A 56829-nucleotide genomic window follows, 5' to 3' on the forward strand; every position below is an offset into this window, starting at 1 on the left:
CCCCCGGGCGGTTGAGAAGTACTCACGGGCCAGGAGGGCAACGGGGTAGCGGGAGAACAGCGCCGCGACGTTGATGCGCCCGCCGGGGTACGTCTCCGAGGTGAGGAGGTCGGTCCAGGTGCCGCCAGGGAGGGTGACGGTGGTGTCGCCCCAGCCGCTTTGCTCGACGCCGACGCTGTGCCGGGTGGCCAACGCCACGACGTCCGGCGCCGCATCCTCGTGTCCGCGGGCGAACCCGATCAGATGCGCCGCCGCGGTCCCCGACGCGAAGACCGGCGCGTAGGTCCCGCCGACGAAGCTGCCCGGACGGTCCCGCCGCAGCCGCAGGGCCGCGCGGACGACGTGCATTTTCGCCGCGCCCGTCGCGTCGACCGGCGGAGTGCCCAGTCCTGCGAGCAGGTCCCGGCGCACGTCGTAGTCCACGGGACGGCGATTGTCCGGGTCGACGAGGGAGTCCTCCCACAGTTCGGTTCCCTGGTACACGTCCGGGATTCCCGGTCCGCACAGCTGGAGAAGTTTCTGGCCGAGGGCATCCGACCAGGCGTGCGGCGCCAGCTGGGTGCACAGCGAACCGAGCGCCTTGCCGACCGTTCCGTCGATCACCGTGTCCAGCCAGCGGTGGAGGTCTGTTTCGAAGTCCTCGTTCACGTCGTTCCACGACGTCCGGGTCCCGGCTTCGCGGACGGCCTTCTCCGCGTATGCGTGGATGCGGTCGCGGAAGTCGGGCACGTCGGCCGCGGCCCGGTCGTCGACGGGCCACACACCGAACAGGTTCTGCCACAGGAACAATCCGGTGGCGGGATCCGGGCTGGGGGCGATGCGCTCCCACCGATCGACGCATTCGGCCCACAGGTCCGGCACCTGCGACAGGATGCCGATCCGGGCCCGGACGTCCTCGCCGCGCTTGGTGTCGTGGGTGGAGAGGGTCGTCATCGCCTTCGGCCACCGGGAGGCCCGTTCGGCGGCGGCCAGGTGGAATTCGGCGGGGGAGACGCCGACGTTCGCCGGGTTGCCGCCCACCTCCTGCAGCGACACCAGCCGGGCGGTGCGGTAGAAGAGGCAGTCCTCCACGGATTTCGCCATCACCGCGCCGCACACCTGCTGGAAGCGGGTGGCGGCCTCGCCGCCGGCGATCAGGGCGGCGGCGAGGGCGGCCAGCGCGTCGGACCGTTGCGGTTCGCGCCTCGCGGCATCACCGATCACGCGGGGCGCGAGCCCGGCCAGCGGACTGTAGTCGGACCGGTACACGGGCATCGCGGCGACGACGTCCACGACGGCGTCGCGGACGTCCGCACTGCTGCAGTCTGTGCCGGTTTCGGCGAGGATCGCGCGCACGAGGCGTCGGACCTCCGGGGCGAGCATGGTCTCGGCGACCTCGCGTTTGATAGCGGTTTCGTGCTCGTGAAGCCAGGCCGCGTCACCCCGGTCGCCGGTGCGGGACGCCGACAGCGCGGTGAGCGCGGGGGCTCCCGACGGGTCGACGAACACGCCGCCGAGTTCCGCGAGCGCGTCGTAGCCGGTGGTGCCCTCGATCGGGAGGTGATCGTCCAGTGGTTCGGCGTGGCCCAGGATCTTCTCGACGACGAGCCAGCGGTCCACGCCGATCACACCGCGCAGCCGGTCGAGATACTCGGCCGGATCGGACAATCCGTCGGGGTGATCGATGCGCACTCCCTCGACCAACCCGTCCGCCACCCAGCTCCGCAGTTCGCGGTGCGAGGCCTCGAACACGCGCGGATCTTCCTGCCGGATTCCGGCCAGATCGCTGACCGCGAAGAACCGGCGGTACCCGATGAGCCCGGAGTCCCACGGGACCAGGCGGTAGGACTGCGCGTCGTGCACCGAACGCGGTTCGGCGGCATCGGTGCCGGGGGCGATCGGGAACCGGTGCTCGTAGAACGCGAGTAGCGGCTCGGGTCCCGAGCGGTCGACGGTGAGGGACCCGAGATCGGCGTCCGATCCGAGGACGGGCAGTGCCAGACGTCCGCCGGCCCCGTTGTCCTCGCTCCAGTCGATGTCGAAGAAGTCGGCGTACTCGGAGCGGCGACCGTGCGTGAGAACGTCCCACCACCAGGCGTTCTCACGCGGCTGGGCGACGCCCACATGGTTGGGGACGAGGTCGACGACTATCCCCATGCCGCGTTCCCGCACCGCCCGCGACAGCGCGACGAGCGCCTCCCGGCCGCCGAGGGTGGGGGACACCCGGGTGACGTCGGTGACGTCGTAGCCGTGGGTCGATCCGGTGGTGGCCGTCAGGATCGGCGACAGGTAGACGTGGGAGATCCCGAGATCGTCCAGGTAGCCGGCGACCGCGGCGGCGTCCGCCAACGTGAAACAGTCGCCGCGCAGTTGGACCCGGTACGTTGACGTGATCGGCATCGTCGTCCCCGGCTCACGCGGTCCGGCGCAGCACGACCAGCGACCGGGCCTCGACCTGCAGCGGATTCCCCGCCTTGATCACCGTCTCCTTCGCCCCCGTCGGGACGGCGGTGTCGAGGACGACCGCCCATTCGTCGGCGTAATCGGAGTTGGGCGTGGAGAACTCGATCTCCTCGTCGTGGGCGTTGAAACACAGCAGGAACGAGTCGCCGACCACCCGCTCACCGCGGTGGTTGGGTTCGGGGATGCCCTCGCCGTTGAGGAAGACCGCCAGTGACTTCCCGAAACCGCTGTCCCAGTCCTCGGGGGTCATCTCCTCGCCGGCCGGGGTGAGCCACGCGATGTCGCGGGTCTGATCACCGCTGCGGATGGGGGTGCCTTCGAAGAACCGGCGACGCCGGAACACCGGATTCTTCATCCGCAGTGCGATCACCCGTTTGGTGAACTCCACCAGGTTGGCGTTGGAATCCGCCAGCGACCAGTCCATCCACGACAGTTCCGAGTCTTGGCAGTACACGTTGTTGTTGCCCTGCTGGGTGCGGCCCATCTCGTCGCCGTGCGCCAGCATCGGCGTCCCCTGGCTGAGCAGCAGGGTGGCGAGGATGTTGCGGCTCTGCCGCCCGCGCAGGTCGAGGATGTCCGGGTCGTCCGTCGGCCCCTCGACCCCGCAGTTCCAGGACCGGTTGTGGCTCTCCCCGTCGTTGTTGCCCTCGCCGTTGGCCTCGTTGTGCTTCTCGTTGTACGACACCAGGTCGTGCAGGGTGAAGCCGTCGTGGGCGATGACGAAGTTGATGCTCGCGCCGGGGCGGCGCCCGGTTGCCTCGTAGAGGTCGGACGAGCCGGTGAGCCGGGACGCGAATTCGCCGAGCGTCGCCGGTTCGCCCCGCCAGTAGTCGCGGACCGTGTCCCGGTACTTGCCGTTCCACTCCGTCCACAGGCCCGGGAAGTTGCCTACCTGGTAGCCGCCCTCGCCGATGTCCCACGGTTCGGCGATGAGTTTGACCTGGCTGACGATCGGATCCTGCTGGACGAGATCGAAGAACGCGGAGAGCCGGTCGACGTCGTGCAGTTCGCGGGCGAGCGTGGACGCGAGGTCGAACCGGAATCCGTCGACGTGCATCTCGGTGACCCAGTACCGCAGCGAATCCATGATCAGTTGCAGCGTGTGCGGGTGCCGGGCGTTGAGGCTGTTCCCGGTGCCCGTGTAGTCCATGTAGTGCTCGAGGTCGCCGTCGACCAGCCGGTAGTAGGCGGCGTTGTCGATGCCGCGGAAACAGATGGTCGGACCGAGATGGTTGCCCTCGGCGGTGTGGTTGTAGACGACGTCGAGGATCACCTCGATGCCCGCCTCGTGGAACGACCGGACCATCGCCTTGAACTCCGACACCGCGGCGCCCGGTTTCTCCGCCGACGAGTACCCGGTATGCGGGGCGAGGAAGCCGAACGTGTTGTAGCCCCAGTAGTTCCGCAGTCCCTTGTCGAGAAGGGTCTGGTCGTGCATGAACTGGTGCACCGGCATCAGTTCGATCGCGGTGACGCCGAGGTCGACGAGGTGGTCGATGATCACCGGATGCGCCAGGCCCGCGTACGTGCCGCGGAGCTCTTCCGGCACACCGGGATGCGTCGCCGTCATGCCCTTGACGTGGGCCTCGTAGATCACGGTGTCGTGGTAGGGATGCTTGGGTGCGCGGTCGGCGGCCCAGTCGAAGAACGGGTTGATCACGACCGTCGTCATCGTGTGCCCGAGCGAGTCGTGTCCGGGCAGGCCAGGCTCGGCAGTGTCCTCGGTGTCCGGCTCCGCGTCCGTGTCTTCGTCCTCGGTGTCGTCGTCTGTGTCGACGATCTCGATCGTGTCCGCCGGTTCCTCGGGGGCGGAGTCGGCGGGCGCCTCGATGTCGTAGGAGAACAGGGAGCGGTCGCCGTCGAAGTCGCCGTCGAACGCCTTGCCGTAGGGGTCGAGGAGGAGCTTGCTCGGGTCGCAGCGGTGCCCGGCCGCGGGGTTCCAGGGGCCGTGGATCCGGTACCCGTATCGCTGCCCGGGCACGACCGTCGGCAGGTAGGCGTGCCACACGTAGCCGTCGACCTCGTCGAGCCGCACCCGCGTCTCGGTGCCGTCCTTCGCGATCAGGCACAGATCGACCGCCTCGGCGACCTCGGAGAACAACGAGAAGTTCGTCCCGGCCCCGTCGTAGGTGGCGCCCAGTGGGTAGGCGCTGCCGGGCCACACGGGAATGTGCGTGGTGCCGGTCGACTCGCTCTCGTCCATATCGAGAACACTAGCCCGCGTTCGCGTCGCTCTCAGCTCGACGAGAGCCGGCTATCGGCCCAGGCCGGAGCTCCGTGCGGCAGCAAGCATTCCGGCTGTGATCTTCCGCACGTCGTGGGTGGTGCACACGTACGGCGGCATCGCGTAGATCAGGTTCCGGAACGGCCGCAACCAGACCCCGGCTGCCACCGCGGCGTCGGTGGCGGCCCGCATGTCGACGGGTTCGGAGAGTTCGATCACCCCGATGGCACCGAGCACCCGCACCTCCCGGACACCGGGGAGGTCCCGGGCCGGTGCGAGCCCGGATTCGAGTTCGTGGCGCACGGCCGCGACCTCCCCTCGCCAGTCGCGGGACAGCAGGAGTTCGATCGACGCCACCGCGACGGCGCACGCGAGCGGATTGGCCATGAACGTGGGACCGTGCATCAGCCCACCGGCCTCGCCTGCGCTGATGGTCTCGGCCACGGAGGTGGAACAGAGCGTCGCCGCGAGGGTGAGGTATCCGCCGGTCAGGGCCTTGCCGACGCACATGATGTCAGGGCTGACACCGGCGTGGTCCGCGGCGAACAGCTCGCCGGTGCGGCCGAATCCCGTCGCGATCTCGTCGAACACCAGCAGGAGCCCGTGCCCGTCGCAGATCCGCCGCAGCTCCGCCAGGTACCGCGGGTCGTGGAACCGCATGCCGCCGGCGCCCTGCACCACCGGCTCCACGATGACGGCCGCCAGTTCGTCGGCGTGCGCCGTCACCAGACGTTCGAACTCCGCGACGTACTGCGGGTCGAAGTCGCGCGGCGGCGGTCCCGCGAACACCTGCCGGGCCAGGACGTCCGTCCACAGGGAGTGCATGCCGCCGTCCGGGTCGCAGACGCTCATCGGGGCGAACGTGTCGCCGTGGTAGCCGCCGCGCCAGGTGAGCAGCCGATGCCGCTCCGGCCTGCCGCGACTGCGCCAGTACTGCAGGCACATCTTGACGGCGACCTCCACGGACACCGAACCGGAATCCGCGAGGAAGACCTTGTCCAGGCCGTCGGGGGTGATCTCCACCAGCAGCTGCGCAAGTCGCGCGGCCGGTTCGTGGGTGAGCCCGCCGAACATCACGTGACTCATCCGGCCGAGCTGCGCGGTCGCCGCCGCGTCGAGGACGGGATGCCGGTAGCCGTGGACGGCGGCCCACCACGAACTCATGCCGTCGACGAGTTCGCGGCCGTCGGCGAGGGTGAGGCGTGTTCCGCTCGCCTCGGCCACCACGAGCGGGGTGGTCGAGGCGGGGAACGCACCGTACGGATGCCAGAGCAGCGAGGTGTCGAGGGACGTGATGTCGTCGGCGGACAGGCTCGGAGAGGTCACGGTCTCGACCCTAGCCACCGGAAGAAAAGTGGGCCCACCCGGGTTGAACACCGTTCAAGTCGCGTATCGTGCCGAGCGTGAGTACCGACAGCACCTTCACAACCTGGCTCGACGACGTCGAGGCCCGGCGGCGTGCCGCGGGGCTGCGCCGCGAGCTGCGTCCACGCACACCCGGCAGCGCGCTCATCGATCTGGCGTCCAACGACTACCTCGGCCTCGTGCGCCACCCGGAGGTCGTGCACGGCGCGATGGCCGCGCTGCGCCGCTGGGGTGCGGGGGCCACCGGCTCACGGCTGGTCACGGGATCGACCACCGAACACGAACTGCTCGAATCGGAACTGGCCGAATTCGTCGGCGCCGAGGCCGGGCTGGTGTTCTCCTCCGGGTACACCGCGAATCTCGGCGCCGTCACCGCGCTGTCCGGCTCCGGATCGCTGATCGTCTCCGATGCGGGCAGCCACGCCTCGCTGGTCGACGCCTGCCGGCTGTCCCGGGCCCGGGTGGCCGTCGCGCCGCACTCCGATCTCGGGTTCGTCCGCAGCGCACTCGCCACCCGGTCGGAGGAGCGGGCGCTGGTCGTCACCGACTCGGTGTTCAGCGCGGACGGCGATCTGGCACCGCTCGTCGAACTCCACCGGGTGTGCCGCGACCACGGCGCGTACCTCATTGTGGACGAGGCGCACGGGGTCGGAGTCCGCGGTACAGGGGGCCGCGGACTCGTGCACGAGATCGGGCTCGCGGGCGAACCCGACATCGTCGTGACGGCGACGCTGTCGAAGTCGCTGGCCAGTCAGGGCGGTGCGGTGCTGGCCTCGGAGAAGGTGCGCGCGCATCTCGTCGACGCCGCGCGCACGTTCATCTTCGACACCGGCCTGGCCCCGGCGGCCGTGGGCGCGGCACGCGCGGCCCTCACCGTGCTGCGCCGCGAACCGCACCGCGCCGAGGCCGTCCTGGACCGCGCGCGGGATCTCGCCCGTTTCACCGGTGCCGGGACCCCCGAATCCGCCGTCGTCTCCGTCGTCCTGGGCGACCCGCAACGCGCCGTCGACGCGGCCGCCGCCTGCCGCGAACAGGGGCTCCACGTCGGCTGCTTCCGGCCCCCGTCGGTGCCCGAGGGCACGTCGCGCCTGCGGCTCACCGCGCGGGCGACGCTCGACGCGGACGAACTGGCGCGGATCGAGACCGTGCTGACGGACGTCCTGGCCGGAGCCTCGGCGTGAGCGTCCTGATGGTCACCGGAACGTCGACCGACGTCGGCAAGACGGTGGTCACGGCGGCGCTCGCCGCGGCCGCCCGGGAGGCGGGCCTGTCCGTGACGGTGTGCAAGCCCGCGCAGACCGGCGTCGCCCCGGGAGAGCCGGGCGATCTCGCCGAGGTGTCCCGGTTGTCCGGTGTCACGGCGGTGGTGGAACTGGCCCGCTACCCGGAGCCGCTCGCCCCCGACACCGCGGCCCGACGCAGCGGCCTGCCGATGGTGCGGTGCGCCGACGTGACGGACGCGGTCCGCGCGCTCGACGCCGAATACGATCTGGTTCTCGTCGAGGGCGCGGGCGGTCTGCTGGTGCGGCTGGGCGCAGAAGGCTTCACGCTCGTCGACGTCGCGCGTGCCCTCGACGCACCGGTCGTCGTCGTCTCGGCGGCCGGACTAGGCACGCTCAACCACACCGAGCTGACGATCCGGGCGCTGTCGGCGGCCGGTCTCGCCTGCGCCGGAACCGTGATCGGGTCGTGGCCGGACGAGCCCGACCTCGCCGAGCGATGCAATCTCGACGACCTGCCCGCCGTGACGGGTGTCGACGTCGTCGGCTCCGTGCCGGCAGGCAGCGGCCGCCTCGACTCCGCGTGGTTCGGCGCGGCGGCGTCCGGATGGTTCGACGGCACCTGGCTGAAGGCGACGCTGACGGCACGCTGAGCGCGGCCGTCAGGATTCCGCGAGCACCGACAGCACGTTGCCGGCGGGGTCGGTGAACCAGGCGATGTCGGGACCGTTGTCGCGCATGATCCCCTTGTCGTCCTGGTCGAAACCGTCGTACCGCAGGAACCGGATCCCGTGTTCGGTGAGTGCGTCGACAGCCTTCTCGACGTCGTCCACGGCGAAGTTCAGGATCGTGAACGACGCCGGCGTGTGATCGGGTTTCGGGTAGATCAGCACCACGGGGCCCTTCGGGAGATGCAGGCCGAGCAGGCCCATCTCCTCCTCGGTGACCTCGAGTCCCAGGGTGTCGGAGTAGAACGACTTGGCCGCGGCGATGTCGTCGACGGCGAATCCGCTGAATGCTCTTGCATGGTTCAACATGTCTGGTCTCTTTCCTCGCCGATGGTCAGGACATCTCGGCCCGCGCCTGCGCGCTGAGCTGGATGATCTGGACGTAGTTGCCGTCGGGATCGACGGCGGTGCCGAACCAGCTGCCGTCCCGGTCCTCGAGCGGGGACAGCCACGTCGCACCCAGCTCGTCGATGCGTCCGGCTGCGGCGCGGGCGTCGGTGACCTCGACGTTGAGGAGTACGCGTCCGGGTTCGGGATTCGTGTCACCGACGTCGTCACGCCGGTCGAGCATGATGTAGAAGCCGTCGAAGTCGAGGACGTCGTAACCCGGTTCGCCGGGCGTGCGGTCGACCTTCGGCGAGAACGCGGCGGTGTACCAGTCCCGCAATCGCTCGGGGTGTGTGCTGGCGAGCAGGATGCTTCCGATCGTGGCGTCGGCCATGATGTCCTCCGGGTGGGGGTTCGTTTTCGATGGTCCACAGGTATGGACTCGGCCGGCCGGCGAAATTCATCGCGGCGAGTTCCGGGGGCGAAATGTGCCCGAGTCACTCGGCATGTCGGTAGTGTGATTCGTGTCACGGCTTCATCCGGCTGGGTTGGGAGGGGTCCACATGTCGACCTCCGAAATGCTCGAATTGAATCGCACCATCGACCGTCTCCGGCGCGCTGTCGGGTCGTTGCATTCGATGTACGGCGACGCCGCATCCGTGCGGCGACTGACCAACGATCTGGAACGGCTCGAGATCGACGCGCGCGACCTCGACTCGTCGCCGCCGAACGTCGTCCACCGCGAACCGGTGGAGCGAATCAAGGTGTCGGACACCCCGTACGACGCGTCGATGTGGCTCGGTGTCGACGACGAGGGGCTGGGCGGGCTCCACTACGAGCGCGGATGAGCGCGCCGCCGAAGAAACCCGAAAGTGCCGGTGTCGGGGCGCCGAGGCGTGCCCGGATCGCGGAACGCACCCTCCGCACCGATCGGTGGTGGCTGGCGCCGCTGCTGACGGTGCTCGGGCTGTCCGTCTTCGTGGTGTACGCATCGGTCCGGTCGTGGCTCCGAACCGCGTACTTCGTCGAGGACTATCACTACCTGACGCCGTTCTACTCGCCGTGCCTGAGCGATTCGTGTGTGCCCGGTTCGAGCGACTTCGGCACCCCCATCGGCGAGTTGCCGATGATCATCCCGCTCGGGTTCCTGGTGCTGCCGTTCCTGCTCGGCTTCCGGCTCACCTGCTACTACTACCGCAAGGCCTACTACCGGTCGGTGTGGTTCTCGCCGCCCGCGTGCGCGGTCGCGGAGCCCCATAGCACCTACACGGGTGAGACGCGCCTGCCGCTGATCGTCCAGAACGCGCACCGCTACTTCTTCTACATCGCACTCGTCGTCTCGCTGATCAACACGTACGACGCGATCCGCGCGTTCCACGGCGCCGACGGCGGATTCGGAATCGGGCTCGGCACACTCATCATGGTCTGCAACGTGATCCTGCTCTGGGCGTACACGGTCTCCTGCCATTCCTGCAGGCACGTCACCGGCGGCAGGCTCACCCACTTCTCGAGGCACCCGATCCGGTACCGGCTCTGGACCGCGGTGAGCAAGCTCAACACCCGCCACATGCAGCTCGCCTGGACGACCCTGGCCACACTGATGATCACCGACTTCTACGTGATGCTCGTGGCCAGCGGGACCATCTCCGACCTGCGCCTGATCAACTGACTTCACCGACGAGGGAGTGGAATGACGGAAGTCGAACGGCACCAGTACGACGTCGTGGTCATCGGTGCCGGTGGCGCCGGACTGCGCGCGGTCATCGAGGCCCGGGAACAGGGGCTGTCCGTCGCCGTCGTCTGCAAGTCACTGTTCGGCAAGGCGCACACCGTCATGGCGGAGGGCGGGTGCGCCGCCGCGATGGGAAACGCGAACGAGAAGGACACCTGGCAGACCCATTTCCAGGACACGATGCGCGGCGGCAAGTTCCTCAACAACTGGCGGATGGCCGAACTGCACGCGCGGGAGGCACCCGACCGGGTGTGGGAACTCGAAACGTACGGCGCACTGTTCGACCGGACCCCGGACGGCCGGATCAGCCAGCGCAACTTCGGCGGTCACACGTATCCGCGGCTCGCCCACGTCGGTGACCGCACCGGACTCGAACTGATCCGCACCATGCAGCAGAAGATCGTGTCGCTGCAGCAGGAGGATTTCGCCGCCACCGGCGACTACGAGGCCCGGATCAAGATCTTCGCCGAATGCACCGTCTCCGAACTCACCAAGGACGGCGACCGGATCTCGGGTGCCTTCGGATACTGGCGCGAGAGTGGACGTTTCGTCCTGTTCGAGGCGCCCGCCATCGTGATGGCCACCGGCGGGATCGGCAAGTCGTTCAAGGTGACGTCGAACTCGTGGGAGTACACCGGCGACGGTCACGCGCTCGCCCTGCGCGCCGGCGCCAACCTCATCAACATGGAGTTCGTCCAGTTCCACCCCACCGGCATGGTGTGGCCGCCCAGCGTCAAGGGCATCCTCGTGACGGAAGGCGTCCGCGGTGACGGCGGGGTCCTGAAGAACTCCGAGGGCGACCGGTTCATGTTCTCGTACATCCCGCCGGTCTTCAAAGGGCAGTACGCGGAGACCGAGGAAGAGGCCGACGGCTGGTACAAGGATTCCGACAACAACCGCCGCACACCGGATCTTCTGCCCCGCGACGAGGTGGCCCGGGCCATCAACTCCGAGGTCAAGGCCGGACGGCAGACCCCGCACGGCGGCGTGTACCTCGACATCGCCTCACGGATGCCGGCCGACGAGATCGTCCGGCGCCTGCCGTCGATGTACCACCAGTTCAAGGAACTCGCCGACGTCGACATCACCAAGGAGCAGATGGAGGTCGGGCCCACCTGCCACTACGTGATGGGCGGCATCGAAGTCGATCCCGACAGCGGGTCGTCCAGCGTCGCCGGCCTGTTCGCCGCGGGGGAGTGCTCCGGCGGGATGCACGGTTCCAACCGGCTCGGCGGCAACTCGCTGTCCGACCTGCTCGTGTTCGGGCGCCGCGCGGGACTCGGGGCGGCGGAATACGTGAAGTCGCTGCAGGAACGTCCGGCCGTCTCCGCGGAGGCGGTGGATGCGGCGGCCCGGATGTTGTTGTCGCCGTTCGACCCCGCGGTCGGGGAGGGTGGCACCACCGAGAACCCCTACACCCTGCATACCGAACTGCAGCAGACCATGAACGATCTCGTCGGCATCATCCGTAAGGAAGACGAGATCGTCCGCGCCCTCGAGAAGCTCACCGAGATCAAGGGCCGCATCGGAGGCGTCGAGGTGGAGGGGCATCGCCAGTTCAATCCCGGCTGGCACCTCGCCGTCGACCTGCGGAACATGGTGCTGGTCAGCGAGTGCGTCGCGCAGGCGGCGCTGCTGCGCACCGAAAGTCGCGGCGGGCACACCCGCGACGACCACCCGAGCATGGAAGCGGACTGGCGCAACACCCTACTGGTGTGCAGCGTGGTCGGCGACATGTCCGCGCATCCCGACGCCGTGGTCCCGGACGTCATCGTCACCCGCGAGCCGCAGCTCGCGATGCGCGCAGACCTGCTGGAGCTCTTCGACATCGACGAACTGGCCAAGTACTACACCGACGCCGAACTCGCGGAACATCCGGGAAGGAAGGTCTGAGATGAGTTACGACGCACGGTTCCGGGTGTGGCGCGGCGACGCCGACGGCGGCGCCCTCCAGGACTACTCCATTCCCGTCAACGAAGGTGAGGTGGTCCTCGACATCATCCACCGGTTGCAGGCGACGCAGACCCCGGACCTGGCGGTGCGATGGAACTGCAAGGCGGGCAAGTGCGGCTCGTGTTCCGCCGAGATCAACGGCCAGCCACGGTTGCTGTGCATGACGCGGATGTCGACGTTCACCGAAGACGAGGTGGTGACGGTCACGCCGCTGCGCGCGTTCCCCGTCATCCGCGACCTCGTCACCGACGTGTCGTTCAACTACGAGAAGGCCCGGGAGATCCCGTCGTTCACTCCACCGCCGGGTCTCGGTCCGGGGGAGTACCGGATGCAGCAGATCGACGTCGAGCGGTCGCAGGAGTTCCGTAAGTGCATCGAGTGTTTCCTCTGCCAGAACACGTGCCACGTCATCCGTGACCACGACGACAACAAGCCGGCGTTCTCCGGCCCCCGCTTCTTCATCCGCGTCGCCGAATTGGAGATGCATCCACTCGACACCGGGGACCGCCGCGAGGCGGCGCAGGAAGAGTTCGGTCTCGGACTCTGCAACATCACCAAGTGCTGCACCGAGGTCTGCCCGGAAGGGATAAAGATCACCGACAACGCCATCATTCCGATGAAGGAACGGGTGGTCGACCGCCGGTACGATCCCATCGTCTGGTTGGGCAACAAGCTCTTTCGCCGCGGTTAGCGCCTCCGGCGCCTGTGAGTACTTATTAACCGCCCGCGGTTAATAAGTACTCACAGGCGCGTTAGCGCACCGAGTGGAGGTTGCGGGCCGTGGGCGACTTCTCGACCGACTCGGGGTCGGAGTCGGTGCCGAGTATCCGGTCGGCGGTGCCCGAGGTGGTAACGGTGAACCAGTAGTGCTCGTTCTTGTAGTGGTGATGGCGGTGGTTGCGCCAGATCGCGCGGTACAGTCGGGAGTTCGGCTTGTAGTCGCTGTGGATGAGGTAGTGCGTCCACTCGTACATAACGCCCAGGATGCTCAGCACCACGAGAAACGTCAGTCCGAGTCCGGTGCGCGGAAACGCGAACAGTGCGAGGGCCACGAGAACCGGGATCAACCACATCAGCGTCTGCCACGGGATGAAGATGAGCGGCACGTCGCGGGGATCGACGTGGTGCTCGCGATGCTTCCGGGCGAGCAGCGAATCGACGGTCCGGCCCAGGACCTTTCGAGGTTTCCAGTGCAGGATGCAGACGTGGATGACCCATTCGGCGAACGGGAACACCGCCAGCATCACCAGCGGAACGACGGCGTCGGTGACCTGCCAATCGCCGACGACGACGCGGGCTGCCACCGCGGCGGCCAGCATACCGCCGATCATCCAGGGAGACGGGTGGCGGCGGAACTGGTCCGCGGCGTCGCGGAGGCTGATCGATCTGCGTTGGCGGCGATCTGCGGGAGGTGTCGTGGTCATGTGTCCTTCTCCGAATCGTGGTGTTGCAGTGCGTCGATCACGGCGGTCACGGCCGCCGTCCCGAGGTCGAGGAGGGTAGAGGCGGTCTGTGCCGCGGTGTCTTCGTCGTGTGCGGAGATCGCCTCCGCCAGTCGGTAGTACAGGTCGGTGCGGCCTACCTCCGCGACCATGACGGCGGCCATGGCCGTCATGGTCGGCTCGTACGCGTTGCGGAGGCTGTTGAAGATGAGCCGGAACGCGAGGGAATCGGCGGTGTCGACGACGCGCTCCCAGAAGGCCAGGGCGCCGACCTGCTGCGCGACCGGGTCGGTGTCGGAGGCGAGGTGATCCACGGCTTCCCGGAGGCTGATGCCCGACGCATCGGTGGCCCGGCCTGCGGCGAGCCGGGCCACCTGCACGCCGATCATCCGCCGCGCCTCGAGGACGCTGCGGACCACCGCCCAGTCGGGTTGCCCGTCGCGAACGAGCAACTGGGACAGCAGTTCGGGTCCGCCGTGCTGCCGGAAGTCTCGGACCGAGGTCGCGTCACCTTGCCGGACCTCGACGAGTCCGGCCTGGGCCAGCTTCTGGATCGCTTCCCGGACCGCCGGCCGGGACACCCCGAACGCTTCGGCGAGGCGACGTTCGCTCGGCAGGGCGTCACCCGCGGCGAGATCGCCGCCCAGCACCCGGGCGGTGATCTGGTCGAAGACTTCGGTGGAGGCGGACTTCCGCGCGATCGGCTCGAACATCATGACCACGACACTAAGCGGCGACAGGTAAGAGGTCAAGTGGTCTTACCAGTGGGCGCAGTTAACCGAAAAGACTCCGGACGAACGCGGTGGTATCGGGCAGGGACGCGGGCATGGTGTAGAGATGGCCGGTCGGATACGTCCGGAACACGAACTGCTGCCCGTTCGCAGCGAGGTCGGCCGTGAGTTTCCAGGTGAGGGGGATGGGGACGACGTCGTCGAACAGTCCCTGTCCGATGAACAGCGGCCGGTCGTAGCCCCGCACGGGAACTCCCAGCGTGGTGCGTAGCGCCGCCAGGACCGCCGGGTCGTCGAGCGGCCGGGACATCAACTGTCCGATCGAGATCCCGTCGAGTTTCGGGGCCGCCTCCTCGTAGCAGAGCGATTCGACGCGAGTCAGGACGTCGACGCCGAGCGGGGTGAGGTAGCTGTCGATATCGAGGTCGGGCCGTGAGGCACGCAATCCGGCGAGCGCGTACGCCACGAACACCGTGCTCCCGGTGAGGGGGATCTGCGGGAACCCCGGGCCGACGAGCGGCGCGAGGTTTTCCAGATTGGACGGGGCGCCTGTGGCGACGGTGCCGCGGAAGTCGAGGTCCGGTGCGTACGTGGTGGCCATCGAGGCGGCGACGAGGGCTGCGTGGCCGCCCTGCGATTGGCCGAGCGCGACCCACCGGTTCGACAGGGACGGCGTGACGGCCCGCGCCGCACGCACCATGTCGATCACGCTGTGCGCCTCCGAGGGGCCGTCCAGGTACGGGTGCACACCGGGTGTGCCGAGGCCGACGTAATCCGTTGCCACGACGGCGTAGCCCTGGTCGAGCCAGTGCTGGACGTACGGTCCGACGAGTTTCCCTGTCACCGTCGGCGCACACTTGTCGGCGATGCCGACCGTTCCGTGGGCCCAGGACACGACGGGCCACCCGCCGGGCGGCGCCGCACCGGGGGGCAGCAGGACCGCGCCGGTGCTGAGCGCGGGTTCGTTCATCGGCCCCGTCGTCCAGTAGGTGACGTACGTGGCGTCGGCGACGCCCGGTGGTCGCGCGTCCGGCGAAACCGGTGTCGCGACGACGACGGCGCCCGGATCGTTCCCGGCTGCCTGCGCGGTGGCCGGGGTGGGCGCGCCGAGGAGTGACAGTGCGAGTGCCGCCGCGAGAGCCGTTCCGGCGCGGCGGCCGAGTGAAGACGTCATCGCGTCCGTCCCTGGGCCGTCGGGGGCGCCGCGCGGTCCCCTGGTGGCCGACGCGGCGTCGACTCAATTGTGCGCGCTCAGGGGCGGTGGGCGGAGTCTTTCAGTCGTGCACGAATTCCGTCCACGAACAGGGACAGGCCGAAGTCGAACCGGACTGCCGGATCGCCGTCGAGGAGGTCCTCGTCGTACGCCGCGATCGGCGACTGCGGGGCGTCGGGGGCGAGGGAGGCCCGGGTGAGCGCGCCGGCCGACTCCATCTGCGCCCGCGACTGCTCGTCCACCGTGTGGCCGAGCACGTAGTACAGCAGCGAGTACGACGACAGTTCCGCGTGTTCGCGGGACAGTCCGGATCGCAGACCGACGGCCGCGAAGCTTTCGCGGACCCGGGAGTTGGTCATGCGGGACGCGTACGTGGCGGACACCAGTTCGGCGCCGTCCCGGTGCGCGAGCAATGCGGTGCGGAGGCGGTGGGCCAGTTCGGTGAACTCCGCGTCCCAGCCGGGGGCCGTGACCGGGGCGTCGACGTCTTCGAGGATCTTGTCGGCGAGAGCGCCGAGCAGGGTCTGCTTGTTGGGGAAATGCCAGTACAGGGCGCCCGGCTGGACGCCGAGGGCTGTTGCGAGTCGGCGCATCGTCAGGTCGGCGAGGCCGAACTCGTCGAGGATGGCCATTGCGCCGTCGAGTACGTCGCCGCGTCGCAATTGCACTGTGTGATCTCCCAATCTCGTCGACAAGTCCCGCTCCGGCTTTGACAGTATTCCACCACGGATCTAACGTGAACACCGTTCAACTTGTACGGTGTTCAATTTTTCGGTTCAGTCGACTCACGACACGTGATCGGCCCGTTTTCCAGGAGATACGTGTGACATCGGCCCCGGTACAGATAGACGTCCTCGCCCTTGCGCGTGAGCAGGTTCTCGAGCGCGGGGAGGCGCTGAACGAGAGTCAGGTGCTCGAGGTCCTGCAACTTCCCGAGGATCGACTCGAGGAATTGCTGGCCCTCGCCCACGACGTACGCATGAAGTGGTGCGGGCCCGAGGTCGAGGTCGAGGGCATCATCAGCCTCAAGACCGGCGGCTGCCCCGAGGACTGCCACTTCTGCTCGCAGTCCGGACTGTTCCAGTCGCCGGTGCGCGCGGCCTGGCTCGACATCCCGTCCCTCGTGGAGGCGGCCAAGCAGACGGCCAAGTCCGGCGCCAGCGAGTTCTGCATCGTCGCCGCCGTCCGCGGACCCGACGAGCGTCTGCTCGCCCAGGTCGCCGCCGGGATCGAGGCGATCCGCAACGAGGTCGACATCCAGATCGCCTGCTCGCTGGGCATGCTCACCCAGGAGCAGGTGGACCAACTCGCCGCGATGGGTGTGCACCGCTACAACCACAACCTGGAGACGTCGAAGTCGCACTTCCCGAACGTCGTCACCACACACACCTGGGACGAGCGCTGGAACACCCTCCGGATGGTCCGCGAAGCCGGGATGGAGGTGTGCTGCGGCGGCATCCTCGGCATGGGTGAGACCCTCGAGCAGCGCGCCGAATTCGCGGCCAACCTCGCCGAACTCGAACCCGACGAGGTCCCGCTGAACTTCCTCAACCCGCGTCCCGGCACCCCGTTCGGCGACCTGGAGGTCCTGCCGGCGAGCGAGGCGCTCAAGTCGGTGGCCGCCTTCCGTCTCGCGCTGCCGCGCACCATCCTCCGCTTCGCCGGCGGCCGGGAGATCACGCTCGGTGACCTCGGGGCCAAGCAGGGCATCCTCGGTGGCATCAACGCCGTCATCGTCGGCAACTACCTCACGACCCTCGGCCGCCCGGCCGAACAGGATCTCGACCTGCTCGTCGATCTGCAGATGCCGATCAAGGCCCTGAACGACACCCTGTGACGATCATGGCGGAGACCACTGAGGCGACTGGGGGCCACGCCCCCGAGGCGATAGGGGGCCACGCCCCCGAGGCGATAGGGGGCCACGCCCCCGAGGCGATAGGGGGCCACGCCCCCGTCGAGCGCTACAACCCCTACACCGGCCGCCGCGTGGTGGCCGGTGTGGACGACGCCGTACCGACGGCCGCGCAGCTCGGACTCGAGCCGCCCCGCTTCTGCGAGGCGTGCGGCCGCCGGATGGTCGTGCAGATCAGCCCCGACGGCTGGTGGGCGAAATGTTCTCGCCACGGTGTGTTCGACTCGATCTGCAGCGCACGGCGGTAGCGTCGGGGAGGTGACCACACTCCCGCGCATCAGGCTTCGCTCTGCCGCCGGAATCTTCTGCGGGACGGTGGTGGCGAGCGCGCTCGTGGGGGTGCTGTGGGGAGTGCTCGCCCCGGCTGAACATCTTCTGGTGGTCGCCCCCGACCGCGGGGTGTCGCTGACGGGGGAGAGCGTGCACCGGTTCGACGCGATCGGGATGTTCGCATGCGCGGGTCTGGTCGTCGGGATCCTCACCGCGGTCGCGGCGTGGACGGCGCGGAAAGGTCGCGGTCCGGTGGCGCTCGGGGCCGTCCTCGGCGGCAGTGTGGTCGGCGCTTGCGTGATGGCGCTCGGGGGAATCGGCGTGGCGGCGCTGCGTTTTCCCGACCCCGACACGTCCACACCGGGGATCGTGGTGGCGGTCGCGCCGGGGATCGGCACGCTGTTGGTGCTGATCTTCCAACCACTCGTCGCCTGTGTCGTGACGCTGGTGCTCGCCGCACTCAGCCCGTACGACGATCTCGGCGTCAGCGATCACCCGGCCGTGCTCGAGGAGCCGGAAGAGCAGGACGCGACGCTTACTTCGTGACCGCGGTGCGCATCCGCACGTCGCCGAGCAGGCGTCCGCTGGCGAGGGCGCCGATGCGGCGCGTCGCGAATCGCGTGCTGATCGACGACACCCAGTTCATCACCCCGGAGACGACGCTCGGCGGCGTGCTGCGCCGATCCAGCGCGCGCAGCGTCGTGGTCACCACCTGGTCCGCCGTCTGCATGCGGCCGACCGCGGCGTCCTCGGAACCGACGACGTCGAAGAACTCGGTGCGGGTGGGGCCGGGGCAGACGGCGAGCACGGTGAGGCCGGTGCCTCTCGCCTCGGCCCACAACGCCTCGGTGAAGTTGAGGACGAACGCCTTCGTCGCCCCGTAGACGGCCATCCCGGGCGTCGGCTGGAACGCGGCGGTGCTCGCGAGGTTCACGAGCGCGCCGCGCCCACGCAGCAGATCGGGCAGGAACGTGTGCGACAGCTCGACCAGTGTGCTGACGTTCAGCTGGATCTCGGAGGTGAGCCGCTCCAGATCGGCGGACGCGAAATCTCCGTGGGTCCCGAAACCGGCGTTGTTGATCAGGGAGTCCACGCGGATGCCGCGGGCGGTGAGTTCGCTGCGGAGCCGCTCGCCGACTCCGGGGGTCGCGAGATCGAACGGGAGGACGGCAACGGACACGTGGTGTGCGTCGCGGAGTTCGGACGCGAGTTGTTCGAGCCGGTCGGCGCGACGGGCGACGAGGACGAGATCGGCGCCTCGTTCCGCGAATCGGCGGGCGAATTCGACACCGAGGCCCGCGCTCGCGCCGGTGATGAGGACGGTGGTTCCGGATACGTCGAAGGACATGTCTGCTCCTAGCGGTGGGGTGCCTCGAATGTAGTCAGTGCCATCTATGTAGTCAATGACAACATTTTGTTAGGCTGACGGCATGTCCGTTGCCGAACAGCCCTACCATCACGGCAGTCTTCGCCAGGTGCTGCTCGCCCGCGCCGAGAGCACACTCGAGAAGGACGGCGTCGACGGGCTCTCCCTACGGCAACTCGCCCGGGAAGCAGGGGTCAGCCACGCCGCGCCCAGCAAGCACTTCCGGGACCGCCGAGCTCTGCTGGAGGCGCTCGCGGAGTCCGGTTTCCTTCGCCTGACGAGGGCGCTGGAACACGCAGTCGACGAAGCCGAACCCCACGCCCGCGCCCGCTTCGCCGCGCTCGCCGCCGCCTACGTGACGTTTGCGCTCGACCACCGCGAGTTGCTGGCGCTGATGTACGGCAGCAAGCACGCGCCCGGCGCGGCCTCCGAGTTGGTGGACGCAGGCCACGCCGCGATGGATCTCACGGTCCGGATCGTCGCCGACGCCCAGGCCTCGGGTGAGATCGGGCCCGGAGACGCGCCCCGGATCGCCCTCGTCGCCTTCGCGACCTTCCACGGGATCGCGACCCTCGCCGCCGGGGGAATGCTCGACGGCGCCCCCGTCGACGAAGTGGTCACGACCGCATCCGACACGTTCTGGCGGGGTCTCGCCCAGGCCTGATGCCCATTCCCGGCGATCTCACAGCCCGCTCCCGCCGCGTACTCGAGAACCGGCGCTTACCTGGAGTCGGAATTGTCGATCCCCAGGAGGCGAAGATGATGCGTACCGAAAAAATCTCGGCCCGCGGTGTCGTGGTGGTCACCGCTGCCGGCAGTGAGCAGGGCAGGCGTACCGCGCAGGAGTTGCTCGATTCGGGCTGGTGCGTTGCGGTCACCGCACGCACCGTCACCGAGTTGGCCCGGATCATGCCGGGGATGTCCGGTCACCGACTGCTCGCGGTCGCCGCCGATCCGGGCGACCCCCGGCAGGTCGAGCGCCTGCTCAACCGGGTTCTCGGACGCTTCGGCCGCATCGATTCGGTGCTCGGAGCGGAGTCGTCGATCGTGTCGGCGTGGCGGCGCCGCACGCCGACGGAGGGAACTGCGGCGGCCTGACGGCCGGAGTGGGGTCGGCGGCCTGACGGCCGGAGTCAGCTCGGCGGCCGTAGCGCCGCGAATTCGTCCGTCACCCGCAGGGTGGAGTCGGTGAACCGGTAGAGCGCTGCGGGGCGGCCCCCGGTGCGACCCGACGGTGCGGTGTTGCCGGTGGGCGTCAGCACCCCGCGCCGTCCGAGGACGCGCTGGAGGTTGGTGGCATCGACCTGGTAACCCAGTGCCGCGCAGTAGATCTCGCGCAACGTGGACATGGGGAACTCGTCGGGGGCCAGTCCGAACGCGATGTTGGTGTACGACAGTTTGGCCGCGAGGCGGGTCCGCGCGTGCCGGACGACGGTGCCGTGATCGAACGCCGTGTCCGGGAGCGCGGAGACCGGGTGCCAGGCGGTGTCCGGCGGCAGTTTCGGATCGGCGGGGAGGGGGACGAGCCCCAGGAAGGTCGACGCGATGGTGCGCGGGCCGGGCACCCGGTGCGGATCGCTGAACACCGACAGCTGCTCGAGGTGGGAGACCTCCTGCACGTCCACTTTCTCGGCCAGTTGGCGTCGCGCGGACGTCGTGAGGTCCTCGTCCTCGTGGAGGAGTCCGCCGGGTAGGGACCACGCGCCCGCCTGCGGATCGAGGGCTCGCTGCCACAGCAGCACGGCGAGTTCGCCGGTGCCCGCCGCGTGACGCAGATCACCGCTGTGACCTGCGGTGATGTGGCCTGGAAAGTGGCGAACCTGGAACACCGCGGTAAGCACTTCATGCGTGGTGTTACTATTGGGCATGTTTTCGATCGTAAGTCGAAAACCTCGATTACGGAAATTCGGGCCAGCCCGCCCGAGTCCACGGTGAAGGAGCAAGCCATGACGACCACGACGTTGTGGGCGGGTACCAACCCGCAGATTCAGGACGGTCCCGGCGGTTACGCGGGCGTCGAGGCGAGCGAAGAGTGGGCTGCCGAGATCAAACGGCTGGCACGGGAACGGGGAGCGACCCTCCTCGCGCACAACTATCAGTTGCCCGCCATCCAGGACGTGGCCGACCACGTGGGCGACTCCCTGGCACTCTCGCGCATCGCGGCCGAGGCCCCCGAGGACACCATCGTGTTCTGCGGCGTGCACTTCATGGCCGAGACCGCCAAGATTCTCAGCCCCGCCAAGACCGTGCTGATCCCGGACGAGCGCGCGGGTTGCTCGCTGGCCGACTCGATCAATGCCGATCAGCTGCGGGAGTGGAAGGCAGAGTTCCCCGACGCCGTCGTGGTGTCGTACGTCAACACCACGGCCGAGGTGAAGGGGTTGACGGACATCTGCTGCACGTCGTCCAACGCCGTCGACGTGGTCGCGTCGATCGACCCCGACCGCGAGGTGCTGTTCCTTCCCGACCAGTTCCTCGGCGCCCACGTCAAGCGCGTCACCGGGCGCAAGAACATGCAGATCTGGGCGGGCGAGTGCCACGTCCACGCCGGCATCAACGGCGACGAGCTCACTGCGCAGGCCAAGGCGCACCCCGGTGCCGAACTGTTCGTGCACCCCGAATGCGGCTGCGCCACCTCGGCTCTCTACCTGGCCGGTGAGGGATTCGTGCCCGAGGACAAGGTGAAGATCCTGTCGACGGGTGGCATGCTCGACGCCGCCCGCGCGACCGGCGCGAAGCAAGTTCTGGTGGCCACCGAGGTCGGGATGCTGCACCAGCTGCGCAAGGCCGCGCCGGAGGTCGACTTCCAGGCGGTCAACGACCGCGCGTCCTGCCCGTACATGAAGATGATCACCCCCGCGGCCCTGCTCCGCTGCCTGCTCGAGGGTAAGGACGAGGTTCACGTCGATCTCGCGACCGCAGAGCGGGCCCGCAAGTCGGTGCAGCGCATGATCGAGATCGGAAACCCGGGCGGCGGCGAGTGAGCAGCCCGGCCCGGGGGATTTCCTGGGAAGAGCACGCCGACCTCGTCGTGGTGGGCGGGGGTGTGGCCGGACTGACAGCCGCACGCACCGCCTCGCTGCGCGGGCTGACCGTGCTCACCGTCAGCAAGGGAGGGCCGGCGGACACCGCGACGCAGTACGCGCAGGGCGGCATCGCGGTGGTCGGTGACGCCGTCACCGATTCGGTGGAGTCGCACGTCGCCGACACATGTGAGGCCGGTGCCGGGCTCTGCGACGAGGACGCCGTGAGGTCGATCGTCGCGGGCGGCCGCGACGCCGTGGCCGCGCTGACCGACCTGGGTGCGGTGTTCGACCGCGGCCGCGACGGAACCGTCTCCCGCACCCGCGAGGGCGGCCACAGCACCCGGCGGATCATTCACGCCGGTGGCGACGCCACGGGTGCGGAGGTGCAGCGCGCGCTGGGTGCGGCCGGGCTTCCGGTCCGGTTCGGCGCGTCCGCTGTCCGGGTGCTCACGGATGCGCGCGGGGTCACCGGCGTACTCGTGGACTCCCCGCGCGGACTCGGCGTGATCCATACGCCCGCCGTTCTCCTGGCGACCGGCGGACTCGGGCAGCTGTACGCGTGCAGCACCAACCCGCCCGGAGCCACCGCGGACGGCATCGCCCTCGCACTGGACGCCGGCGCGGCCGTCGCCGATCTCGAGTTCGTGCAGTTCCACCCGACCGTCCTGTTCACACCCGGCGGTCTCGGCCGGCGCCCGCTGATCAGCGAGGCCGTTCGCGGCGAGGGCGCGATCCTCGTCGACGCGAACGGCGATTCCGTGACCGCCGGCGTGCATCCGCGCGGCGACCTCGCACCCCGCGACGTAGTGTCGCGGGCCATCGCGTCGCGGCTGCGCGAACTGGGACACGACCACGTCTACCTCGACGCGCGTCACCTGCCCGGGTTCGTGCAGCGGTTCCCGACCGTGACGGCGTCCTGCCTGGACGCCGGGATCGACCCGCGCGAGCAGTTGATTCCGGTCGCACCCGCCGCACACTACTCGTGCGGCGGAGTGGTCACCGACGTCCACGGGCGCACCGCGGTCCCCGGCCTCTACGCGGCGGGCGAGGTGGCCCGGACCGGGCTGCACGGCGCGAACCGATTGGCCTCCAACAGTCTCCTCGAGGGGCTGGTGGTCGGCGAGCGCGTCGGCGCCGCGGCCGTCGAACGTGCCGACCTCCGCGTGGAGGTATCCGATCCTGTGCAGCGTGCCCTGCCGTCCGTGCCGCGGGAAATGCTGCAGCAGTGGATGACCGACAACGCGTCCGTCGTCCGAGACGGTGCGGGCCTCGGAGCGGTCGCAGCCTCCCTGGCCGCCGCGCCGCGCACGGTGCCCGCGGGGGAGACCGCGCTCGAGGATGCCGCACTGACCCTCACCGCGACCGCGCTCGTGCTCGCCGCAGGCGCACGGACCGAAAGTCGTGGTTGCCACACCCGCAGCGACTACCCGGCGACATCCGACGAGTGGCGCCGCAGCACCCACGTGCGCCTGCGCGAGGGCGAACTCGATCTGCTCGAACCCCAACTGACAGGAGTGCTGTGATGCCCGACGACGTCCTTCCCCACGGCCTGGACACGGACGAGGTGCGTGCGCTCGTGCGTCTCGCCCTGGACGAGGACCTGCGGTACGGACCGGACGTGACGTCGTCGTCCACGGTCCCGGCCGACGCGGTGGCCAAGGCGTCCGTGGTCTCCCGCGCGCACGGCACCGTCGCCGGCCTCGACGTCGGACTGCTGGTGCTCGACGAGGTGATCGGGGCGGGTCGCTACGAGGTCCTCGACCGGGTCGCCGACGGCACCCGGGTCGCACCCGGCCAGGCGGTGCTCACGGTGTCGGCGCCCACGCAGGGACTGCTCACCGCGGAACGGACGATGCTCAACCTGGTCTGCCACCTGTCCGGCATCGCCACCGCGACGTCGGCGTGGGTGGATGCGGTCGAGGGCACCGGGGCGAAGATCCGCGACAGCCGCAAGACGCTGCCGGGACTGCGCGGCCTGCAGAAGTACGCGGTCCGGGTGGGCGGCGGCGTCAACCACCGGATGGGCCTCGGAGACGCAGCACTGATCAAGGACAACCACGTCGCCGCGGCCGGCTCGGTGGTGGCGGCCCTGCGGGCCGTGCGCGCCGCGGCACCCGACATCGAGTGCGAGGTGGAGGTCGACAGCCTCCAGCAGCTCGACGAGGTGCTGGCCGAGAACGTCGAGCTGGTGCTGCTCGACAACTTCCCGCTGTGGCAGACGCAGATCGCGGTGCAACGCCGCGACGCGAACGCCCCCGGGACCAAGCTGGAGTCGTCGGGTGGACTCACGCTGGACGTCGCGGCCGAGTACGCCGGGACCGGTGTCGACTACCTCGCGGTCGGTGCGCTCACCCATTCCGTGACCGTGCTGGATCTCGGCCTCGACATGTGACCCCACCCGTGAGTACTTCTTAACCGCGGGCGGTTGAGAAGTACTCACGGGTCAGACGGCGCGGCGAATCGTCGCCAGGAATGTGGCCGCCACGAAGAACAACCCGGAGAACGTGCGGTTGGTGGCCCGTTGCTGGCGCGGCGAGCGCATCAGCCGCAGCACCCTCGACGCCAGCCCGGTGTAGCCGGTCATGACGACGACGTCGACCGCGACCATGGTGGCGGCGATGATCAGGTATTGGGGGAGCAGCGGCGCCGACGGGGTGATGAACTGCGGGAGCACCGCCAGCATGAAGACGACGGCCTTCGGGTTGCTCGCATTGACGAGGAAGCCGCGCAGCGTCATCGCCGGACCGCTGGTCTCGGCGACAGCGCCGTCGACGTCGGACACGTCGGTCGCACTCGCCCGCCACTGCCGGATGCCGAGATATACCAGGTACGCGACGCCGAACCACTTGATCACCGTGAACGCGAGGGTCGAGTTCGCGAGCAATGCGCCGAGCCCGGCGGCGACCACCGCGATCTGCAGCAGCAACCCGAACTGCAGCCCCGCGATGTTCCAGTAGCCGCGTCTCAGCCCGAACCGCATTCCCGTGGCCATCGACGCGATCGCGCCCGCTCCCGGGGACAGGCTGATCACGCACGAGGCCCCGAGCACTGCGCACCACATCTGCCACGACACCAGGTGATGGTACGTCGGGCCCCGCCGGCAACCCCTTTACGGGGGATTCGTGCAGCTGCGGGGCAGATTCACGAGGGAGCAGAACCCGGTTCGGCGGTCGGGTTCGTAGCCGGGCGGGAGCCCGTTCGCGACGATCTCCCGGTACGTCGTCACCGCATCGGTCGGTCGGCGGGTGAGGTTCGGGTCGGTCAGTGCGTCGACGGTGAAGAGCCCGAACCGGGGACGGTACGTGCCCCACTCGTAGTTGTCGGTGATCGACCAGTAGTTGTATCCGATCAGCGGGGCGCCGTCCGCCCGTGCCCGCTCCATCCAGTAGACGTGATCGCGGAGATGGTCGGACCGGGTGTAGCCGTCCGGTCGCGGTTTCCCGTCGTCGGTGGGCATCCCGTTCTCCACGACGTACAGCGGTAGTCCCGGGAACTTGTTCGTGTACCGCATCAGGGCGTGGTAGATGCCTTCCGGTTGGGGGCTGATGTCGTAGAACGCGTCGGTGACCGCGTTCGCCGCGGTGAGGTTGTCCAGGGAGAGCCCGTAGTAGTAGTCCACGCCGAGGAAGTCGAGCTTGTCCCGCACGCGGTCGACGAAGGTGGCGTCGAGCGCGTCCATTGCGGCGGGGATGTAGGCCAGATTGCTGCTCACCCGGGCGCCCGGGTCGCTGTCGTGGATCAGGTCGTATGCGCGCCGGTGTACCTCGACGAGCCGGTCGAGCATCTGCGGCGCCTGTTCGGCGCCGATGCCGCCGAACGTCAGTTCCTTCTGCAGATAGACGGTCGGTTCGTTGATCGTGATCCAGAGTGCCCCGAGTCCGGAATAGCGTTCGACCACCGTCTGTGCGTTCGCGAGCCAGTTTTCGACGGTGTCCGGGTTCGCCCAGCCACCCTGGTCGGCGACCCACCCCGGGTACACCCAGTGGTCGAGTGTGATCATCGGGGTCATCCCGCGGCGGGTGATCTCGTGGACGACGTCGTCGTAATACTGCAGTTCGGTCTCGTCCCAGATGCCGGGTGCGGGTTGCACCCGCGCCCATTCGACGCCGAACCGGAACACGTCGACCCCCAGGTCTGCGGCGCGGCCGACGTCCTCGGCGTAGCGGTGACGGAAGTCCACGGACGTGCCGATCGCGTCGTGGGTCCGGCCGGAGTCGGAATAACGGCGCCAGTTGCTGTCGGGTGAGGAGCCCTCCGACTGGAACCCGGAAGTCGCCACGCCCCACAGGAAGTCGTCGGGGAGCGGGGCGGCGTGCGCTGGGGCGGACGGCGCGAGCAGGCAGAGGAGAATCGCGCCGGCGCCCAGGAGTCGCGAGGGAGTCCGCATCGGCCGAAGAGTAGTGGAAACGCTGTCCCGACTGCGCCGATTGGGTAATACTGGTGAGTAGGACTACCCGCCAGTAGGAGGCGCGTCATGGTCGACACCTCAGCTCCGAAGGTCACCGAAGAAGAAGCACGAGCGGTCGCAGAGGAGGCGAGGGAGTCCGGCTGGGACAAACCCTCCTTCGCGAAAGAACTGTTTCTGGGACGGTTCCGGCTGGATCTGGTTCATCCGTTCCCCCGGCCGGCAGCCGAGGATGCTGCCAAGGCCGAGGAATTCCTCATTCGCCTCCGCGCCTACTGCGAGGAGATGGACGGCAGCGTCATCGAATCCCAGTCGCGCATTCCCGACGAATACGTTCGAGGCCTCGCCGACCTCGGGTGCTTCGGCTTGAAGATCTCCGAGGAGTACGGCGGACTCGGACTCTCGCAGGTCGCATACAACCGGGCGTTGATGCTCGTCGCCTCGGTGCATCCGAGCCTGGGCGCGCTGCTCTCGGCGCATCAGTCGATCGGCGTTCCCGAACCGCTCAAGCTCGCCGGCACCCCCGAGCAGAAGCGTGAATTCCTCCCGCGGTGTGCCCGCGGAGCCATCTCCGCGTTCCTCCTCACCGAGCCGGACGTCGGTTCCGACCCCGCGCGGCTCGCGTCGTCGGCGGTACCCATCGAGGACGGCGCCGCCTACGAACTGAACGGTGTGAAGCTGTGGACGACCAACGGCGTCGTCGCGGAACTGCTCGTCGTCATGGCGCGCGTACCGAAGAGCGAAGGCCACCGCGGCGGCATCTCCGCCTTCGTCGTCGAGGCCGACACCCCGGGCATCACCGTCGAACGACGCAACGCGTTCATGGGGCTGCGCGGCATCGAGAACGGCGTCACCCGGATGTACAACGTCCGCGTGCCCCGGGAGAACCTGATCGGCCGGGAAGGCGACGGACTGAAGATCGCGCTCACCACACTCAACGCGGGCAGGCTCGCGATTCCGGCGATGTGTGCCGGGGCCGGGAAGTGGTCGCTGAAGATCGCCCGCGAATGGTCGGGTGTGCGCGTGCAGTGGGGCAAGCCGGTCGGCGAACACGCGGCCGTCGCCAACAAACTGTCGTTCATGGCGGCGACCACCTACGCCCTCGAAGCCGTGGTGGACCTGTCGGCGCAGATGAACGACGAGGGTCGCAACGACATCCGGATCGAGGCGGCGCTCGCCAAGCTGTGGTCGTCCGAGATGGCCTGCGTCATCTCAGACGAGCTGATCCAGGTCCGCGGCGGTCGCGGCTACGAGACGGCGGCGTCGCTCGCCGCCCGCGGTGAGCGCGCGGTGCCGGTGGAACAGTTGGACCGCGACCTGCGCATCAACCGGATCTTCGAGGGCTCGAGCGAGATCATGCGACTGCTGGTCGCGCGCGAAGCCGTGGACGCGCACCTCACGGCGGCGGGCGATCTCGCCGATCCGAACGCCGACACCGGTGCGAAGGCTCGCGCGGCGGCCAAGGCCAGTGGGTTCTACGCGAAGTGGCTGCCGCAACTCGTGGCAGGTAAAGGGCAGGTCCCGACGTCGTACAGCGAATTCGGCACCCTGGCCAAACATCTGCGGTTCGTCGAACGGCACTCCCGCAAGCTGGCCCGCTCCACGTTCTACGCGATGGCCCGGTGGCAGGCGGCGCTGGAGAAGCAGCAGGGGTTCCTCGGCCGGGTCGTGGACATCGGCGCCGAACTGTTCGCGATGTCCGCCACGTGCGTCAAGGCGGAGATGCAGCGCGAGGAGAACGAGGCCGAGGGCGCGGCAGCCTACGAACTCGCCGACGTGTTCTGCCGGCAGGCAGCGCTGCGCGTGGAGAAGCTGTTCGACGGTCTGTGGCACAACACCGACGACGTGGACAAGCAGGTTGCGCGCTCGATTCTCGAGGGACGGTATGCGTGGCTCGAGCGGGGTGTGGTCGACCCGAGCGAGGGCACCGGTCCGTGGATCACCGAATGGACGCCCGGCGCGTCCACCGAGGAGAATCTGGCCAGGAGGTTCCTGCACTCCACCCGCCTGTAGCCCGTCGGGGTTCCCGCCTCGGCTCGGCGGTACTCTCCGAGGCGACGCGCGCACCAGCGTGGCACCCGCCGGCGTCTCGACGCCGGCGGGACGAGCCGAGGGAACTCCAGTGCGCAGCTTCATGTGTCGCAAATGCGGTCAACGGCTTTCGTTCGAGAACAGTCTCTGCCTGAAATGTGACAGTGCTCTGGGATTCCACCTGCCGAGCCGATCCATCGTCGTGCTCGACGCCATGGGCCGCGTGGAGGTGGACGGCGAGGCCTGGGTGCGTTGCGCGAATGCCAGCACGGCGAAGTGCAACTGGCTCGTCCGGCGCGACGACATCCAAAACCTGTGCACGTCCTGCCGGCTGACGCGGACCCGTCCGGCAGACGGCGACGACGAGGGCATGGCCGCGTTCGCGACCGCCGAGACCAACAAGCGGCGGGTCGTCCTCGAACTCGACGAACTCGGTCTCCCCATCGTCCCCAAGTTCGAGGACCCGGCCACCGGGCTGGCCTTCGACCTCCTGTCGAGCGCACGGACCCCGGTGGTCACCGGGCATGCCGGCGGGGTGATCACGCTGGACCTGGCCGAGGGCGACGACGTTCACCGGGAACAGTTGCGGGTCGAGATGGACGAGCCCTATCGCACGCTCGTCGGCCACTTCCGGCACGAGGTCGGGCACTACTACCAGGTGATGCTGGTCCGCGGCGACTCCGAACGTGCCCGGTTCGAGGAACTGTTCGGGGATCCGGATCGGGACTACCAGGCCGCGCTGAAACGTCACTACCGCGACGGTGCGCCGAAGGGCTGGGGCCGGCTCTACGTGTCGTCCTACGCCACGATGCACCCCGCCGAGGACTGGGCGGAGACGTTCGCGCACTACCTGCACATCCGCGACGCCCTGGACACTGCCGCTGCCTTCGCCATGGCTCCCGCGGGAGCGACGACGAGCAGCGAACTCAGTGGTGACGTGGGGTTCGACCAGATCATCGACTGGTGGCTGCCGCTGTCGTGGGCGCTCAACCAGATGAACAGGTCGATGGGCCACCACGACCTCTATCCGTTCGTGCTGCCGGCCGCGGTGCTGGAGAAGATGCGGTTCATCCACTCGCTGATCCAGCCGGCCCCGGTGTGGGACGAGCCGGCCCTGTCGTCGACGGAAACCGGCTCGGCCGCCGACCGGTGAAAACGGGGTGCGCCTATCCTGGATAATCGGTGTCGAGCCCTGTTCTCCGCAGAACAGTCCGCTCGTCCGAGACACCGTGTCCCGACAGTCGCAGAGAGGACCTCTCATGCTCGCCCGCACCGACCTTCGTGGTCGTACCCCTTCCACGGCCGAACTTCGCGCCGCACTTCCTCGAGGTGGAGTGGATGTGGACGCGGTCCTGCATCAGGTTCGCCCCGTCGTCGAGGCGGTCCGTGAGCGCGGCGCCGACGCGGCCCTCGAATTCAGTGAGAAGTTCGACGGCGTCCGTCCCGCGCAGGTCCGGGTGCCGCAGTCCGAGTTGGACCGCGCCCTCCACGAACTCGATCCGGCCGTCCGCGCCGCCCTCGAGGTCGCCATCGAACGCACCCGCAAGGTCCACGCCGACCAGCGCCGCACCGACACCACCACCGAGGTGGTCCCGGGCGGCACCGTTACCGAACGGTGGGTCCCCGTCGACCGGGTCGGGCTGTACGTCCCCGGCGGCAACGCCGTCTACCCGTCCAGCGTCGTGATGAACGTGGTCCCCGCCCAGGCCGCCGGTGTGCGGTCCCTCGTGGTGGCCTCGCCGCCGCAGTCCGGGTTCGGTGGTCTGCCGCACCCGACCATCCTCGCCGCGGCGGCCCTGCTGGGCGTCGATGAGGTGTGGGCCGTCGGCGGCGGTCAGGCCGTTGCCCTGCTCACCTACGGCGGCATCGATACGGATGGCGCCGAACTCGCCCCCGTCGACCTCATCACCGGCCCCGGCAACATCTACGTCACGGCCGCCAAGCGCCTCTGCCGCGGACTCGTCGGCATCGACGCCGAGGCAGGCCCCACCGAGATCGCGATCCTCGCCGACCACACGGCCGACCCGGTGCATGTCGCCGCCGACATGATCAGCCAGGCCGAACACGACGTGATGGCCGCGAGTGTGCTCGTCACCAGCAGCGTCGAACTCGCCGACGCCGTCGACACGGCGCTCGCGGCGCAGCTCGAGATCACCAAGCACAGGGAGCGCGTCACCGCCGCGCTGTCCGGCACGCAGTCGGGCACCGTGCTGGTCTCCGACGTCGAGGCCGGACTGCGGGTGGTCAACGCCTACGCCGCCGAGCACCTCGAGATCCAGACCGAGAACGCCACCGCCGTCGCCGCCAAGGTGACCAGCGCGGGCGCCGTCTTCGTCGGACCGTGGGCGCCCGTCAGCCTCGGCGACTACTGCGCCGGGTCCAACCACGTCCTGCCCACCGCGGGCTGCGCCCGTCACTCCTCGGGTCTGAGCGTGCAGACGTTTCTGCGCGGCATCCACGTCGTCGACTACTCCGAGTCCGCGCTGAAGGAGGTCTCCGGCCACGTCATCACCCTCGCGAACGCCGAGGACCTGCCCGCGCACGGCGAGGCCGTCCGGCTGCGGTTCGAGGCATTGCGGTGACCGCGGCGAACGTGCCGGGTTCGTCCATCGGGGTGGAAGCGTTGCCGATCCGCGAGAATCTGCGCGGCAAGTCGGCGTACGGCGCACCACAGCTGACCGTCCCGGTGCAGCTGAACACCAACGAGAACCCGCACCCGCCCACGCAGGCGCTCGTCGACGACGTCGCGGAATCCGTGCGGGAGGCGGCGCGGGAACTGCACCGCTACCCGGACCGCGACGCGGTGGCGCTGCGCACCGATCTCGCCGCCTACCTCGTCCGCCAGACGGGCGTGCCGGTCACGGTCGACAACGTGTGGGCCGCCAACGGGTCCAACGAGATCCTGCAGCAGCTGCTGCAGGCGTTCGGCGGTCCCGGGCGTAGCGCGATGGGCTTCGTCCCGTCATATTCGATGCACCCGATCATCGCGGACGGCACCGAAACCGAGTGGCTGCCGATCTTCCGCCGCGCCGACTTCGCGCTCGACGTGGACGCCGCGACTGCGGCGATCGCCGAGCGCAGGCCCGACGTCGTGTTCGTCACCAGCCCCAACAACCCGACGGGGCACAGCGTCGGCATCGCGGAACTGCGCCGGGTCCTCGACGCCGCGCCGGGCATCGTGATCGTCGACGAAGCGTACGCCGAGTTCTCCGACGCGCCGAGCGCCCTGACGTTGATCGACGAGTACCCGTCGAAGCTCGTCGTGTCGCGGACGATGAGCAAGGCGTTCGCCTTCGCCGGTGGCCGGCTCGGATACCTCGCGGCCGCACCGGCATTCATCGAGGCGCTGCTCCTGGTCCGGTTGCCGTATCACCTGTCGGTGGTCACGCAGGCCGCCGCCCGCGCGGCGCTGCGGCACGCGAACGAGACACTCGGCAGCGTGCACGCGCTCGCCACGGAGCGGGTGCGGGTGTCGAAGGCATTGGAGGACACAGGGTTCCGTGTCATCCCCAGCGACGCCAACTTCATCCTGTTCGGTGAGTTCACCGACAGCGCCCACGCCTGGCAGGCCTACCTCGACCGCGGAGTGCTCATCCGGGACGTCGGGATCCCCGGATACCTGCGTGCCACCGTCGGACTGGCCTCCGAGAACGACGCCTTCATCGTGGCGAGCGACGAGATCGCCGCCACCGAACTCACGACCTCAGGAGACCGAGGATGACCGACCGTATCGCCCGCGTGGAGCGCACCACCAAGGAATCCAGCATCACCGTCGAACTGAACCTCGACGGCACCGGCATCGTCGACGTCTCGACGGGTGTCCCGTTCTTCGATCACATGCTGACCGCGCTCGGCTCCCACGCGAGTTTCGACCTGACCGTCCACGCCAAGGGCGACATCGAGATCGAGGCGCACCACACGGTCGAGGACACGTCGATCGTGCTCGGTCAGGCCCTGGGTCAGGCACTCGGCGACAAGAAGGGCATCCGGCGGTTCGGTGACGCGTTCATCCCCATGGACGAGACCCTCGCGCACGCGTCGGTCGACGTGTCCGGGCGTCCGTACTGCGTCCACACCGGCGAACCCGAGCACCTGCTGCACGCCATCATCGGCGGATACCCGGGCGTGCCGTACGCGACGGTGATCAACCGCCACGTGTTCGAGTCGATCGCGCTCAACGCGCGCATCGCCCTGCACGTCCGCGTGCTCTACGGACGCGATCAGCACCACATCACCGAGGCCGAGTTCAAGGCCGTCGCCCGCGCACTGCGCGAGGCCGTCGAACCGGATCCCCGCGTCACGGGAGTGCCGTCCACCAAGGGCAGCCTGTGATCCGGACGCAGCCGTGAGCGTCGTCCTCGTCTACGTCCTGTTCATCGCCGCGGGGATCGCGGCGGGCGGCGCCTACTCCATGTGGAAGTTCAACAGACTGGCCTCGGGCGTGCTGCTGGCCCTGGCGGTGCTGGCAGCCGTGGCGGGCGTTCTCAGGTTGATGTAATGCCCGTCGCAGTGGAGGCTCGCACCGGACTGCTCCGCACGCCGGGTCTGGTCACCGCGATGGTGATGGGCGCCGCGGCGTTCGGCGGCTGGGCGGTCCTCCTGCCGGTCGTTCCGCTGATCGTCTCGCTGTCCGGCGGTTCGGACACTCTCGCGGGCAGCGTGACGGCCGTGTTCATGGCCGCCACCGTCGTCACGCAACTCGGTGTGCCCCGGCTCCTGCGCAGGTGGGGGCATCGGTGGGTGCTGGCCGCCGGCTGCATGCTGCTCGGGCCGCCGTCGCTGCTCCTCCTGCTCTCCACCGACGCGATCCCGGTGCTGGCCGTGTCGGCCGTCCGGGGATCGGGCTTCGGCATGCTCACCGTCGCCAGTAGTGCGCTGGTCGCCGAACTCGTTCCCCGCGAGATGCTCGGCCGCGCGACGGGGGCGCAGGGAATCGCGGTGGCCGCCGCGCAGATGGTCGGGCTGCCTGCGGGTCTCGCGATCATGCAGCACTGGTCGGCGACCCCGGTGTTCGTGATCGGCGCGCTCATTCCGGCGCTCGCCGTGCTCGCGATCACGCGGCTGCCGGCGATCCACGCACCCGCGGGGCACACGTCGCCGGGCCGCATCCCACTCGCCGTCCTGCTGACGCCGTGGCTCGCGATCGCGATCGCTGCGGCCGCATTCGGCGGTCTGTCCAGTCTGCTGCCGATCGCGATCGTGGAGCGGGCCTCGTTCGCCGGGGTGATCCTCGCCGTGTCGAGCGGTGCGACGCTGATCGGGCGGTATGCCGCGGGATCGTTCTCCGACCGGCTGGGGGTGGGCCGCGCCCTGGTGCCCGCCCTGACGTTTGTGTGCCTCGGCCTGGTGCTGTTCGCCGTCGCGGCGGCGACGACTGCCCCGGTGCCGCTGCTGGTGTGCGCGGCGCTGGCGTTCGGGTTCGGATTCGGCGCGGTGCAGAACGAGTCCCTCGTCATGATCTTCACCGCAGCGGGACCGGCCCGGTTCGGCTCGGCGAGCGCCGGATGGAACGTCGGGTTCGACGCCGGAACCGGTTTCGGTTCCCTCGCACTGGGAGCCGTCGCGTCGGTGGCCGGGTACTCCTGGGTGTTCGCCGTCGCGGCGACGGCGGTCGCGGTCGTCCCCGCCGCCGGAATGGTCGTCGCCCGCGCTCTCAGGCGTCGTTCACCCGCCGGATAAGGTTGTGTCATGACCGTCTCCACGATTGCCGTCCTCGACTACGGCTCCGGCAACCTGCATTCGGCCACCCGCGCGCTGGCCCGAACCGGCGCGCGTGTCGAGGTCACCTCCGATCACAAGGTCGCGCTCGCAGCCGACGGTCTCGTCGTTCCCGGCGTCGGCGCGTTCGCGGCGTGCATGGAAGGACTCCGCGCCGTCCGCGGTGAGCGGATCATCGGTCAGCGTCTGGCCGGCGGACGACCGGTCCTCGGAATCTGCGTCGGCATGCAGATCCTCTTCGACCGCGGAGTCGAGTTCGGCGTCGAGGCGGAAGGCTGCGGCGAATGGCCCGGCACCGTTGAACGTCTCCAGGCCGACGTGCTGCCGCACATGGGCTGGAACACCGTCGAGGCCCCCGCGGGCAGCACGCTGTTCGCCGGGATCGATCCCGACACCCGGTTCTACTTCGTCCACTCGTACGCAGCGCAGACCTGGGAGCTGCCGCCGTCCGAGCGGCTCGCGCCCCCGCTGCTGACGTGGGCCGACCACGGAGGCAAGTTCCTCGCCGCCGTCGAGAACGGTGCGCTGTCCGCCACGCAGTTCCACCCCGAGAAGTCCGGCGACGCGGGCGCGGAACTGCTCCGCAACTGGGTCCGCAGCTTGTGACCGAACCCGGGGACGGTCGCGGCGACCTGTCCATCGGCAGACTCGCGGTGTACGCGATGGGCGCCGCCACGGCGGTGCTCGTACTCGCCACCGCGATCATTCTGGTGGTGAAGCCGGGCCCCGTCCTCGGGCTGATCGTCGGACTGCTCGGCGTCGCCGGCGCGATCGCGGCCATGGGCTACGTATCGAAACGCATGACCCGCAACGCCTACGGTCCCGATCGCGAGGACCCGGAGCCGGGTTCCGACCGCTGAGCGACTAGGGTTGTCGCACGTGAGCCTGGTCCTTTTGCCTGCTGTAGATGTCGTCAACGGTGAAGCTGTTCGCCTCGTCCAGGGGGAGGCGGGAAGCGAGACCGGATACGGCTCGCCCCGTGATGCCGCCCTCGCATGGCAGAACGACGGTGCCGAGTGGGTGCACATCGTCGACCTCGACGCCGCATTCGGTCGTGGATCGAACCGGGAACTCCTCGCTGACGTGGTGGGCGAGCTCGACGTCCAAGTGGAACTGTCCGGTGGAATCCGCGACGACGCCTCGCTCGAGGCCGCCCTGGCCACGGGGTGCGGACGCGTCAACCTCGGTACCGCCGCCATCGAGAATCCCGAATGGTGTGCCCGCGCCATCGCCAAGTACGGCGAGAAGATCGCCGTCGGCCTCGACGTGCGCCTCGTCGACGGCGAATACCAACTCCGCGGCCGCGGCTGGGTCACCGAGGGCGGCAACCTGTGGGAAACCCTGGCCCGGCTCGACAAGGACGGCTGCTCGCGGTACGTCGTCACCGACGTCAGCAAGGACGGCACCCTCACCGGCCCGAATCTGGAACTCCTCGCGCAGGTCTGCGCGGCCACCGACGCCCCCGTCGTGGCCTCGGGTGGCGTGTCCACCATCGACGACCTCCGGGCGATCGCCAGACTCGTCGACCAGGGTGTCGAGGGGTCCATCGTCGGCAAGGCGCTGTACGCGGGGCGGTTCACCCTCCCCGAGGCGCTCGCCGCGGTCTCGGGCTGAGTTCCGGCCATGGCCCTGTCCCGCGATCCCCGCGAACTGCTCGCCGTCGCCAGTGAGCTGCTCGACGGAGTGCACAACAGGTTCGTCACGGGTGTGGGTGCGCCCAGCGCCGTCCACAAGGGCCCCGACGACTTCGCGACCGCCGTCGATCTCGAACTCGAGAAGCGGCTGACCGGGGAACTGCGCGACCGGACCGGCATCGACGTCCACGGCGAGGAGTTCGGCGGACCCGACCTCGACAGCGGACCCGTCTGGGTGCTCGACCCCATCGACGGGACGTTCAACTATTCGGCGGGCCTGCCCACGGCGGGCACCCTGCTCGCGCTTCTCGACGACGGGGTTCCCGTTCTCGGTCTCACGTGGCTGCCGCTGGTCAGGCGACGGTACGCGGCCGTGGCGGACGGCCCGCTGCTCGAAGGTGGCAAGCCCCTGCCCGCGCTCGGCCGCACGTCGCTGGCGTCGTCGATCGTCGGCTTGGGGGCACTGAACATCGACAGCCGCGGCCGGATCCCCGGCGCCTACCGGCTCCAGGTCCTCGCGCAGCTCAGCAGGGTGTCCTCGCGTATCCGCATCCACGGATCCACGGGCGTGGACCTGGCGTTCACCGCGGCCGGAATACTCGGCGGCGCGGTGGTGTTCGGCCACAATGCGTGGGACAACGCGGCCGGTGTCGCGCTGGTGCGCGCCGCGGGTGGTGTGGTGACGGATCTGGGCGGTCGGCCCTGGACCGTGACCTCCGACTCGGTGCTCGCCGGAGCGCCCGGAGTGCACGGCGAAATTCTCGATATCCTCGGATCACTGGGTGATCCTCGTTCCGAGCCTTCAGGAGGGCGTACGCAATGACTCTGGCGGTTCGAGTGATCCCGTGTCTGGACGTCGATGCCGGACGCGTCGTCAAGGGCGTCAACTTCGAGAACCTGCGGGACGCGGGTGACCCCGTCGAGTTGGCCGCCGCGTACGACGCCCAGGGCGCCGACGAGCTCACGTTCCTCGACGTCACCGCGTCCACCGCGGACCGCGGCACCATGCTCGACGTGGTGAGCCGGACCGCGGAGCAGGTCTTCATCCCGCTCACGGTCGGCGGCGGTGTCCGCACCGTCGAGGACGTCGACCGATTGCTGCGCGCCGGCGCCGACAAGGTCAGCGTCAACACCGCCGCCATCGCGCGGCCCGAGTTGCTCCGCGAACTCAGCGAACGTTTCGGCTCCCAGTGCATCGTGCTGTCGGTCGATGCCCGCACCGTGCCGCAGGGGCAGCCCGACACCCCGTCGGGGTGGGAGGTCACCACCCACGGCGGCAAGCGCGGCACCGGCATCGACGCCGTCGAGTGGGCGGTCCGCGGCGCCGAACTGGGCGTCGGGGAGATCCTCCTCAACTCGATGGACGCCGACGGCACCAAGGCCGGCTTCGACCTGCCCATGATCCGGGCGGTGCGCGCCGCCGTGCACGTGCCGGTGATCGCCAGCGGGGGAGCGGGCGCGGTCGAGCACTTCGCACCCGCCGTCGGTGCCGGCGCGGACGCCGTCCTGGCCGCGAGTGTGTTCCATTTCGGCGACATGACGATCGGCGACGTGAAGAAGTCCATGCGTGAAGAAGGGATCACCGTCCGATGAGTCTCGACCCCGCCATCGCGTCCCGGCTCAAGCGCAACGAGGCAGGACTGTTCAGTGCCGTCGCGCAGGAACGGTCGACGGGCGACGTCCTGATGGTGGCGTGGATGGACGACGAGGCCCTCGCACGCACACTCGACACCCGCAAGGGCACGTACTACTCCCGGTCCCGTCAGCAATACTGGGTGAAGGGCGAGACGTCCGGTCACACGCAGTACGTCCACGAGGTGCGGCTCGACTGCGACGGCGACTCGGTGCTGCTCGTCGTCGATCAGGAGGGGGCGGCGTGCCACACGGGCACGCACACCTGCTTCGACTCCGACGTCCTCCTCACTGCGGAGTAGCGCACCGGCGCTCGGGCAGAATGTCCGCCATGCCACTCATTCAGATCAGTCAGACCCCCGGGCTCACCGCCGAGCAGAAGCGCGCGACGATCGAGGCCGTCACAAAGGCGTACGCCGAGGCGACGGGCAAGGATCCCGCGGCGGTGTGGGTGACGATTACCGAGGTTCCGCGCGACAGCTGGGGCGTCGGCGGGACGCCGCTGGGGTGAGGGCTGTGGGGACGCCGCTGGGGTGAGGGCTGTGGGGACGCCGCTGGGGTGAGCTGTCGGGCCGGCTGGGGTGAGTTGTCAGGCTCGGCCGGTTCCGGAGGCGATGCTCTTGTCCAGTTGGGTGAGCATGGCGCCGGACAGTTCGGACAGCTGACGGACCTGGTCGGCGGACAGTCCGTCGAAGATCAGGGATCGGACGGATTCGACGTGCGGGGGCGCAGCCTCGACGACCTTGGCCATGCCTTCGTCTGTGAGGACGGCGTCGGAGCCGCGGCTGCCGCGGATGCTCTCGCGGCGCACCCAGCCGGCCTTTTCCATCTTGGTGACGACGTGCGAGAGCCGGGACAGTGACGCGTTGGCGCGCTGGGCGAGCAGAGACAGTTGGAGGCGCCGGTTCTCCTCGCCGGAGAGCGAGGCGAGGACGAAGTACTCGAAGTGGGTGAGTGCGGAGTCGCGTTGCAGTTGCGTGTCGAGTGCCGCGGGGAGCCGGGTGACCAGGGCGATGAGGGTGAGCCAGGCCTCCTGCTGCTCTGCGTCGAGCCATCGGGTTTCGGCGGGCGCCGAACTGCCCTCGTCGTTACCACCCATCAGTGGTCTCCTCCATTCGTACGTCGATCCACGCGTGCGGCGTGTCCAACATAGTTAGCACGTCGCGGGCCGAGTGGTGTCCGGGGAATAGTTGCCGCGGGCACGGGTTGACTCCTATAGTAACTTGAAGGTTCAACATTGATTCCTCAAATGACGAGCCTGCCTCGATCCGAAGGAGTCGCGATGACCAACACCATGCCCGCACTGTTCCTCAGTCATGGTGCGCCTCCGCTGGTGGACAGCGAACTGTGGGTGTCCCAGCTGGCGAAGTGGGCCGGCGACCTGCCGCGGCCGACGGCCGTCCTCATGGTGTCCGCACACTGGGAATCGGCGCCGCTCACGATCGGATCCACCACTACCGGCACGCCACTCGTCTACGACTTCGGCGGCTTCCCCGAACGCTTCTACCGCGCCACGTACGAGTCGCCCGGCGCCCCGGAACTCGCGGCGCAGGTCGCGGCCCTGATGCCGGACAGCGAGACCGTCGCGCACCAGCCACACCGCGGCCTCGACCACGGCGCCTACGTGCCGCTGACCGTCATGTACCCGGACGCCGACATCCCGGTCCTGCAGATCTCACTGCCCACCCTCGACCCGCAGCGGCTGCTGCACCTCGGTGAGCGGCTGCGCCCCCTGCGCGAGCAGGGCGTGCTGATCGTGGGTTCCGGTTTCACCACGCACGGCCTGCCGTTCCTGCGCGACCCGTCGCCCGAGGCGGCAGCGCCCGGCTGGTCATCGGAGTTCGACGCCTGGGCGCAGGAGCGTCTCGCCGCGGGCGACGTGGATTCGCTGATCGACTTCCGCTCGCTCGCGCCGGGCATGCCGTACGCCCATCCGACGATCGAGCATTTCGCGCCGCTGTTCGTCACGCTGGGCGCCTCGAGCGATCCCGAGCAGATTCCCCGGCAGGTGATCGACGGCTTCTGGATGGGGTTGGCCAAGCGGTCGTTTCAGGTGGCCTGACGCGTCCGGAGGAAGGCCAGGGCCTGATCGCCGTGCGTGTTCGCGCGGAACTCGCTCGAGATGACCTCGAGCACGGTGCGGTCGGTGTCGATGACGAACGTGGACCGCTTGACCGGGGCGAGCTTGCCGAGCAATCCGCGCTTGACGCCGAACTTCTCCGCGACGGCGCCGTCGGCATCCGACAACAACGGGTAGTCGAAGGATTGCGCCTCGGCGAACGACGCCTGCTTCGCCACGGCGTCGGTGCTGATCCCGGCGCGCGAGGCGCCCACAGCGGAGAACTCCACGCCGAGGTCACGGAAATGGCAGGCCTCGGCGGTGCAGACCGGCGTCGACGCCGCAGGGTAGAAGAACAGCACCAGCGGGCCGTCCTCGAGGAGGCTCGACAGCGATCGTGCGATGCCGTCCTGATCGGGCAGGGTGAATTCCGGTGCGAGTTGACCTGGCTTCATGAGAGCCGAGGCTACCCGCGCACGCAGCCACGACGAGTGCGCCTGGGATGATGGTCGGCATGCACGGCGAGCCCACCACGATTCCCGCACCCGAGTCCGCCGCCACCCCGGCCGACGGCGGGTCCGACTCGACCACTACACGCGAGCAGTTCCATGCTCTCGCCGCCGAACACCGGGTGGTCCCGGTGACGCGCAAGGTGCTGGCAGACGCGGAAACTCCGCTGTCGGCGTACACCAAGCTCGCGGCGAACCGGCCGGGCACCTTCCTGCTCGAGTCGGCGGAGAACGGCCGATCGTGGTCGCGATGGTCGTTCATCGGAGCGGGCAGTCCCGCCGCGCTCACCGTCGTCGACGGCGAGGCCGCCTGGTACGGCAACGTTCCCGCGGGAGTGCCGTCCGGCGGAGATCCGATCGAGGCCCTCGGGCGGACGCTGGAACTGCTCCGGACCGAGCGACTGCCCGACCTGCCGCCGCTGACCGGTGGCATGGTCGGCTTCCTCGGATACGACGCGGTCCGGCGCATCGAGCGCATCGGCGAGCACGCCACCGACGATCTGCAGGTTCCCGAAATGGTGATGCTGCTCGCGACTGATCTCGCGGCGGTCGACCACCACGAGGGCGCTATCACCCTGATCGCCAACGCCGTCAACTGGGACGGCACGGACGAGCGCGTCGACGAGGCCTACGACTCCGCGGTCGAGCGACTGGACCGGATGACCCGGGCCCTGTCGGCCCCGGCGTCGTCGACCGTGTCCACGTTCGCGAAGCCCGCCCCCGACTACCGGCGTCAGCGCACCACCGAAGGTTTCGGCGCCGATGTACTCAAGCTCGTCGGGGACATCGAGGCGGGCGAGGCGTTCCAGGTGGTGCTGTCGCAGCGCTTCGAGATCGACTGCACCGCGGACCCGATCGACGTTTACCGGATGCTCCGCGCCTCCAACCCCAGCCCGTACATGTATCTCCTCAACGTGCCGAACGGCGACGGCGAGACTGCGTTCTCGATCGTTGGGTCGAGCCCGGAGGCGCTGGTGACCGTGTCCGAGGGTGTGGCCACGACGCACCCGATCGCCGGCACGCGGTGGCGCGGACACACCGAGGAGGAGGACATCCTGCTCGAGAAGGATCTGCTCGCCGACGAGAAGGAGAACGCCGAGCACCTGATGCTCGTGGATCTGGGCCGCAACGACCTCGGGCGGGTGTGCGAGCCGGGCACGGTGAAGGTTCACGACTACCGGCACATCGAACGGTACAGCCACGTGATGCACCTCGTGTCCACCGTCACCGGCCACCTCGCGGAGGGCAAGCAGGCCCTCGACGCCGTCACCGCGTGCTTCCCGGCGGGCACCCTGTCCGGCGCGCCGAAGGTCCGGGCGATGCAGCTGATCGAGGAACTCGAACCCACGCGCCGCGGGATCTACGGCGGCATCATCGGGTACCTCGACTTCGCCGGCGACGCCGACACGGCGATCGCGATCCGGACGGCGCTGATCAAGGACGGCGTCGGGTACGTCCAGGCGGGCGCGGGCGTCGTCGCGGACTCGAACCCGGAGTACGAGGACACCGAGGCGCGGAACAAGGCGATGGCGGTGCTCAGCGCGATCGCGGCGGCGCACACGCTGAAGACCCTGGGAGGCGACACGCAGTGAGTGAGGCGTCGGAGACGGTTCGGGAACCCGCGCGGGCGGGACGTCGCCGGTCGATGATCGCGGTACTGCTGCTCGCGGTGGCCGCCGTGTGCCTGTGGGGTGCCTCCCGGATGACGTGGGTGGAGGTCACCTCTTCCGACGGACTCGGCGAGGAACGCGCCTCCGCGCTCGTCGGCGGCACGTGGGCCGCGGCCCTCACTCCTCTCGCGTTGACCCTGGTCGCCGCGATCGCGGCGTCGTTCGCGGTCAAGGGTTGGGCCCTGCGGGTGCTCGGTGTGCTCGTCGCGGTGGTGGCCGTCGCGGCCGCGGTGCCTGCGGTGAGGTTGATCGTCTCCGGTGCCTCCGACGACGAGGCGGGACGGCTGGCCGAGCTCCCGGGCCGCGCCGACGTCCAGTCGGTGTCGGTGCACGTCGGACCGGCCGTCCTCGTGCTGGTCGGCGCTCTCGCGGCCCTGGTCGCCGCGGTGGAACTCGTCCGGCGTCCCCGGGTGCGGGCGGGACTCTCCTCCAAGTACGACAGCCCGGGTGCACGACGTGATGCGGCGAAGAAGGCCGGTGCCGATCCGGCCGGGGAACCCGTCACCCAGCGCATGCTGTGGGACGCCCTGGACGCGGGCGAGGACCCGACGGTGGACGACAAGAAAGCCGAAGCTGTCGACCAAGTTGACGGCTCCGACAAAGACCCGGGTACCCGAACGTAAACAGAATCAGAGTGCCATCTAGGCTGGCTTCACCCCTGATGATGTTCCTCACATCGGGTTTCTGCCCAGAAAGGACTCGGGCCACGATGACCGTTCTCGACTCGATTCTCGACGGGGTGCGCGCCGACGTCGCCGCCCGCGAAGCCGTCCTTGACTTCGCTGCAGTCAAGGCTGCCGCCGCTGCCGCACCGCCGGCCCTCGATGCCGCGGCCGCCCTGCTCGAGCCGGGCATCGGAGTCATCGCCGAGGTCAAGCGCGCGAGCCCCTCGAAGGGCGCGCTCGCCGACATCGCCGATCCCGCCGAACTGGCCGCCGCCTACCAGGCCGGTGGTGCCCGGGTGATCAGCGTGCTCACCGAGGAGCGACGGTTCCAGGGGTCCCTCGCGGACCTCGACGCCGTGCGCCGGGCGGTGAGCATCCCGATCCTCCGCAAGGACTTCATCGTCGGGCCGTACCAGATCCACGAGGCCCGCGCGCACGGCGCCGACGTCGTGCTGCTCATCGTCGCCGCCCTCGAGCAGGACGCGCTGGCGTCGCTGATCGACCGCACGGAGTCGCTCGGCATGACCGCACTGGTCGAGGTGCACACCGAGCAGGAAGCCAATCGGGCGCTCGAAGCGGGCGCCAAGGTCATCGGGGTCAACGCGCGCAACCTCAAGACGCTCGAGGTCGACAAGAACACCTTCGGGGAGATCGCTCCCGGACTGCCCACGGAGATCATCAAGATCGCCGAGTCCGGGGTGCGGGGCACGGCCGACCTGCTGGCCTACGCCGGTGCGGGAGCCGACGCGGTCCTGGTCGGCGAAGGCCTCGTCACCAGCGGGGATCCGCGCAAAGCCGTGGCCGATCTGGTCAACGCCGGCGCGCACCCGTCCTGCCCCAAGCCGTCACGCTGAGCCTGCGTCGGCGGAACTGACCCGGACGGCGGCGGAACCTAGCGTTGGGGCAGACTGGACCTGTGACTTCACGTAATCAGGAAACCGTCTTCAAGGGTGGCAATCTGCCGACTGCCAGCGCCGGAATCGCCGAGCGCACGACGCACGACCCCGACGCCGGAGGGCACTTCGGCGTGTACGGCGGACGGCACGTGCCGGAGGCCCTGATGGCAGTGATCGAGGAGGTCACCGCCGAGTACGAGAAGGCGCGCGCCGACGACGCGTTCCTGAACGAACTCGATCGTCTCCAGCGCGACTACACCGGCCGTCCGTCCCCGATCTTCGAGGCGACCCGCATGAGCGAGTTCGCCGGCGGGGCACGCCTCATCCTCAAGCGCGAAGACCTCAACCACACCGGCTCGCACAAGATCAACAACGTGCTCGGCCAGGTGCTGCTCGCCAAGCGCATGGGCAAGACCCGGATCATCGCGGAGACCGGCGCCGGCCAGCACGGTGTGGCCACCGCGACCGCCTGTGCCCTCCTCGGCCTCGAATGCGTCGTCTACATGGGCGCCGTCGACACCGAGCGTCAGGCGCTGAACGTCGCCCGCATGAGGCTGCTGGGCTCCTCGGTGGTGTCGGTCGAGTCGGGGTCGCGAACCCTGAAGGACGCGATCAACGAGGCGCTGCGCGACTGGGTCACCAACGCCCACAACACCTACTACTGCTTCGGCACCGCCGCGGGGCCGCACCCGTTCCCGACCATCGTCCGCGACTTCCAACGGGTCGTCGGTCTGGAGACGCGGGCCCAGGTGCAGGCGCTGACAGGCCGGCTGCCCGACGCGGTGACGGCGTGCGTCGGCGGCGGGTCCAACGCCATCGGAATCTTCCACGCCTTCCTCGACGACCCGGCCGTGCGGCTGGTCGGCTACGAGGCCGCCGGTGACGGTGTCGAGACCGGGCGGCACGCCGCCACGTTCGCGGCAGGCACGCCGGGCGCGTTCCAGGGCGCGTACTCGTACCTGCTGCAGGACGAGGACGGGCAGACCATCGAATCGCACTCGATCTCGGCGGGCCTCGACTACCCGGGTGTCGGGCCCGAGCACGCACTCCTCAAGGACACCGGCCGCGCCACCTACGAACCGGTCACCGACACCGAGGCGATGGACGCGCTGCGTTTGCTGTCCGAGCGCGAGGGCATCATCCCGGCCATCGAATCCGCGCACGCGGTCGCCGGGGCGCTGCGACTGGGTCGCGAGCTGGGGAAGGGCGCGATCATCGTCATCAGCCTGTCCGGGCGCGGCGACAAGGACATGGACACGGCGGCCAAGTGGTTCGGACTGTTCGATCCCGACGACTCCACCGAGACCACCACGACTGACAAGGAAGGTTCGGCCAAGTGAGCGAACGACTCTCGCGCCTCGCCCCGACGTTCGCGCAGTGCCGCGAGGAGAAGCGCGCCGCGCTCGTCGGGTATCTCCCGGCCGGTTTCCCCACCGTCAAGGACTCCATCGACGTGTTCAAGGCGATGGTCGAATCCGGTTGCGACATCGTCGAGGTCGGCATCGCCTACTCCGACCCGGTGATGGACGGGCCGACCATCCAGGCGGCGGCCGAGACGGCGCTGCAGAACGGTGTCCGGGTGCGTGACGTGTTCACCGTCGTCGAAGCGATCGCCTCCGTCGGCGGCAAGGCCGTCGTCATGACCTACTGGAATCCGGTCCTGCAGTACGGCGTCGACAAGTTCTCCCGCGACCTGGCGAGTGCCGGCGGCCTCGGGCTGATCACGCCCAACCTCATCCCCGAGGAAGCCGGCGAGTGGATCGCCGCGTCGAAGGAACACGACCTCGACCGGATCTTCCTCGTGGCGCCGTCGTCGACCGAGGAACGCCTCGCGATGACCCTCGACGCCAGCAGCGGCTTCGTGTACGCCGCGTCCACGATGGGTGTCACCGGCGCCCGCGACGCGGTGTCGTCGATGGCACCCGAGCTGACGGCCCGCATCCGCGCGCACTCGGACATTCCGGTGGGCGTCGGGCTGGGTGTGCGGTCGGGCGCGCAGGCCGCCGAGATCGCCGCGTACGCCGACGCCGTCATCGTCGGATCCGCGCTGGTCACCGCCGCGGAGAGTGGTCTGGACGCCGTGCGCTCGCTCACGAAGGAACTCGCCGAGGGCGTTCGCTCCGCTACCGTGGCGTCGTGACTTCCACTGTGGACGTACTGGCCTACATTCCGAGTCCGCCCCAAGGTGTCTGGTATGTCGGACCGGTGGCCCTGCGCGCGTACGCGCTGTTCATCATCGTCGGGATCGTCGTCGCGATCGTGTGGGGCGACCGCCGCTGGGTCGCCCGCGGCGGCGAGAAGGGCACCGTCCTCGACATCGCGATCTGGGCGGTGCCGTTCGGCCTGATCGGCGGCCGGCTGTACCACGTGATGACCGATTGGCCGACGTACTTCGGGGAGGGCGGCGATCCCGTCGACGCCCTGAAGGTGTGGCAGGGCGGCCTCGGCATCTGGGGCGCCGTGGCGCTCGGTGGTGTCGGCGCGTGGATCGGGTGTCGTCGCCGCGGCATCCCGCTGCCGGCACTCGGCGACGCGGTCGCGCCCGCGATCTTGCTCGCGCAGGCGATCGGCCGGCTCGGAAACTACTTCAATCAGGAGCTGTACGGTCGCGAGACGGACGTCCCGTGGGGGCTCGAGATATTCGAGCGCCGCAACGACGCGGGGCAGGTGTCGCCGCAGCTGATCGACGGCGTCTCCACCGGCCAGGTGGCATTTGTGGTGCATCCGACATTCCTGTACGAAGCGTTGTGGAACGTGCTGATCGTCATCCTGCTCGTGTGGGTCGATCGCCGCTTCCGCATCGGCCACGGCCGCCTCTTCGCGCTGTACGTCGCCGGGTACTGTGCCGGACGCTTCTGGATCGAACTGATGCGCAGCGACCACGCCAGCCTCATCGCGGGTGTCCGCGTGAACTCGTTCACCTCGGCCCTCGTGTTCGTCGCGGCGCTGGTGTACTTCTTCGCCGCCACGAAGGGCCGCGAGGATCCGGCGGACCTGCGTCCGGCCGGCGAGGGGCAGGCGCCGGCAGAGACCACTGCCGCTGTCTCCGACACGAAGGTCGAGGAAGGCAAGAAACTCGAGGACGAGAAGGTCGAGGACAAGTCGGTATCGGACGAGAAGGCCGCGAGTACTGCGAGTGCCGGCGGCGACGCGGGGACGAAGACCATCGACAGCAAGAAGGATGACGCGCATGACTGAACCGGGGAAAGCATCCGACGATTCCGGCAAGGGTGAACCCGAGGACGCACACAAGGTCGACCTGGGGAAGAGCGGCGACGGCACCGAGAACAGCGAGTCGAACCTGCCGCCCGAGTTCGGCTCACCCTTCGATTACGACGCCACCGCCGAGGCCTCGCTGTCCCAGCCGCCGGCCACGTCCGACGCGACACCCTCACCGGGCGCGTCCGGCACCGGACCGGGATGGGATACCTACTCGGGGGTCGGGAACGGTCCGGGCTGGGGTTCGACGCCCACCTATCCGTCGCCGAGCGGAACCGAGCCGACGGCGCCGTTCCCGAACGTGGGGGAGTCGACGTCGCCGACCGCGCCCTACACGGGGTACGACAAGCCGCAGCAGCAACCGGACGGTCCCACGTACGGAGCACCCGACCCGAACTACGGCGCGCAGTACGGCGCGGCCCCGCAGGACTACCAGCAGCCGGGGTACCAGCAGCCCGGATACGGGCAGCAGCAGGGCTACCCCCAGCAGGGCTACCCCCAGCAGGGGTACCCGCCGCCGGGATATGCCCCCGCCGGGTACAACGCGTACGCCGATCCGTCGGCGCCGTTCGGCCGGCATCCGCTGACGGGTGAGCCGTACTCCGACAAGTCCAAGCTGACCGCCGGTCTGCTGCAGATCTTCCTCGGCGGTTTCGGAGTCGGGCGGTTCTATCTCAACCAGCCCGGAATCGCCGTCGCGCAGATTGCCGTCACGTGGCTCACCTGCGGTCTCGGCGGAATCTGGCCGCTGGTCGACGGCATCATGATGCTGACCGGAAGTGTGAAGGACAAGTACGGACGCCCCCTCCGGGAGCAGTGAAAATCCGAGAGAGAAACTGTGGCCCGTGTTGCTGATGCGACACGGGCCACAGTGCGTTCCGGGGCCCGATTCGGCATATCTCGCCGGGTATCCGTCCTGGTAAGCTGAGCGCGCCGGATGTATGTCCGGTTACAACCTTCACGGGCCGAAGCTGTCCCGGTAGACCCCCGAAAAGCAGTTAGCGCCCGTCGTGGCGACCCCGCTAGCGGAGGCCGCCGACAGCACGTGCGGAGCGCACACTGGTGGTCTTCCTGGCCGATGTGGAGGTATATCGGTGCTGTTCACTCAGTCGCCCGGTCCCCAGGGCTTGTACGACCCGGACCAGGAAGTCGATTCCTGTGGTGTCGCCATGGTGGCGGACGTGCACGGTCGCCGCTCGCATTCCATCGTCTCCGACGGACTCCTCGCCCTCGAGAACCTCGAGCACCGCGGTGCGGCGGGATCGGAACCGAACAGCGGAGACGGCGCCGGCATCCTGCTCCAGCTGCCCACCGAGTTCTTCGAGGATGTCGTCGAGTTCGGTCTCCCCGCACCTCTGGACGACGGCAGCAGCACCTACGCGGCGGGAATCTGCTTCCTCCCGCAGGACCCCGGCGCGCGGACGGCCGCGATGCAGCGCGTGGCCGACCTCGCCGCCGACGAGGGGCTCGAGGTCCTCGGCTGGCGTGAGGTCCCCGTCGATCCGGGCGGCGCCGACGTCGGCTCCACGGCGCGGGCCTGCGCACCGCACATGACCCAGTTGTTCGTTGCCGCGCCGGCGGTCGGGGGAATCCGGCCCGGCGGGCTGGCGCTCGATCGCCTGATCTACCCGCTCCGCAAACGGGCCGAGCAGGTCACTCCCGAGATCGAGTCCGATGGCAGCGGCCTGTACTTCCCGTCCCTGTCGAGCCGCACCCTCGTCTACAAGGGCATGCTGACCACGTCCCAGCTGGGGCGGTACTTCCCCGACCTGGGCGATTCGCGGACCGCGAGCGCGATCGCCATCGTCCACAGCCGGTTCTCCACCAACACGTTCCCGTCCTGGCCGCTGGCGCATCCCTTCCGGTTCGTCGCGCACAACGGCGAGATCAACACGGTCCGCGGCAACCGGAACCGCATGCGTGCGCGGGAGGCGCTGCTGTCGAGCGCGGTGATCCCCGGCGACCTGCGGAGGCTGTATCCCATCTGCACGCCCGACGCGTCGGATTCGGCGTCGTTCGACGAGGTGCTCGAACTCCTGCACCTCGCCGGGCGCAGCGTCGCGCACGCGGTGATGATGATGGTGCCGGAGGCGTGGGAGAACGACACGTCGATGTGCCCCGACCGGCGGGCGTTCTACCAGTTCCACGCGTCGCTGATGGAGGCGTGGGACGGCCCGGCGTGCGTGACGTTCACCGACGGGACCGTCGTCGGCGCCGTGCTGGACCGCAACGGTCTGCGCCCGGGACGCTGGTGGCAGACCGTCGACGGCCGGGTGGTCCTCGCGAGCGAGAGCGGTGTCCTCGACGTGCCGCAGGCGGAGGTCGTGGCGAAGGGCCGCCTCGAACCGGGCCAGATGTTCCTGGTCGACACGTCCGAGGGACGGATCGTTCCCGACGAGGAGATCAAGACACGGCTGGCGGCGGAGCAGCCGTACGCCGAATGGCTGTACGCCGGTCTGCTCGAGTTGAAGACGCTGCCGGACCGACCGCACGCGCAGCACAACCACGAGTCGGTGGTGCGACGTCAGGTGGCGTTCGGGTACACCGAGGAGGATCTGCGGATTCTGCTGGCCCCGATGGCCGCGTCCGGCGGGGAGCCGCTCGGCTCGATGGGGACGGACACGCCGATCGCCGTGATGTCGCAGCGCTCCCGGCTGCTCTACGATTACTTCGTCGAACTGTTCGCGCAGGTCACCAACCCGCCGCTCGACGCGATCCGGGAGGAGATCGTCACGTCGTTGTCGCGGGTCATGGGGCCGGAGCAGAATTTGCTGGAGCCCACCGCGGCGTCGTGTCGGCAGATCGTGCTGCCGTGGCCGGTGCTCGACAACGAAGAGCTGAACAAGATCATCAACGTGAACGCGGACGGCAACCATCCGGGCCTCGCCGCGACGGTACTCCGCGCGCTCTACGACGTGGAGCGCGGCGGCACCGGGATGGCGGAGGCGATCGAGGAGTTGCGGGCTCACGCGAGCGCGGCGATCGCGGACGGTTACCGCACGCTGGTAATCTCGGACCGCGACTCCGACCACACCCGGGCGCCGATCCCGTCGCTGCTGGCGGTGGCCGCCGTGCACCATCACCTGGTGCGCACCAAGGAACGCACGAAGGTGGCGCTGGTCGTCGAATCCGGTGACGCCCGCGAGGTCCACCACCTCGCGCTGCTCATCGGATACGGGGCCGCGGCCGTCAACCCGTACCTCGCGATGGAGTCGATCGAGGACCTCGTGTCGGAGGGCGAACTCACCGGCGTCGAGCACACCATCGCCGTGCGGAACCTCCTCACCGCCCTCGGCAAGGGTGTGCTCAAGGTGATGTCGAAGATGGGCATCTCCACCGTCGGCTCGTACACCGCGGCGCAGGTATTCGAGGCGATCGGCCTGGACCGCGACCTCGTCCACGAATACTTCAAGGGCACGGTCAGCAAACTCGGCGGCGCCGGTCTCGACGAACTCGCCCGCGAGGTCATGGTCCGGCACCGGCAGGCCTACCCGGACAATCCGGCGGAGTTCGCCCACCGGCGACTCGAGGACGGTGGCGAGTACCAGTTCCGCCGCGACGGCGAACTGCACCTGTTCACCCCGGAGACGGTGTTCCTGCTGCAGCACGCCACCCGCACGGGTCGGCACGAGGTGTTCGCGAAGTACAGCGACGAGGTGAACCGGCTCGTGGAGGCCGGTGGGGCGCTGCGCGGCCTCTTCACGTTCCGGGAGGGCGTGCGACCGCCGGTGCCGCTGGACGAGGTGGAACCGGTGGAGCGGATCGTCACCCGGTTCAACACGGGCGCGATGAGCTACGGGTCGATCTCGGCCGAGGCGCACGAGACGATGGCCGTCGCGATGAACAATCTCGGCGGACGCTCCAATACGGGCGAGGGCGGCGAGAACGTCGACCGCCTCTACGATCCGTCGCGACGCAGCGCCGTGAAGCAGGTGGCGAGCGGCCGGTTCGGCGTCACCAGCGACTACCTGATCAATGCCAGCGACATCCAGATCAAGATGGCGCAGGGCGCCAAGCCCGGTGAGGGCGGCCAGCTGCCGGCGTACAAGGTGTATCCGTGGGTCGCCGAGACCCGGCACTCGACGCCGGGGGTCGGGCTGATCTCGCCGCCGCCGCACCACGACATCTATTCGATCGAGGATCTCGCCCAGCTGATCCACGACCTGAAGAACGCCAACGATCGGGCCCGCGTGCACGTGAAGCTGGTCAGCTCGGTGGGCGTGGGGACGGTCGCGGCCGGCGTCAGCAAGGCGCACGCCGACGTGGTCCTCATATCCGGCAACGACGGCGGCACCGGCGCCACCCCGCTGACGTCGATGAAGCATGCGGGGGCGCCGTGGGAGATCGGCCTGGCCGACGCCCAGCAGACGCTCGTGCTCAACGGGCTGCGCGACCGGATCACGGTGCAGTGCGACGGCGGGATGCGCACCGCGCGGGACGTCGTGGTCGCGGCGCTGCTGGGGGCGGAGGAGTTCGGTTTCTCGACGGCCCCGCTGATCGTGGCCGGGTGCATCATGATGCGGGTCTGTCACCTCGACACCTGCCCCGTGGGGGTCGCCACCCAGAATCCGGAACTGCGTAAGCGCTACACCGGCAAACCGGAATTCGTCGAGGAGTTCTTCCGGTTCGTCGCCGAGGACGTGCGGCAGTACCTGGCCGACCTCGGGTTCCGCAGCATCGACGAGGCCGTCGGGCACGCCGACGTCCTCGAGACCGCGCAGGGGATCGCGCACTGGAAGAATCGCGGACTCGACCTCAGCCCGATCTTCGCCGTCCCCACCGGGCCGGACGGGGCGCGGCTGCCGCAGCGGCGCCGGGACCGCGACCAGGACCACGGACTGGACCGGGCGCTGGACCGCACCCTCATCCAGTTGGCGGAGGGTGCCCTCGAGGACGCTCACGCCGTGGAGATCGAGATGCCGGTGCGCAACGTCAACCGGACCGTCGGCACGCTGCTCGGCGCGGAGGTCACCCGCCGCTACGGCGCTTCCGGGTTGCCGGACGACACGATCCGGCTCACGTTCACCGGTTCGGCCGGGCAGTCGCTGGGCGCGTTCCTGCCGCCGGGCATCACGATCGACCTGACCGGTGACGCCAACGACTACGTCGGCAAGGGATTGTCGGGCGGACGGATCGTCGTCCGCCCCGCCGACGACGTCCTGTTCGTCCCGGAAACCCAGGTGATCGCCGGCAACACCCTGCTCTACGGCGCCACGTCGGGGGAGTTGTACCTCCGGGGGCGGGTCGGTGAGCGCTTCTCGGTGCGCAACTCCGGTGCTGCGGCGGTCGTGGAGGGGGTCGGCGACCACGCCTGCGAGTACATGACGGGCGGACGGGTCGTGATCCTCGGACCGACCGGACGGAACGTGGCGGCCGGCATGTCCGGCGGCATCGCGTACGTCCTCGACCTGGACCCGGCGGACGTCAACCCGGCGATGGTCACACTGCTGCAACCCGATCCGGACGACCTCGACTGGTTGCACGGCGCGGTCACCCGGCACCACCGGTGGACGGGGTCGGCGGTGGCCGCGTCGGTGCTCGCCGACTGGCCGCGGCGGTCCGCGCTGTTCACCAAGGTGATGCCGGTCGATTACCAGCGGGTGCTGGACGCGACCCGGATGGCCAAGGCGGAGGGACTCGACGTCGACACTGCGATCATGGAGGCGGCACGTGGCTGACCCACAGGGCTTTCTGCACATCGTGAAGAAGGAGGCGCCCAAGCGTCCGATCGCGGAGCGGGTGCACGACTGGCACGAGGTGTACGCGCCGCAGAGTCCGGCGGAGCGGGCGGCCGAGGTGTCCGAGCAGGCGGCCCGGTGCATGGATTGCGGAATCCCGTTCTGCCACTCCGGGGGTGCGGGCTGTCCGCTGGGCAATCTGATCCCGGAGTGGAACGACCTCGTGCGCCGCGGCCGCTGGTCGGCGGCCAGTGAGCGCTTGCACGCCACCAACAACTTCCCGGAGTTCACGGGACGGGTGTGCCCGGCGCCGTGCGAGTCGGCGTGTGTGCTGGCGCTCGCCGACACGCACACGACGGGCAGCGTCACGATCAAGCGGATCGAGCAGGCCATCGCCGACGTGGCGTGGGAATCGGGCACGGTGGTGCCCAAGCCACCGATGATCGCGACGGGCCGGAAGGTCGCGGTGGTCGGGTCCGGCCCGGCCGGTCTCGCGGCGGCTCAGCAGCTGACCCGGGCGGGTCACGATGTCACCGTGTACGAGCGCGACGACCGGCTCGGGGGACTGCTGCGGTACGGCATCCCGGAATTCAAGATGGAGAAGGCGATCCTCGATCAGCGGCTCATGCAGATGCGCGCCGAGGGCACACACTTCGTCACCGACTGCGAGGTCGGGGTCGATCTCACGGTGGAGCAGTTGCGCGAGCAGTTCGACGCCGTCGTGCTCGCGATCGGCGCGCTGCGGGCCCGCGACAACACGACCGTGGAGGGCCGCGAGCTGAACGGGATCCATCTCGCGATGGAACATCTGGTGACCTCGAACAAGGAATGCGAGGGGGACGGTCCCGCCACGATCACCGCCAAGGGCAAGCACGTCGTCATCATCGGCGGCGGCGACACCGGCGCCGACTGCCTCGGAACGGCGCACCGGCAGGGTGCGGTGTCGGTGACGCAACTGGACTACAACCCGGAGTTGCCGACGGAACGGGACGAGTCCGCGACCCCGTGGCCCGCATGGCCGATGGTGCTGCGCACGTCGCCCGCGCACGCCGAGGGCGGTGTGCGCCGCTACCAGGTCGCGGTGCAGCGCTTCCTCGGCGACGCGCACGGGAACGTCCGATCCATGGTGCTCGCCGAGGTCCAGGTAACCCGCGAGGACGGCAAGCGCATCATCACGCCGGTCGGCGAGGAAATCGAATTGCCCTGCGAACTGGCGCTTTTCGCGATCGGGTTCGAGGGTGTGGACCTCGGGCCGCTGCTGGACGACTACGGGCTGTCGCCGACCCGGCGCGGCGCCCTCTCCTGCGGGCCCGATTGGCAGACCACCGCACCCGGGGTGTTCGTCTGCGGGGACGCGCACCGCGGCGCGTCGCTCGTCGTGTGGGCAATCGCGGAGGGCCGGTCCGCGGCGCACGCCGTCGACGTGTATCTGACGGGGGCGTCGGACCTGCCGTCGCCGGTGCATCCGACGGCGCTCCCGCTGGCAGTCGTCTAAATGGAGAAGGGCGCGCGGGACGACTAGGCTCGAGGCCGTGAACCGACGCACGAAGATCGTATGCACACTTGGACCTGCTACCGCCACCGGTGACCGAATTCGCGAACTCGTCGAAAGCGGTATGGACGTGGCCCGGCTGAACTTCAGCCACGGAGATCACTCCGACCACGAGGAGAATTACAAACGAGTCCGCGCCGCCTCGGATGCGACCGGGAAGGCGGTCGGTGTCCTCGCCGACCTCCAGGGACCGAAGATCCGGCTCGGCCGGTTCGCAGAGGACCGCACCACGTGGGCCAACGGTGAGGTCGTGCGCATCACCGTCGACGACGTCGAGGGAACCCACGACCGGGTGTCGACCACCTACAAGCAGCTCGCCGAGGACGCCAAGGCCGGTGATCGGCTGCTCGTCGACGACGGCAAGGTCGGTCTCGTCGTCACCGGCGTCGAGGACAACGACGTGGTCTGCCGGGTCACCGAGGGTGGTCCGGTCAGCAACAACAAGGGTGTGTCGCTGCCGGGGATGAACGTGTCGGTCCCGGCGCTGTCGGAGAAGGACATCGCGGACCTCGAGTTCGCGCTCGGCCTCGGTGTCGACTTCATCGCCCTGTCGTTCGTGCGGTCGCCGGCCGACGTCGAACTGGTTCACGCCGTGATGGATCGGGTCGGCCGCCGGATCCCGGTCATCGCGAAGCTGGAGAAGCCGGAGGCGATCGACAACCTCGAGGCAATCGTGCTCGCGTTCGACGCGGTGATGGTCGCCCGTGGTGACCTCGGTGTCGAGCTGCCGCTCGAGCAGGTGCCGCTGGTGCAGAAGCGCGCGATCCAGATCGCCCGCGAGAACGCGAAGCCGGTTATCGTGGCCACGCAGATGCTCGAGTCGATGATCGAGAACTCGCGGCCCACCCGCGCCGAGGCGTCCGACGTCGCCAATGCCGTGCTCGACGGTGCCGACGCGGTCATGCTGTCCGGTGAGACGTCGGTCGGCAAGTACGTGATGGAGACGGTGCGCACGATGGCCCGGATCGTCGAGGCTGTGGAGAACGAGTCCACGCAGGTGCCGCCGCTGACCCACGTGCCGCGCACCAAGCGTGGTGTCATCTCGTATGCCGCCCGCGATATCGGGGAGCGCCTCGACGCGAAGGCGTTGGTGGCGTTCACGCAGTCCGGTGACACGGTGCGCCGCCTGGCCCGTCTGCACACGCCGCTGCCGTTGCTGGCGTTCACCCCGCTGCCGGAGGTGCGTAGCCAGTTGTCGCTGACGTGGGGAACGGAGACGTTCATCGTCGATCCGGTCGACAGCACGGACGCGATGGTGCGGCAGGTCGACCACGCGCTCCTTGGTCTGGGCCGGTACCAGAAGGGTGAACTGGTGGTCATCGTCGCGGGTTCGCCCCCCGGCACCGTAGGCTCTACCAACCTGATCCACGTGCACAGAATCGGCGAAGAGGACCACTAGGTGAGCGAAGTCGCGGCGAAGACCGATCTCCAGACCCTGCTCGAACTTCTCGACCTCGAGAAGACCGGGGAGGACACGTACAGAGGTCGGCATCCCGCGCAGGTGGGTAGCCGGACGTTCGGCGGCCAGTTGATCTCCCAGGCACTGGTCGCCGCCGGCCGCACCGTCAGCGGCGAGCGCGCCGTGCACGCGATCAACGCCCACTTCATCCGTGGCGGCAACGTCAAGGAACCCATCGAGTACCGCGTCGAACGGCACCGCGACGGCCGGGCGTTCGCGAACCGTCAGGTCACGGCGTTGCAGGACGGGCAGGAACTGTTCGTCATGTTGGCGGCGTTCCAGGATTGGGGCAAGGGTCTCGAGCACGCGGTCGAGGTGCCCGACGTCCCGTTCCCGGACACGCTGCCGCCGCTGGGCGACCACTTCATGGGGTACGAGGATCGACTGAAGATGTTCGTCGACGCCCTCAAGCCGATCGACATGCGCTACGCGAACGATCCGTCGTGGATCTTGAAGGGCACGGGGGAGAAGCTCACCCACAACCGCGTCTGGATGAAGTCGGACGGGGACCTTCCGGACGACCCGCTGATTCACGTGGCCGTCATGGGCTACTCGTCGGACACCACGGTCCTCGATTCCATCATCACTACGCACGGATTGTCGTGGGGGCTGGACCGGATCGTCGCGGCCACCGTCAACCATTCGATCTGGTTCCACCGGCCGTTCCGGTTCGACGACTGGACTCTGTACGCCACCGAGTCGCCGGTCGCGGCGGGTTCCCGTGGTCTCGCGACGGGCCGGTTCTTCTCGATCGAGGGCGAGTTGCTGGCGACCGTGGTCCAGGAGGGCCTGATCCGCCACTTCCCGCCCCGCACCTAGGGTGTGTCGGCCATTCCTTTGCCTGCGAACGGTTTTGAACGGTAGTCCAACTGCTGACCGGAGCGTATGGTCGGTCTGGAATCTCCGAGACGGAACGGACGTGCACCATGAGCGCAGACGAACCCGAGCAGAAGAACAGCGGCCGGGAGACCGAGATCCCCGTTCCCGACGACGAGGCGATCGCCGAAGCCAAGAAGAAGATGGAAGAGATCGACGCGCGCTACGAGCCGGGCGCCCGGGAGACGGTCGTCCTGCCCGGCTCCGACGGGACGGTGTCGGGTACCGCCTTCGACGACTACGTCGACGACGAAGGCAACCTGAAAAAGCCTGAGCCGGAGAAGGACTCGTAGCCGTAACGCCGACGTGATCCCTTCCGCGCGGCCCGATGTTCCACCCGCGCGGCCGAAACCGCGCAAAAGGGACATCGGACGCGTGTCCTGCGCGTATCTCTCGCCGATCACCGGCGTGCGGGGTTAGACTTCGCCATCTTTCTGGTGAGTTTCACCTCGTGATCGGGGATATGGGTCGTGGACTGGAACAACGTCGTGTGGGACAGCTCGATGTGGCTGCTCAAGGCCTACGTCATGACTGTCGTCGTGTTCGTCGTCGTGGTGATACTGCTCGCGCGGTTCACCAAATGGGGCAGGCAGTTCTGGCGCTTCGCCGCGCCTTACTTCGATCCGCGGCGCAGCCCCAAGCCGTTGGCGATCCTGGCGGTGCTGCTCTTGTCGACCGTCTTCGCGGTGCGGATGACGGTGCTGTTCTCCTACTGGTACAACGACTTCTACGATTCGATCCAGAACCTGGACGAGACGGCGTTCTGGCACTTCCTCCGCGTGTTCGCCATTCTGGCGACGGTCCACGTCGTGCGGGCCCTGGTCGAGTACCTGATCGGGCAGACCCTCGACATCGACTGGCGGACGTGGCTCAAC

The 56829-nt window shown here is 69.0% G+C and carries 57 protein-coding genes (1 of these 57 only partly in view); 42 read left to right on the forward strand and 15 right to left on the reverse strand.

Annotated elements, in window-relative coordinates:
- From treY to RJ1_RS17000, 3 genes are all read right to left on the reverse strand, one after another.
- A partial coding sequence (treY, locus tag RJ1_RS16990) for a malto-oligosyltrehalose synthase (protein WP_073361794.1) occupies positions 1-2379 on the reverse strand: 2379 nt, incomplete at its 3' end.
- Positions 2380-2392: 13 nt separating this feature from the next.
- Positions 2393-4645: a glycogen debranching protein GlgX gene (glgX, locus tag RJ1_RS16995; RefSeq protein WP_073361796.1), complete on the reverse strand. Its 2253-nt coding sequence runs from the start codon at positions 4643-4645 to the stop codon at positions 2393-2395.
- Positions 4646-4696: 51 nt separating this feature from the next.
- A complete protein-coding gene (locus RJ1_RS17000; RefSeq protein ID WP_073361798.1) occupies positions 4697-5992 on the reverse strand; it encodes an adenosylmethionine--8-amino-7-oxononanoate transaminase in 1296 nt (431 codons plus the stop codon).
- Positions 5993-6069: 77 nt separating this feature from the next.
- Here RJ1_RS17000 and RJ1_RS17005 point away from each other — a divergent pair, with 77 nt between their 5' ends.
- Both RJ1_RS17005 and bioD read left to right on the forward strand, forming a co-directional pair.
- Positions 6070-7212 (forward strand): 8-amino-7-oxononanoate synthase, encoded by a 1143-nt coding sequence (locus tag RJ1_RS17005; protein WP_240319730.1) that lies wholly within the window; start codon positions 6070-6072, stop codon positions 7210-7212.
- The gene (bioD, locus tag RJ1_RS17010; RefSeq protein ID WP_073361802.1) at positions 7209-7904 is read left to right on the forward strand and encodes a dethiobiotin synthase; all 696 of its coding nucleotides are present in this window, start codon (positions 7209-7211) and stop codon (positions 7902-7904) included. Before RJ1_RS17005 ends, bioD begins: the two co-directional genes overlap by 4 nt.
- A gap of 9 nt (positions 7905-7913) precedes the next feature.
- Here the strand turns inward: bioD and RJ1_RS46765 are convergent, their stop codons facing one another.
- Together RJ1_RS46765 and RJ1_RS46770 are read right to left on the reverse strand one after the other, a co-directional pair.
- Complete coding sequence (locus tag RJ1_RS46765; protein ID WP_162850327.1) at positions 7914-8288, reverse strand: VOC family protein; 375 nt, start codon at positions 8286-8288, stop codon at positions 7914-7916.
- A gap of 25 nt (positions 8289-8313) precedes the next feature.
- Entirely contained in the window at positions 8314-8700 is a 387-nt protein-coding gene (locus tag RJ1_RS46770) for a VOC family protein (protein ID WP_162850326.1), read from the reverse strand.
- 169 nt (positions 8701-8869) lie between these two features.
- Here RJ1_RS46770 and RJ1_RS17020 point away from each other — a divergent pair, with 169 nt between their 5' ends.
- The 4 genes from RJ1_RS17020 to RJ1_RS17035 are packed head-to-tail and all read left to right on the forward strand — an operon-like array spanning position 8870 to position 12682.
- Positions 8870-9154, forward strand: coding sequence for an Rv0250c family protein (locus RJ1_RS17020; protein WP_073361804.1), 285 nt, complete (start codon positions 8870-8872; stop codon positions 9152-9154).
- Complete coding sequence (gene sdhC, locus RJ1_RS17025) at positions 9151-9975, forward strand: succinate dehydrogenase subunit SdhC (protein ID WP_073361806.1); 825 nt, start codon at positions 9151-9153, stop codon at positions 9973-9975. The genes RJ1_RS17020 and sdhC overlap by 4 nt, the downstream gene beginning before the upstream one ends.
- Before the next feature lie 21 nt (positions 9976-9996).
- A complete protein-coding gene (locus tag RJ1_RS17030) occupies positions 9997-11931 on the forward strand; it encodes a fumarate reductase/succinate dehydrogenase flavoprotein subunit (RefSeq protein ID WP_073361809.1) in 1935 nt (644 codons plus the stop codon).
- A 1-nt stretch (position 11932) separates the two neighbouring features.
- Complete coding sequence (locus tag RJ1_RS17035; RefSeq protein ID WP_073361811.1) at positions 11933-12682, forward strand: succinate dehydrogenase/fumarate reductase iron-sulfur subunit; 750 nt, start codon at positions 11933-11935, stop codon at positions 12680-12682.
- 61 nt (positions 12683-12743) lie between these two features.
- Here the strand turns inward: RJ1_RS17035 and RJ1_RS17040 are convergent, their stop codons facing one another.
- The 4 genes from RJ1_RS17040 to RJ1_RS17055 form a co-directional block, all read right to left on the reverse strand.
- Positions 12744-13415 carry a sterol desaturase family protein gene (locus RJ1_RS17040; protein ID WP_073361813.1) on the reverse strand — a complete coding sequence of 224 codons (672 nt, stop codon included), beginning with the start codon at positions 13413-13415 and terminating at the stop codon, positions 12744-12746.
- The gene (locus tag RJ1_RS17045) at positions 13412-14149 is read right to left on the reverse strand and encodes a FadR/GntR family transcriptional regulator (RefSeq protein ID WP_083400709.1); all 738 of its coding nucleotides are present in this window, start codon (positions 14147-14149) and stop codon (positions 13412-13414) included. Before RJ1_RS17045 ends, RJ1_RS17040 begins: the two co-directional genes overlap by 4 nt.
- A gap of 58 nt (positions 14150-14207) precedes the next feature.
- Positions 14208-15338 (reverse strand): lipase family protein, encoded by a 1131-nt coding sequence (locus RJ1_RS17050; protein WP_073361815.1) that lies wholly within the window; start codon positions 15336-15338, stop codon positions 14208-14210.
- A gap of 77 nt (positions 15339-15415) precedes the next feature.
- Complete coding sequence (locus tag RJ1_RS17055; protein WP_073361817.1) at positions 15416-16045, reverse strand: TetR/AcrR family transcriptional regulator C-terminal domain-containing protein; 630 nt, start codon at positions 16043-16045, stop codon at positions 15416-15418.
- Between the two features lie 155 nt (positions 16046-16200).
- Here RJ1_RS17055 and bioB point away from each other — a divergent pair, with 155 nt between their 5' ends.
- The 3 genes from bioB (at position 16201) to RJ1_RS17070 (ending at position 18105) form a co-directional block, all read left to right on the forward strand.
- Positions 16201-17214 (forward strand): biotin synthase BioB, encoded by a 1014-nt coding sequence (gene bioB, locus RJ1_RS17060; protein ID WP_073361819.1) that lies wholly within the window; start codon positions 16201-16203, stop codon positions 17212-17214.
- A 98-nt stretch (positions 17215-17312) separates the two neighbouring features.
- On the forward strand, positions 17313-17537 hold the full coding sequence (gene bsaP / locus RJ1_RS17065; RefSeq protein WP_143048974.1) for a biotin synthase auxiliary protein BsaP: 225 nt from the start codon (positions 17313-17315) through the stop codon (positions 17535-17537).
- A gap of 10 nt (positions 17538-17547) precedes the next feature.
- A complete protein-coding gene (locus RJ1_RS17070) occupies positions 17548-18105 on the forward strand; it encodes a DUF2567 domain-containing protein (RefSeq protein ID WP_073361821.1) in 558 nt (185 codons plus the stop codon).
- On the opposite strand, the gene RJ1_RS17075 is transcribed toward RJ1_RS17070, so the two are convergent.
- Positions 18095-18907 (reverse strand): SDR family NAD(P)-dependent oxidoreductase, encoded by an 813-nt coding sequence (locus RJ1_RS17075; protein WP_073361823.1) that lies wholly within the window; start codon positions 18905-18907, stop codon positions 18095-18097. The genes RJ1_RS17070 and RJ1_RS17075 overlap by 11 nt on opposite strands.
- An 82-nt stretch (positions 18908-18989) precedes the next feature.
- Here RJ1_RS17075 and RJ1_RS17080 point away from each other — a divergent pair, with 82 nt between their 5' ends.
- Entirely contained in the window at positions 18990-19589 is a 600-nt protein-coding gene (locus RJ1_RS17080) for a TetR/AcrR family transcriptional regulator (RefSeq protein ID WP_073361825.1), read from the forward strand.
- A 95-nt stretch (positions 19590-19684) separates the two neighbouring features.
- On the forward strand, positions 19685-20023 hold the full coding sequence (locus tag RJ1_RS17085; RefSeq protein ID WP_073361984.1) for an SDR family NAD(P)-dependent oxidoreductase: 339 nt from the start codon (positions 19685-19687) through the stop codon (positions 20021-20023).
- A gap of 35 nt (positions 20024-20058) precedes the next feature.
- On the opposite strand, the gene RJ1_RS17090 is transcribed toward RJ1_RS17085, so the two are convergent.
- Complete coding sequence (locus RJ1_RS17090; protein WP_073361827.1) at positions 20059-20793, reverse strand: NUDIX hydrolase; 735 nt, start codon at positions 20791-20793, stop codon at positions 20059-20061.
- 78 nt (positions 20794-20871) lie between these two features.
- Between RJ1_RS17090 and nadA the strand changes: the two genes are divergently transcribed.
- The 3 genes from nadA to nadC are packed head-to-tail and all read left to right on the forward strand — an operon-like array spanning position 20872 to position 24343.
- Entirely contained in the window at positions 20872-21909 is a 1038-nt protein-coding gene (gene nadA, locus RJ1_RS17095; RefSeq protein WP_005247541.1) for a quinolinate synthase NadA, read from the forward strand.
- Positions 21906-23474: an L-aspartate oxidase gene (locus RJ1_RS17100; protein WP_073361829.1), complete on the forward strand. Its 1569-nt coding sequence runs from the start codon at positions 21906-21908 to the stop codon at positions 23472-23474. Before nadA ends, RJ1_RS17100 begins: the two co-directional genes overlap by 4 nt.
- Complete coding sequence (nadC, locus tag RJ1_RS17105) at positions 23474-24343, forward strand: carboxylating nicotinate-nucleotide diphosphorylase (protein ID WP_073361831.1); 870 nt, start codon at positions 23474-23476, stop codon at positions 24341-24343. Before RJ1_RS17100 ends, nadC begins: the two co-directional genes overlap by 1 nt.
- A gap of 51 nt (positions 24344-24394) precedes the next feature.
- Here nadC and rhtB read toward each other — a convergent pair whose 3' ends face one another.
- Together rhtB and RJ1_RS17115 are read right to left on the reverse strand one after the other, a co-directional pair.
- Positions 24395-25024 carry a homoserine/homoserine lactone efflux protein gene (rhtB, locus tag RJ1_RS17110; RefSeq protein ID WP_073361833.1) on the reverse strand — a complete coding sequence of 210 codons (630 nt, stop codon included), beginning with the start codon at positions 25022-25024 and terminating at the stop codon, positions 24395-24397.
- A gap of 36 nt (positions 25025-25060) precedes the next feature.
- Entirely contained in the window at positions 25061-26338 is a 1278-nt protein-coding gene (locus RJ1_RS17115; RefSeq protein WP_073361835.1) for a glycoside hydrolase family 1 protein, read from the reverse strand.
- A gap of 87 nt (positions 26339-26425) precedes the next feature.
- Between RJ1_RS17115 and RJ1_RS17120 the strand changes: the two genes are divergently transcribed.
- The 14 genes from RJ1_RS17120 (at position 26426) to RJ1_RS17180 (ending at position 37882) form a co-directional block, all read left to right on the forward strand.
- Positions 26426-28369 (forward strand): acyl-CoA dehydrogenase family protein, encoded by a 1944-nt coding sequence (locus RJ1_RS17120; RefSeq protein ID WP_073361837.1) that lies wholly within the window; start codon positions 26426-26428, stop codon positions 28367-28369.
- Positions 28370-28478: 109 nt separating this feature from the next.
- A complete protein-coding gene (locus RJ1_RS17125; protein WP_073361839.1) occupies positions 28479-29540 on the forward strand; it encodes a zinc-binding metallopeptidase family protein in 1062 nt (353 codons plus the stop codon).
- Positions 29541-29646: 106 nt separating this feature from the next.
- Complete coding sequence (hisD, locus tag RJ1_RS17130; RefSeq protein ID WP_073361841.1) at positions 29647-30969, forward strand: histidinol dehydrogenase; 1323 nt, start codon at positions 29647-29649, stop codon at positions 30967-30969.
- Positions 30966-32108: a histidinol-phosphate transaminase gene (locus RJ1_RS17135; RefSeq protein ID WP_073361843.1), complete on the forward strand. Its 1143-nt coding sequence runs from the start codon at positions 30966-30968 to the stop codon at positions 32106-32108. The genes hisD and RJ1_RS17135 overlap by 4 nt, the downstream gene beginning before the upstream one ends.
- Positions 32105-32719: an imidazoleglycerol-phosphate dehydratase HisB gene (hisB, locus tag RJ1_RS17140; protein ID WP_073361845.1), complete on the forward strand. Its 615-nt coding sequence runs from the start codon at positions 32105-32107 to the stop codon at positions 32717-32719. The genes RJ1_RS17135 and hisB overlap by 4 nt, the downstream gene beginning before the upstream one ends.
- A 13-nt stretch (positions 32720-32732) precedes the next feature.
- A complete protein-coding gene (locus RJ1_RS46775; RefSeq protein ID WP_162850325.1) occupies positions 32733-32885 on the forward strand; it encodes a CG2302 family histidine operon protein in 153 nt (50 codons plus the stop codon).
- Positions 32885-34066, forward strand: coding sequence for an MFS transporter (locus RJ1_RS17145; protein ID WP_073361847.1), 1182 nt, complete (start codon positions 32885-32887; stop codon positions 34064-34066). Before RJ1_RS46775 ends, RJ1_RS17145 begins: the two co-directional genes overlap by 1 nt.
- Positions 34067-34075: 9 nt before the next feature.
- On the forward strand, positions 34076-34711 hold the full coding sequence (gene hisH, locus RJ1_RS17150) for an imidazole glycerol phosphate synthase subunit HisH (protein WP_073361849.1): 636 nt from the start codon (positions 34076-34078) through the stop codon (positions 34709-34711).
- Positions 34708-34965 (forward strand): hypothetical protein, encoded by a 258-nt coding sequence (locus RJ1_RS17155; protein WP_073361851.1) that lies wholly within the window; start codon positions 34708-34710, stop codon positions 34963-34965. The genes hisH and RJ1_RS17155 overlap by 4 nt, the downstream gene beginning before the upstream one ends.
- A 19-nt stretch (positions 34966-34984) precedes the next feature.
- Complete coding sequence (priA, locus tag RJ1_RS17160) at positions 34985-35719, forward strand: bifunctional 1-(5-phosphoribosyl)-5-((5-phosphoribosylamino)methylideneamino)imidazole-4-carboxamide isomerase/phosphoribosylanthranilate isomerase PriA (RefSeq protein WP_073361854.1); 735 nt, start codon at positions 34985-34987, stop codon at positions 35717-35719.
- A gap of 9 nt (positions 35720-35728) precedes the next feature.
- On the forward strand, positions 35729-36562 hold the full coding sequence (locus RJ1_RS17165; RefSeq protein ID WP_073361856.1) for an inositol monophosphatase family protein: 834 nt from the start codon (positions 35729-35731) through the stop codon (positions 36560-36562).
- Entirely contained in the window at positions 36559-37332 is a 774-nt protein-coding gene (gene hisF, locus RJ1_RS17170) for an imidazole glycerol phosphate synthase subunit HisF (protein ID WP_005247506.1), read from the forward strand. The genes RJ1_RS17165 and hisF overlap by 4 nt, the downstream gene beginning before the upstream one ends.
- A complete protein-coding gene (hisI, locus tag RJ1_RS17175) occupies positions 37329-37673 on the forward strand; it encodes a phosphoribosyl-AMP cyclohydrolase (protein ID WP_073361858.1) in 345 nt (114 codons plus the stop codon). The genes hisF and hisI overlap by 4 nt, the downstream gene beginning before the upstream one ends.
- Positions 37674-37693: 20 nt before the next feature.
- Positions 37694-37882, forward strand: coding sequence for a tautomerase family protein (locus RJ1_RS17180; RefSeq protein ID WP_073361860.1), 189 nt, complete (start codon positions 37694-37696; stop codon positions 37880-37882).
- Between the two features lie 78 nt (positions 37883-37960).
- On the opposite strand, the gene RJ1_RS17185 is transcribed toward RJ1_RS17180, so the two are convergent.
- A complete protein-coding gene (locus RJ1_RS17185) occupies positions 37961-38470 on the reverse strand; it encodes a MarR family winged helix-turn-helix transcriptional regulator (RefSeq protein WP_073361862.1) in 510 nt (169 codons plus the stop codon).
- A 183-nt stretch (positions 38471-38653) separates the two neighbouring features.
- Between RJ1_RS17185 and RJ1_RS17190 the strand changes: the two genes are divergently transcribed.
- The gene (locus RJ1_RS17190; protein WP_073361864.1) at positions 38654-39433 is read left to right on the forward strand and encodes a dioxygenase family protein; all 780 of its coding nucleotides are present in this window, start codon (positions 38654-38656) and stop codon (positions 39431-39433) included.
- Here the strand turns inward: RJ1_RS17190 and RJ1_RS17195 are convergent.
- The gene (locus tag RJ1_RS17195; RefSeq protein ID WP_073361866.1) at positions 39421-39885 is read right to left on the reverse strand and encodes a peroxiredoxin; all 465 of its coding nucleotides are present in this window, start codon (positions 39883-39885) and stop codon (positions 39421-39423) included. The two genes, RJ1_RS17190 and RJ1_RS17195, sit on opposite strands and share 13 nt — an antisense overlap.
- 59 nt (positions 39886-39944) lie before the next feature.
- Here RJ1_RS17195 and RJ1_RS17200 point away from each other — a divergent pair, with 59 nt between their 5' ends.
- The 13 genes from RJ1_RS17200 to RJ1_RS17260 form a co-directional block, all read left to right on the forward strand.
- Positions 39945-41531, forward strand: coding sequence for an anthranilate synthase component I (locus tag RJ1_RS17200; RefSeq protein ID WP_073361986.1), 1587 nt, complete (start codon positions 39945-39947; stop codon positions 41529-41531).
- Positions 41528-42232, forward strand: coding sequence for a TIGR02234 family membrane protein (locus RJ1_RS17205; RefSeq protein ID WP_073361868.1), 705 nt, complete (start codon positions 41528-41530; stop codon positions 42230-42232). The genes RJ1_RS17200 and RJ1_RS17205 overlap by 4 nt, the downstream gene beginning before the upstream one ends.
- A gap of 86 nt (positions 42233-42318) precedes the next feature.
- A complete protein-coding gene (gene trpC, locus RJ1_RS17210) occupies positions 42319-43128 on the forward strand; it encodes an indole-3-glycerol phosphate synthase TrpC (RefSeq protein ID WP_073361870.1) in 810 nt (269 codons plus the stop codon).
- 62 nt (positions 43129-43190) lie between these two features.
- A complete protein-coding gene (trpB, locus tag RJ1_RS17215) occupies positions 43191-44510 on the forward strand; it encodes a tryptophan synthase subunit beta (RefSeq protein WP_073361872.1) in 1320 nt (439 codons plus the stop codon).
- Positions 44507-45310, forward strand: a complete 804-nt coding sequence (gene trpA, locus RJ1_RS17220) for a tryptophan synthase subunit alpha (RefSeq protein ID WP_073361873.1) — start codon at positions 44507-44509, stop codon at positions 45308-45310. Before trpB ends, trpA begins: the two co-directional genes overlap by 4 nt.
- Entirely contained in the window at positions 45307-46368 is a 1062-nt protein-coding gene (gene lgt, locus RJ1_RS17225) for a prolipoprotein diacylglyceryl transferase (protein WP_073361874.1), read from the forward strand. The genes trpA and lgt overlap by 4 nt, the downstream gene beginning before the upstream one ends.
- Positions 46361-47209: a TM2 domain-containing protein gene (locus tag RJ1_RS17230; protein ID WP_073361988.1), complete on the forward strand. Its 849-nt coding sequence runs from the start codon at positions 46361-46363 to the stop codon at positions 47207-47209. The genes lgt and RJ1_RS17230 overlap by 8 nt, the downstream gene beginning before the upstream one ends.
- A gap of 274 nt (positions 47210-47483) precedes the next feature.
- Positions 47484-52067, forward strand: coding sequence for a glutamate synthase large subunit (gene gltB, locus RJ1_RS17235; protein WP_073361877.1), 4584 nt, complete (start codon positions 47484-47486; stop codon positions 52065-52067).
- Positions 52060-53562, forward strand: a complete 1503-nt coding sequence (locus RJ1_RS17240) for a glutamate synthase subunit beta (RefSeq protein ID WP_073361879.1) — start codon at positions 52060-52062, stop codon at positions 53560-53562. The genes gltB and RJ1_RS17240 overlap by 8 nt, the downstream gene beginning before the upstream one ends.
- Before the next feature lie 37 nt (positions 53563-53599).
- On the forward strand, positions 53600-55018 hold the full coding sequence (gene pyk / locus RJ1_RS17245) for a pyruvate kinase (RefSeq protein ID WP_073361881.1): 1419 nt from the start codon (positions 53600-53602) through the stop codon (positions 55016-55018).
- Entirely contained in the window at positions 55019-55897 is an 879-nt protein-coding gene (locus RJ1_RS17250) for an acyl-CoA thioesterase (RefSeq protein WP_073361883.1), read from the forward strand. It begins immediately after the preceding gene.
- A 107-nt stretch (positions 55898-56004) separates the two neighbouring features.
- Entirely contained in the window at positions 56005-56247 is a 243-nt protein-coding gene (locus RJ1_RS17255; protein WP_073361885.1) for a hypothetical protein, read from the forward strand.
- Positions 56248-56424: 177 nt separating this feature from the next.
- On the forward strand, positions 56425-56829 hold the beginning of the coding sequence (locus RJ1_RS17260; RefSeq protein ID WP_073361887.1) for an ABC transporter ATP-binding protein/permease. Its footprint extends 1383 nt past the window's final position; only the first 405 of its 1788 coding nucleotides appear in the window; the start codon lies at positions 56425-56427; its stop codon lies beyond the right edge, outside the window.

Origin of the sequence: Rhodococcus jostii NBRC 16295, from assembly GCF_001894825.1 — a bacterium.
Lineage (GTDB): Bacteria > Actinomycetota > Actinomycetes > Mycobacteriales > Mycobacteriaceae > Rhodococcus_F > Rhodococcus_F jostii.

Excerpts from the sequence above, each read along its gene's own strand:
- glgX (WP_073361796.1), bottom strand. The coding sequence starts at position 4,645 with ATGGACGAGAGCGAGTCGACCGGCACCACGCACATTCCCGTGTGGCCC.
- RJ1_RS46765 (WP_162850327.1), bottom strand. The coding sequence starts at position 8,288 with ATGTTGAACCATGCAAGAGCATTCAGCGGATTCGCCGTCGACGACATC.
- RJ1_RS46770 (WP_162850326.1), bottom strand. The coding sequence starts at position 8,700 with ATGGCCGACGCCACGATCGGAAGCATCCTGCTCGCCAGCACACACCCC.
- RJ1_RS17020 (WP_073361804.1), top strand. The coding sequence starts at position 8,870 with ATGTCGACCTCCGAAATGCTCGAATTGAATCGCACCATCGACCGTCTC.
- sdhC (WP_073361806.1), top strand. The coding sequence starts at position 9,151 with ATGAGCGCGCCGCCGAAGAAACCCGAAAGTGCCGGTGTCGGGGCGCCG.
- RJ1_RS17030 (WP_073361809.1), top strand. The coding sequence starts at position 9,997 with ATGACGGAAGTCGAACGGCACCAGTACGACGTCGTGGTCATCGGTGCC.
- RJ1_RS17035 (WP_073361811.1), top strand. The coding sequence starts at position 11,933 with ATGAGTTACGACGCACGGTTCCGGGTGTGGCGCGGCGACGCCGACGGC.
- RJ1_RS17040 (WP_073361813.1), bottom strand. The coding sequence starts at position 13,415 with ATGACCACGACACCTCCCGCAGATCGCCGCCAACGCAGATCGATCAGC.
- RJ1_RS17045 (WP_083400709.1), bottom strand. The coding sequence starts at position 14,149 with ATGATGTTCGAGCCGATCGCGCGGAAGTCCGCCTCCACCGAAGTCTTC.
- RJ1_RS17050 (WP_073361815.1), bottom strand. The coding sequence starts at position 15,338 with ATGACGTCTTCACTCGGCCGCCGCGCCGGAACGGCTCTCGCGGCGGCA.
- RJ1_RS17075 (WP_073361823.1), bottom strand. The coding sequence starts at position 18,907 with ATGTCCTTCGACGTATCCGGAACCACCGTCCTCATCACCGGCGCGAGC.
- RJ1_RS17080 (WP_073361825.1), top strand. The coding sequence starts at position 18,990 with ATGTCCGTTGCCGAACAGCCCTACCATCACGGCAGTCTTCGCCAGGTG.
- RJ1_RS17085 (WP_073361984.1), top strand. The coding sequence starts at position 19,685 with ATGATGCGTACCGAAAAAATCTCGGCCCGCGGTGTCGTGGTGGTCACC.
- RJ1_RS17090 (WP_073361827.1), bottom strand. The coding sequence starts at position 20,793 with ATGCCCAATAGTAACACCACGCATGAAGTGCTTACCGCGGTGTTCCAG.
- nadA (WP_005247541.1), top strand. The coding sequence starts at position 20,872 with ATGACGACCACGACGTTGTGGGCGGGTACCAACCCGCAGATTCAGGAC.
- nadC (WP_073361831.1), top strand. The coding sequence starts at position 23,474 with ATGCCCGACGACGTCCTTCCCCACGGCCTGGACACGGACGAGGTGCGT.
- RJ1_RS17115 (WP_073361835.1), bottom strand. The coding sequence starts at position 26,338 with ATGCGGACTCCCTCGCGACTCCTGGGCGCCGGCGCGATTCTCCTCTGC.
- RJ1_RS17120 (WP_073361837.1), top strand. The coding sequence starts at position 26,426 with ATGGTCGACACCTCAGCTCCGAAGGTCACCGAAGAAGAAGCACGAGCG.
- hisD (WP_073361841.1), top strand. The coding sequence starts at position 29,647 with ATGCTCGCCCGCACCGACCTTCGTGGTCGTACCCCTTCCACGGCCGAA.
- hisB (WP_073361845.1), top strand. The coding sequence starts at position 32,105 with ATGACCGACCGTATCGCCCGCGTGGAGCGCACCACCAAGGAATCCAGC.
- RJ1_RS17145 (WP_073361847.1), top strand. The coding sequence starts at position 32,885 with ATGCCCGTCGCAGTGGAGGCTCGCACCGGACTGCTCCGCACGCCGGGT.
- hisH (WP_073361849.1), top strand. The coding sequence starts at position 34,076 with ATGACCGTCTCCACGATTGCCGTCCTCGACTACGGCTCCGGCAACCTG.
- RJ1_RS17165 (WP_073361856.1), top strand. The coding sequence starts at position 35,729 with ATGGCCCTGTCCCGCGATCCCCGCGAACTGCTCGCCGTCGCCAGTGAG.
- hisF (WP_005247506.1), top strand. The coding sequence starts at position 36,559 with ATGACTCTGGCGGTTCGAGTGATCCCGTGTCTGGACGTCGATGCCGGA.
- hisI (WP_073361858.1), top strand. The coding sequence starts at position 37,329 with ATGAGTCTCGACCCCGCCATCGCGTCCCGGCTCAAGCGCAACGAGGCA.
- RJ1_RS17180 (WP_073361860.1), top strand. The coding sequence starts at position 37,694 with ATGTCCGCCATGCCACTCATTCAGATCAGTCAGACCCCCGGGCTCACC.
- RJ1_RS17185 (WP_073361862.1), bottom strand. The coding sequence starts at position 38,470 with ATGGGTGGTAACGACGAGGGCAGTTCGGCGCCCGCCGAAACCCGATGG.
- RJ1_RS17190 (WP_073361864.1), top strand. The coding sequence starts at position 38,654 with ATGACCAACACCATGCCCGCACTGTTCCTCAGTCATGGTGCGCCTCCG.
- RJ1_RS17195 (WP_073361866.1), bottom strand. The coding sequence starts at position 39,885 with ATGAAGCCAGGTCAACTCGCACCGGAATTCACCCTGCCCGATCAGGAC.
- RJ1_RS17200 (WP_073361986.1), top strand. The coding sequence starts at position 39,945 with ATGCACGGCGAGCCCACCACGATTCCCGCACCCGAGTCCGCCGCCACC.
- trpC (WP_073361870.1), top strand. The coding sequence starts at position 42,319 with ATGACCGTTCTCGACTCGATTCTCGACGGGGTGCGCGCCGACGTCGCC.
- RJ1_RS17230 (WP_073361988.1), top strand. The coding sequence starts at position 46,361 with ATGACTGAACCGGGGAAAGCATCCGACGATTCCGGCAAGGGTGAACCC.
- RJ1_RS17255 (WP_073361885.1), top strand. The coding sequence starts at position 56,005 with ATGAGCGCAGACGAACCCGAGCAGAAGAACAGCGGCCGGGAGACCGAG.